At 70.2% G+C, this 55,487-nt stretch carries 56 protein-coding genes and 3 tRNA genes (2 of these 59 cut by a window edge); 32 read left to right on the top strand and 27 right to left on the bottom strand.

The features are described from left to right. A protein-coding gene (locus tag WFH25_RS03090; RefSeq protein ID WP_336696773.1) for a flavin monoamine oxidase family protein crosses the window boundary here: on the top strand, positions 1-163 show its final stretch. 1,175 nt of this gene lie to the left of the window's left edge; the window shows 163 of its 1,338 coding nt (coding positions 1,176-1,338); its start codon lies off the left edge, out of view; the stop codon is at positions 161-163. A gap of 64 nt (positions 164-227) precedes the next feature. Here WFH25_RS03090 and WFH25_RS03085 read toward each other — a convergent pair whose 3' ends face one another. Further along, entirely contained in the window at positions 228-674 is a 447-nt protein-coding gene (locus WFH25_RS03085) for a hypothetical protein (protein ID WP_336696772.1), read from the bottom strand. 136 nt (positions 675-810) lie between these two features. Between WFH25_RS03085 and WFH25_RS03080 the strand changes: the two genes are divergently transcribed. Further along, on the top strand, positions 811-1,893 hold the full coding sequence (locus WFH25_RS03080; RefSeq protein ID WP_336696771.1) for a VanZ family protein: 1,083 nt from the start codon (positions 811-813) through the stop codon (positions 1,891-1,893). A gap of 492 nt (positions 1,894-2,385) precedes the next feature. Beyond that, the gene (locus WFH25_RS03075) at positions 2,386-3,039 is read left to right on the top strand and encodes a hypothetical protein (RefSeq protein WP_336696770.1); all 654 of its coding nucleotides are present in this window, start codon (positions 2,386-2,388) and stop codon (positions 3,037-3,039) included. On the opposite strand, the gene WFH25_RS03070 is transcribed toward WFH25_RS03075, so the two are convergent. Then, positions 3,032-3,964 carry an SDR family oxidoreductase gene (locus WFH25_RS03070; RefSeq protein ID WP_336696769.1) on the bottom strand — a complete coding sequence of 311 codons (933 nt, stop codon included), beginning with the start codon at positions 3,962-3,964 and terminating at the stop codon, positions 3,032-3,034. The two genes, WFH25_RS03075 and WFH25_RS03070, sit on opposite strands and share 8 nt — an antisense overlap. A gap of 127 nt (positions 3,965-4,091) precedes the next feature. Here WFH25_RS03070 and WFH25_RS03065 point away from each other — a divergent pair, with 127 nt between their 5' ends. Further along, positions 4,092-4,934 (top strand): helix-turn-helix transcriptional regulator, encoded by an 843-nt coding sequence (locus WFH25_RS03065; RefSeq protein WP_336696768.1) that lies wholly within the window; start codon positions 4,092-4,094, stop codon positions 4,932-4,934. Positions 4,935-4,946: 12 nt separating this feature from the next. On the opposite strand, the gene WFH25_RS03060 is transcribed toward WFH25_RS03065, so the two are convergent. The 3 genes from WFH25_RS03060 to WFH25_RS03050 all read right to left on the bottom strand — a co-directional run bounded on the left by WFH25_RS03060 (position 4,947) and on the right by WFH25_RS03050 (position 6,824). Continuing rightward, a complete protein-coding gene (locus WFH25_RS03060; protein ID WP_336696767.1) occupies positions 4,947-5,765 on the bottom strand; it encodes an SDR family oxidoreductase in 819 nt (272 codons plus the stop codon). A 99-nt stretch (positions 5,766-5,864) separates the two neighbouring features. After that, positions 5,865-6,203: a hypothetical protein gene (locus WFH25_RS03055; protein WP_336696766.1), complete on the bottom strand. Its 339-nt coding sequence runs from the start codon at positions 6,201-6,203 to the stop codon at positions 5,865-5,867. Between the two features lie 180 nt (positions 6,204-6,383). Further along, positions 6,384-6,824 (bottom strand): VOC family protein, encoded by a 441-nt coding sequence (locus WFH25_RS03050; RefSeq protein ID WP_336696765.1) that lies wholly within the window; start codon positions 6,822-6,824, stop codon positions 6,384-6,386. Positions 6,825-6,884: 60 nt separating this feature from the next. On the opposite strand from WFH25_RS03050, the gene WFH25_RS03045 reads away from it, so the two are divergent. Continuing rightward, positions 6,885-7,919: a nitrilase-related carbon-nitrogen hydrolase gene (locus WFH25_RS03045; RefSeq protein ID WP_336696764.1), complete on the top strand. Its 1,035-nt coding sequence runs from the start codon at positions 6,885-6,887 to the stop codon at positions 7,917-7,919. After that, positions 7,916-8,935 (top strand): agmatine deiminase family protein, encoded by a 1,020-nt coding sequence (locus WFH25_RS03040; protein ID WP_336696763.1) that lies wholly within the window; start codon positions 7,916-7,918, stop codon positions 8,933-8,935. The genes WFH25_RS03045 and WFH25_RS03040 overlap by 4 nt, the downstream gene beginning before the upstream one ends. Positions 8,936-8,938: 3 nt before the next feature. On the opposite strand, the gene WFH25_RS03035 is transcribed toward WFH25_RS03040, so the two are convergent. Further along, the gene (locus tag WFH25_RS03035; protein ID WP_336696762.1) at positions 8,939-10,063 is read right to left on the bottom strand and encodes an alpha/beta hydrolase; all 1,125 of its coding nucleotides are present in this window, start codon (positions 10,061-10,063) and stop codon (positions 8,939-8,941) included. A gap of 303 nt (positions 10,064-10,366) precedes the next feature. On the opposite strand from WFH25_RS03035, the gene WFH25_RS03030 reads away from it, so the two are divergent. From WFH25_RS03030 to WFH25_RS03015, 4 genes are all read left to right on the top strand, one after another. Further along, a complete protein-coding gene (locus WFH25_RS03030) occupies positions 10,367-11,779 on the top strand; it encodes an APC family permease (RefSeq protein ID WP_336696761.1) in 1,413 nt (470 codons plus the stop codon). A 17-nt stretch (positions 11,780-11,796) separates the two neighbouring features. Continuing rightward, positions 11,797-13,182, top strand: a complete 1,386-nt coding sequence (locus WFH25_RS03025; protein WP_336696760.1) for an NAD-dependent succinate-semialdehyde dehydrogenase — start codon at positions 11,797-11,799, stop codon at positions 13,180-13,182. Positions 13,183-13,301: 119 nt separating this feature from the next. Further along, positions 13,302-13,532 (top strand): type II toxin-antitoxin system VapB family antitoxin, encoded by a 231-nt coding sequence (locus WFH25_RS03020; RefSeq protein WP_261645853.1) that lies wholly within the window; start codon positions 13,302-13,304, stop codon positions 13,530-13,532. Further along, positions 13,529-13,933 carry a PIN domain-containing protein gene (locus tag WFH25_RS03015; protein WP_309777681.1) on the top strand — a complete coding sequence of 135 codons (405 nt, stop codon included), beginning with the start codon at positions 13,529-13,531 and terminating at the stop codon, positions 13,931-13,933. The genes WFH25_RS03020 and WFH25_RS03015 overlap by 4 nt, the downstream gene beginning before the upstream one ends. A 79-nt stretch (positions 13,934-14,012) precedes the next feature. Here WFH25_RS03015 and glgX read toward each other — a convergent pair whose 3' ends face one another. Beyond that, positions 14,013-16,031 (bottom strand): glycogen debranching protein GlgX, encoded by a 2,019-nt coding sequence (gene glgX, locus WFH25_RS03010; RefSeq protein ID WP_336696759.1) that lies wholly within the window; start codon positions 16,029-16,031, stop codon positions 14,013-14,015. A gap of 98 nt (positions 16,032-16,129) precedes the next feature. Here glgX and WFH25_RS03005 point away from each other — a divergent pair, with 98 nt between their 5' ends. Further along, positions 16,130-16,582, top strand: coding sequence for a hypothetical protein (locus tag WFH25_RS03005; protein WP_336696758.1), 453 nt, complete (start codon positions 16,130-16,132; stop codon positions 16,580-16,582). Positions 16,583-16,604: 22 nt separating this feature from the next. Here the strand turns inward: WFH25_RS03005 and WFH25_RS03000 are convergent, their stop codons facing one another. Then, on the bottom strand, positions 16,605-16,766 hold the full coding sequence (locus WFH25_RS03000) for a hypothetical protein (RefSeq protein WP_336696757.1): 162 nt from the start codon (positions 16,764-16,766) through the stop codon (positions 16,605-16,607). 52 nt (positions 16,767-16,818) lie between these two features. Continuing rightward, the gene (locus WFH25_RS02995; RefSeq protein ID WP_336696756.1) at positions 16,819-17,313 is read right to left on the bottom strand and encodes a GNAT family N-acetyltransferase; all 495 of its coding nucleotides are present in this window, start codon (positions 17,311-17,313) and stop codon (positions 16,819-16,821) included. Between the two features lie 54 nt (positions 17,314-17,367). On the opposite strand from WFH25_RS02995, the gene WFH25_RS02990 reads away from it, so the two are divergent. Next, positions 17,368-17,898 (top strand): GNAT family N-acetyltransferase, encoded by a 531-nt coding sequence (locus tag WFH25_RS02990; protein ID WP_336696755.1) that lies wholly within the window; start codon positions 17,368-17,370, stop codon positions 17,896-17,898. 57 nt (positions 17,899-17,955) lie between these two features. Here WFH25_RS02990 and WFH25_RS02985 read toward each other — a convergent pair whose 3' ends face one another. The 3 genes from WFH25_RS02985 to gabT are packed head-to-tail and all read right to left on the bottom strand — an operon-like array spanning position 17,956 to position 22,225. Beyond that, positions 17,956-19,326 (bottom strand): flavin monoamine oxidase family protein, encoded by a 1,371-nt coding sequence (locus WFH25_RS02985; protein WP_309777661.1) that lies wholly within the window; start codon positions 19,324-19,326, stop codon positions 17,956-17,958. Beyond that, positions 19,323-20,864: an NAD-dependent succinate-semialdehyde dehydrogenase gene (locus tag WFH25_RS02980; RefSeq protein ID WP_336696754.1), complete on the bottom strand. Its 1,542-nt coding sequence runs from the start codon at positions 20,862-20,864 to the stop codon at positions 19,323-19,325. Before WFH25_RS02980 ends, WFH25_RS02985 begins: the two co-directional genes overlap by 4 nt. Beyond that, positions 20,861-22,225, bottom strand: coding sequence for a 4-aminobutyrate--2-oxoglutarate transaminase (gene gabT, locus WFH25_RS02975; RefSeq protein WP_336696753.1), 1,365 nt, complete (start codon positions 22,223-22,225; stop codon positions 20,861-20,863). Before gabT ends, WFH25_RS02980 begins: the two co-directional genes overlap by 4 nt. A 92-nt stretch (positions 22,226-22,317) precedes the next feature. Here gabT and WFH25_RS02970 point away from each other — a divergent pair, with 92 nt between their 5' ends. Together WFH25_RS02970 and WFH25_RS02965 are read left to right on the top strand one after the other, a co-directional pair. Next, entirely contained in the window at positions 22,318-23,850 is a 1,533-nt protein-coding gene (locus tag WFH25_RS02970) for a PucR family transcriptional regulator (protein ID WP_336696752.1), read from the top strand. Positions 23,851-23,870: 20 nt separating this feature from the next. Continuing rightward, entirely contained in the window at positions 23,871-24,512 is a 642-nt protein-coding gene (locus WFH25_RS02965) for a TetR family transcriptional regulator C-terminal domain-containing protein (RefSeq protein WP_336696751.1), read from the top strand. Here the strand turns inward: WFH25_RS02965 and WFH25_RS02960 are convergent. After that, on the bottom strand, positions 24,478-25,146 hold the full coding sequence (locus tag WFH25_RS02960) for an NUDIX domain-containing protein (protein ID WP_336696750.1): 669 nt from the start codon (positions 25,144-25,146) through the stop codon (positions 24,478-24,480). The genes WFH25_RS02965 and WFH25_RS02960 overlap by 35 nt on opposite strands. A gap of 86 nt (positions 25,147-25,232) precedes the next feature. Here WFH25_RS02960 and WFH25_RS02955 point away from each other — a divergent pair, with 86 nt between their 5' ends. Beyond that, positions 25,233-25,673: a hypothetical protein gene (locus tag WFH25_RS02955; RefSeq protein WP_336696749.1), complete on the top strand. Its 441-nt coding sequence runs from the start codon at positions 25,233-25,235 to the stop codon at positions 25,671-25,673. Positions 25,674-25,730: 57 nt separating this feature from the next. Here WFH25_RS02955 and WFH25_RS02950 read toward each other — a convergent pair. Continuing rightward, a tRNA-Leu gene (locus WFH25_RS02950) sits at positions 25,731-25,817 on the bottom strand. 86 nt (positions 25,818-25,903) lie between these two features. Between WFH25_RS02950 and WFH25_RS02945 the strand changes: the two genes are divergently transcribed. The 7 genes from WFH25_RS02945 (at position 25,904) to pknB (ending at position 35,032) form a co-directional block, all read left to right on the top strand. Next, entirely contained in the window at positions 25,904-26,584 is a 681-nt protein-coding gene (locus tag WFH25_RS02945; protein ID WP_336696748.1) for a DUF3662 and FHA domain-containing protein, read from the top strand. Further along, a complete protein-coding gene (locus WFH25_RS02940) occupies positions 26,581-27,132 on the top strand; it encodes an FHA domain-containing protein FhaB/FipA (RefSeq protein WP_070417452.1) in 552 nt (183 codons plus the stop codon). Before WFH25_RS02945 ends, WFH25_RS02940 begins: the two co-directional genes overlap by 4 nt. Before the next feature lie 6 nt (positions 27,133-27,138). Then, positions 27,139-28,491 carry a Stp1/IreP family PP2C-type Ser/Thr phosphatase gene (locus WFH25_RS02935; protein ID WP_070417453.1) on the top strand — a complete coding sequence of 451 codons (1,353 nt, stop codon included), beginning with the start codon at positions 27,139-27,141 and terminating at the stop codon, positions 28,489-28,491. Next, positions 28,488-29,924: an FtsW/RodA/SpoVE family cell cycle protein gene (locus WFH25_RS02930; RefSeq protein ID WP_229084711.1), complete on the top strand. Its 1,437-nt coding sequence runs from the start codon at positions 28,488-28,490 to the stop codon at positions 29,922-29,924. Before WFH25_RS02935 ends, WFH25_RS02930 begins: the two co-directional genes overlap by 4 nt. Beyond that, the gene (locus tag WFH25_RS02925) at positions 29,921-31,378 is read left to right on the top strand and encodes a peptidoglycan D,D-transpeptidase FtsI family protein (protein WP_071294235.1); all 1,458 of its coding nucleotides are present in this window, start codon (positions 29,921-29,923) and stop codon (positions 31,376-31,378) included. The genes WFH25_RS02930 and WFH25_RS02925 overlap by 4 nt, the downstream gene beginning before the upstream one ends. Beyond that, a complete protein-coding gene (locus WFH25_RS02920) occupies positions 31,375-33,114 on the top strand; it encodes a protein kinase domain-containing protein (RefSeq protein ID WP_092385591.1) in 1,740 nt (579 codons plus the stop codon). The genes WFH25_RS02925 and WFH25_RS02920 overlap by 4 nt, the downstream gene beginning before the upstream one ends. 121 nt (positions 33,115-33,235) lie before the next feature. Next, positions 33,236-35,032 carry a Stk1 family PASTA domain-containing Ser/Thr kinase gene (gene pknB / locus WFH25_RS02915; protein ID WP_336696747.1) on the top strand — a complete coding sequence of 599 codons (1,797 nt, stop codon included), beginning with the start codon at positions 33,236-33,238 and terminating at the stop codon, positions 35,030-35,032. Positions 35,033-35,180: 148 nt separating this feature from the next. Here the strand turns inward: pknB and WFH25_RS02910 are convergent, their stop codons facing one another. Further along, positions 35,181-35,825, bottom strand: coding sequence for an anthranilate synthase component II (locus WFH25_RS02910; protein ID WP_070417458.1), 645 nt, complete (start codon positions 35,823-35,825; stop codon positions 35,181-35,183). An 82-nt stretch (positions 35,826-35,907) separates the two neighbouring features. Here WFH25_RS02910 and WFH25_RS02905 point away from each other — a divergent pair, with 82 nt between their 5' ends. Continuing rightward, a complete protein-coding gene (locus WFH25_RS02905) occupies positions 35,908-36,162 on the top strand; it encodes a cell division protein CrgA (RefSeq protein ID WP_070417459.1) in 255 nt (84 codons plus the stop codon). A 340-nt stretch (positions 36,163-36,502) separates the two neighbouring features. On the opposite strand, the gene WFH25_RS02900 is transcribed toward WFH25_RS02905, so the two are convergent. Together WFH25_RS02900 and WFH25_RS02895 are read right to left on the bottom strand one after the other, a co-directional pair. Continuing rightward, complete coding sequence (locus tag WFH25_RS02900) at positions 36,503-37,357, bottom strand: rhomboid family intramembrane serine protease (RefSeq protein WP_071294232.1); 855 nt, start codon at positions 37,355-37,357, stop codon at positions 36,503-36,505. An 8-nt stretch (positions 37,358-37,365) separates the two neighbouring features. Beyond that, positions 37,366-37,905 carry a peptidylprolyl isomerase gene (locus WFH25_RS02895; RefSeq protein WP_070417461.1) on the bottom strand — a complete coding sequence of 180 codons (540 nt, stop codon included), beginning with the start codon at positions 37,903-37,905 and terminating at the stop codon, positions 37,366-37,368. Positions 37,906-38,022: 117 nt separating this feature from the next. On the opposite strand from WFH25_RS02895, the gene WFH25_RS02890 reads away from it, so the two are divergent. Continuing rightward, the gene (locus WFH25_RS02890; protein ID WP_083295136.1) at positions 38,023-38,595 is read left to right on the top strand and encodes a hypothetical protein; all 573 of its coding nucleotides are present in this window, start codon (positions 38,023-38,025) and stop codon (positions 38,593-38,595) included. 512 nt (positions 38,596-39,107) lie between these two features. Here the strand turns inward: WFH25_RS02890 and WFH25_RS02885 are convergent. From WFH25_RS02885 to dnaA, 10 genes are all read right to left on the bottom strand, one after another. Further along, a tRNA-Ala gene (locus WFH25_RS02885) sits at positions 39,108-39,180 on the bottom strand. A 32-nt stretch (positions 39,181-39,212) separates the two neighbouring features. Beyond that, positions 39,213-39,289 (bottom strand) — tRNA-Ile (locus WFH25_RS02880). Between the two features lie 76 nt (positions 39,290-39,365). Continuing rightward, the gene (locus WFH25_RS02875) at positions 39,366-39,773 is read right to left on the bottom strand and encodes a DUF3566 domain-containing protein (RefSeq protein WP_070417462.1); all 408 of its coding nucleotides are present in this window, start codon (positions 39,771-39,773) and stop codon (positions 39,366-39,368) included. Then, positions 39,766-42,414, bottom strand: coding sequence for a DNA gyrase subunit A (gene gyrA, locus WFH25_RS02870; protein WP_070417463.1), 2,649 nt, complete (start codon positions 42,412-42,414; stop codon positions 39,766-39,768). The genes WFH25_RS02875 and gyrA overlap by 8 nt, the downstream gene beginning before the upstream one ends. Positions 42,415-42,531: 117 nt before the next feature. Then, positions 42,532-44,535 (bottom strand): DNA topoisomerase (ATP-hydrolyzing) subunit B, encoded by a 2,004-nt coding sequence (gyrB, locus tag WFH25_RS02865; protein WP_336696746.1) that lies wholly within the window; start codon positions 44,533-44,535, stop codon positions 42,532-42,534. A gap of 132 nt (positions 44,536-44,667) precedes the next feature. Then, entirely contained in the window at positions 44,668-45,168 is a 501-nt protein-coding gene (locus WFH25_RS02860) for a DUF721 domain-containing protein (protein WP_336696745.1), read from the bottom strand. Next, complete coding sequence (recF, locus tag WFH25_RS02855; RefSeq protein ID WP_336696744.1) at positions 45,168-46,418, bottom strand: DNA replication/repair protein RecF; 1,251 nt, start codon at positions 46,416-46,418, stop codon at positions 45,168-45,170. The genes WFH25_RS02860 and recF overlap by 1 nt, the downstream gene beginning before the upstream one ends. Before the next feature lie 30 nt (positions 46,419-46,448). Next, complete coding sequence (gene gnd, locus WFH25_RS02850) at positions 46,449-47,336, bottom strand: phosphogluconate dehydrogenase (NAD(+)-dependent, decarboxylating) (RefSeq protein ID WP_092385584.1); 888 nt, start codon at positions 47,334-47,336, stop codon at positions 46,449-46,451. Between the two features lie 70 nt (positions 47,337-47,406). Further along, positions 47,407-48,552 carry a DNA polymerase III subunit beta gene (gene dnaN, locus WFH25_RS02845; protein ID WP_070417468.1) on the bottom strand — a complete coding sequence of 382 codons (1,146 nt, stop codon included), beginning with the start codon at positions 48,550-48,552 and terminating at the stop codon, positions 47,407-47,409. A gap of 473 nt (positions 48,553-49,025) precedes the next feature. Further along, on the bottom strand, positions 49,026-50,492 hold the full coding sequence (gene dnaA / locus WFH25_RS02840; protein WP_070419317.1) for a chromosomal replication initiator protein DnaA: 1,467 nt from the start codon (positions 50,490-50,492) through the stop codon (positions 49,026-49,028). A gap of 504 nt (positions 50,493-50,996) precedes the next feature. Between dnaA and rpmH the strand changes: the two genes are divergently transcribed. The 8 genes from rpmH to WFH25_RS02800 all read left to right on the top strand — a co-directional run. Continuing rightward, positions 50,997-51,134, top strand: a complete 138-nt coding sequence (gene rpmH, locus WFH25_RS02835; protein ID WP_058724833.1) for a 50S ribosomal protein L34 — start codon at positions 50,997-50,999, stop codon at positions 51,132-51,134. 39 nt (positions 51,135-51,173) lie between these two features. Continuing rightward, entirely contained in the window at positions 51,174-51,536 is a 363-nt protein-coding gene (gene rnpA, locus WFH25_RS02830) for a ribonuclease P protein component (RefSeq protein ID WP_336696743.1), read from the top strand. Beyond that, on the top strand, positions 51,533-51,913 hold the full coding sequence (gene yidD / locus WFH25_RS02825; protein WP_071294227.1) for a membrane protein insertion efficiency factor YidD: 381 nt from the start codon (positions 51,533-51,535) through the stop codon (positions 51,911-51,913). Before rnpA ends, yidD begins: the two co-directional genes overlap by 4 nt. A gap of 8 nt (positions 51,914-51,921) precedes the next feature. After that, a complete protein-coding gene (yidC, locus tag WFH25_RS02820) occupies positions 51,922-52,896 on the top strand; it encodes a membrane protein insertase YidC (RefSeq protein WP_070417471.1) in 975 nt (324 codons plus the stop codon). Then, positions 52,897-53,418, top strand: coding sequence for a Jag family protein (locus WFH25_RS02815; protein WP_442892395.1), 522 nt, complete (start codon positions 52,897-52,899; stop codon positions 53,416-53,418). Further along, on the top strand, positions 53,415-54,059 hold the full coding sequence (rsmG, locus tag WFH25_RS02810; protein WP_092385580.1) for a 16S rRNA (guanine(527)-N(7))-methyltransferase RsmG: 645 nt from the start codon (positions 53,415-53,417) through the stop codon (positions 54,057-54,059). The genes WFH25_RS02815 and rsmG overlap by 4 nt, the downstream gene beginning before the upstream one ends. Positions 54,060-54,140: 81 nt before the next feature. Beyond that, entirely contained in the window at positions 54,141-55,034 is an 894-nt protein-coding gene (locus WFH25_RS02805; protein WP_071294225.1) for a ParA family protein, read from the top strand. Further along, positions 55,034-55,487 carry the 5' portion of a ParB/RepB/Spo0J family partition protein gene (locus tag WFH25_RS02800; RefSeq protein WP_092385578.1) on the top strand. It continues 527 nt past the right edge of the window, so only the first 454 of its 981 coding nucleotides appear in the window; it begins with the start codon at positions 55,034-55,036; its stop codon lies off the right edge, out of view. Before WFH25_RS02805 ends, WFH25_RS02800 begins: the two co-directional genes overlap by 1 nt.

The following is a 55,487-nucleotide window of genomic DNA, read 5'->3' as shown; positions in this document are numbered from 1 at the left end:
GCTCGGCACCCCGTCGGGGCGGGTGCAGCTCGCCGGTGAGGCCACGTGGGGCGACGACCCCGCGACGGTGCACGGGGCCCTGCTCTCCGGGCTGCGGGCGGCGGGGCGGTTGCTCGGGCACGAGGTGTCGGCCGGGTCGTTGGCGGGGCCGCTGCCCGGCTGACGGGCGGGGCCGGAGTCGGCCGGATCCGGCCGGCACCGGCCGCCCGGTCGGGCGTGATGCTCCGTCAGTCGAAGGCCGGGGTGTCCGCCGAGCACCGCACCGCGTCGCCCGGCCGCGTCGACGTCTCGCTCGCGATCTCGCGCTTCCCGTCGAGCAGGATCCGGCACGTCGCCGTGGCCCCGGCGCCCGGCGTCGCCCGCACCGACGCCCGCTGTTCGGCGAGGACGATCGCGTCGTGCTCCCAGCGCGACCCCTCGCCGTCCGAGGACCCGGTCTCCTGCGCGTCGAGCCGGTGCACCTCGGGGGCTTCGCCCCGTCGCTCGGCACCCTCGACCCGCACGTCGGTGAGGGCGGCCCCGCTCGGCTGGTCGACGCGGACCTCGTAGGTCACGGACCAGGCATCGCCCGTCTGCTGCTGGACGAAGCTGCACCCGGTCGCGAGCACCGCGACGGAGCCGGCGACCACGGCGGCGGCGAGGAGACGGACGGTGGGACGGTTGCGTTCGGACATGCCACCAGCCTGCGCACCAAGCGCCCGCGGATCGTCCCCCGGGCGACGCGACCCCGTGCGACGTCGGATCGATCCCGGGTCCTCCGAGCGGTTGACATCGGCTCCGTGCGCCCACGCGGTCAGTACCGTCGACCGCATGGGAACCGTGCTGCCAGGCGTGATCGCGTTCGCCGTCGGGGTCGTCCTCGCCGTCGGGGCGCTCGTGCCGTGGACGGCGTGGGAGTACCGCCGTCACGGGCAGCTCGGCTTCCGACGCTCGCTCGTCGCGTTCGGCACGCTCGTCTACGCCCTCGCGCTCGTCACCTACACGCTGCTGCCGCTGCCCGACGACGTCGCGACGATGTGCCGGAACGCGGCCTCGCCGCAGCTGACGCCGTTCGCGTTCCTCGGGGACGTCGCGAAGGAGGGCGGGATCTCCGGACCCCGGTCACTGCTGTCCAACCCGGCGTCGGCGCAGGTCCTGTTCAACGTGCTGCTCTTCGTGCCCCTCGGTGCACTCGCCCGGCACGCGGTCGCCCGGAGGCGCGTGTTCGCCGGCCTGCTCGTCGGGCTCGGCGCCGGGTTCGTGGTGTCCCTGCTCATCGAGACGACGCAGCTCACCGGCGACTGGTTCCTCTACCCGTGCTCGTACCGCCTCTTCGACGTCGACGACCTGCTCGCGAACACGACCGGCGCCGTGGTCGGCACGCTCCTCGCCCCGCTCGTGGGACTGCTCGCCGGGTCGGGGCGGACCACCGACGCGGACGCCCCGCGCCCGGTCACCGCGGCACGACGGTTCTCCGGCATGCTCGCGGACGTGCTGGCGATCTGGCTCCTGTCCGGCACGCTGAGCGTCGGGACCGCCCTGGTGTGGGCGATCGCCGGGCGGGACGACCAGGACCCGGTGCTCGGCACGCTCATCACCGCCGGTGCCCTGGTCGCCCCGTTCGCACAGCTCGTGGTCGTGCTCGCGACGGGCCGGACCCTCGGTGAGCACGTCGTCCGGCTCCGTCCGGCCCCGACACCGGGGACCGGGAGGCGCGTGGTGCGCTGGGCGCTCGGCTCCGGCGGGTGGGCGGCACTGCTCGCCGTGGACGTCCCGTTCTCCGCGTTCCTCGCGTTCGTGCTCGCGGTGACGTCGGTCATCGCGGTGTGGGCGACCCGCGGCCGGCGTGGGTTCGCGCTCGCGGTGATCCGGGCGGAGGTCGAGGACGACCGGGTGCCGGCGCGCGTCGGCTGAGCGGGTCCGACGGGTGCCCCGCGCCGGCGAGAGCGCGGGACACCCTGGGCTCAACCCTTGCGCCACACGTCGTGCAGGAACCGGGCCAGGGTCACGAGCAACGTCGCAATCCCCAACCACGGCACCTGACGGCGTCGACGCGGTTCGTCGTCGGAGGACATCCGAACCACCTTCCGTGTCAGCGCCGGCGGACACGAAGAGCAGGGGCCGAGGGACGTGCGACCCGACGGTGATCGGGCTACACTGGTTCCGAGTTCAAGCTCGGGACGCATCGTGTCCCTCGTTCTCCACTCGGAGAGCAAATCGAAGCCCATCGCTGTTTCCCCAGCGGTGGGCTTCATCCTTGCTCGGGCCACGCTCCGGCGGTGACGCGGCCCGCCACCAGCCTACTGATGTTCCATGTTCCGGTGAGAGCGACACGAGGGTCGTACTGACCGGACCCTCACGGGTCGCTCGGGCCCGGAACGGTGTTCGAGTGCCACACTCGGAGCCGTGACGACGACGCGGACCACACCCCGGCACGAGCACCGCGGGCCGGTCGCCGTCGCCGTGCTGGTGAACCTCGCGCTGAGCCTGTTCCTGCCCGACGAGGTCCTGTTCTTCCCGTCCTGGGTGGTCCCGCTCCTCGGGGTGCTGCTCCTCATCCCGCTCATCGTGTTCAACCCTCGGCGGCTGACCCGTGAGACCACCTGGTCGCGGTGGCTCTCCACGGGCCTCGCGGTCCTGCTGACCGTCGCGAACCAGCTGACCGTCGTCCGCACGGTCGACGAGCTGCTGCACGGGCACCCCGACGGCGGCGCGGTGCTCCTGACGGCCCTGCAGGTCTGGGTGAGCAGCATCATCGCGTTCGGGCTCGTGTACTGGGAGCTCGACCGGGGCGGCCCCGTCGCCCGACGGCAGCCGGGGCTGTGGGTGACCGACCGCGCCGACTTCCAGTTCCCGCAGGAGACCGACCCGAAGACAGCGGCCTGGCGGCCGGTGTACCTCGACTACCTCTACGTCGCGCTGACGAACATGATGGCGTTCAGCCCGACGGACACGATGCCGATGACCATCCGGGCGAAGATGATCATGGCCTACCAGTCGATCGGCGGGTTCATCCTGCTGGCGCTCGTGATCTCGCGCGCGGTGAACATCATCAGCTGACCGAACTCCCGACGAGCGCCTCCGACACGTCCCAGAGCTGAGCGGCGTCCTCGTCACGGAGCAACGGCGCCCACGGCTTCCGACGGCCGGCCGGTCCGCCGAGCTGCCCGGGTCCGGTCGGACCGACGAAGCCTCCGTCGAGGTCCGCGTCGGTCGCCGCGAGCAGGGCCGGCTCCGCCGCCGAGGCCGGTGTCCCGACGAGGAGCCCGCGCGCCGACAGCCAGCGGATCAGCCGGACGGCCACGGTGTCGCCCGAGCGTCCGATCTCCGGTCGTGCGGCGAGCAGGCTCGTGGGTGCGACGCCTGGGTGGCTGACCGCACTCGTGATCCCCCACCCACCGGCCCGGCTCCTCCGACCGAGCTCGAGGGCGAAGAGCGCGCACGCGAGCTTCGACTGCCCGTACGCCCGCGCGACGTCGTAGTCCCGCTCGGACTGCAGGTCGTCCCACCGGATCGAGGCACGCTGCGCCGCCACGCTCGACTGCATCACGACGCGGCCACCAGCGGCACGGAGCAGGGGGAGCAGGGCGCCGACGAGTGCGACGTGCCCGAGGTGGTTCGTGCCGAACTGCAGCTCGAAGCCGTCCCGGGTCGTCTGCCGCTCCGGCGGGTTCATCACGCCGGCGTTCCCCACGAACACGTCGATCGGCGTGCCCTCGGACCGCATCCGCTCCCCGAGCGTCGACACGGACGCCAGCGAGGACAGGTCCAGGTCCTCGAGCAGCACGGATGCACCTGGGTGCTGCGCGGTGATCCGGGCGACGGCCGCCGCTCCCTTGTCGCGGTTGCGCACCGGCACGACCACCTCCGCCCCCGCGCCGGCGAAGCGCGCGGCGATCTCCAGTCCGATGCCGTCGCTCGCTCCGGTCACCAGGACCCGGCGCCCGCCGAGGTCCGGGAGGGTGAGTCGCTCGTTCCGTGCCATGGTCCGCCTCTTCCGTCGTGGTGAGCACCCGATCCGGCACCCGAGACGATCGTCGCCGTGTCGTGGACGCGCAACCACGGCCTGACGATCCGTGGCTGCGGTCGACGCCCCGGGAGAGGATGGGCGCATGATCGACCGAGCGTCCCTCGCGGACTTCCTCCGCAGCCGTCGGACGGCCCTGCAGCCCGAGGACGTCGGCCTGCCCCGGGGCCAGCGCCGTCGCACGAGCGGGCTGCGGCGCGAGGAGGCGGCGCTGCTGAGCAACATGTCCGTCGACTACTACGCGCGGCTGGAGCGGGAGCGCGGACCGCAGCCGTCCGACCAGATGCTCGCGTCGATCGCGCAGGGCCTGCGCCTCACGATCGCGGAGCGCGACCACCTCTTCCGCCTCGCCGGACACGAGCCCCCGACCGCGGCGTCCGGCGGCGACCACATCAGCCCCGGCATGATGCGCATCTTCGACCGGCTCGCGGACAGCCCGGCCGAGATCGTCACCGAGCTGGGCGAGACGCTGCAGCAGACCTCCCTCGCCGCCGAACTCACCGGTGACGCCAGCGGCCGACGGGGCGACGACCGGAGCATCGGGTACCGGTGGTTCGCCGACCCGGCGTCCCGAGACGTCCACCCGGTCGAGGACCACCCCTTCCTGTCCCGGATGTACGCCTCGGGTCTCCGCACCGTCATCGCTCGCCGCGGACCCGACTCCCGGGCCGCACACCTGGCCGAACGGCTCCTCGCCACGAGCGAGGAGTTCCGCGAGGTCTGGGCGCGCCACGAGGTCGGCATCCGCCCGCGGGATGTGAAGACCTACCGCCACCCCGAGGTCGGGCTCCTCACCCTGCAGTGCCAAGTGCTGCAGGACCCCGACAGCTCGCAGAACCTGCTCGTGTACACCGCCGAACCCGGCAGCGAGACCGCCGAGCGACTCCGGCTGCTCGCCGTGGTCGGCTCGGCGGTCGGTCGCGCCTGACCTCGGAGGTCGTCAGGCGCCGTGTGCCTCCTCGGCCACCGGCTGCCACTCGCGCCAGGTCGCCAACCGCGACTCGTAGTCACGCTCCGCGATGCCGAGCGGCGCCTTCCCGAAGAACACCCGCAGCGGCGGCTCGTCCGCGTCGACGACCTTGAGGATCGCCGACCGGGTGGCCTCCGGCTTGCCCGGGTCGGCAGCGGACGGGCGCTTGGACGCGGCCTCGCGCACGTCGGCGTAGGCGGCGATCTCCTCGCTGTGCTTCGAGGACGGACCGGACCAGTCCGTCGAGAACCCGCCGGGCTCGACGAGGGTGACGTGGATGCCGAAGCCCGCGACCTCCTGGGACAGCGACTGCGAGATGCCCTCGAGCGCCCACTTCGACGCGTGGTACGCCCCGACCGTCGGGAACGCACTGATCCCGCCGATGCTCGACACCTGGATGATGCGTCCGGACCCCTGCTCGCGCATGATCGGCAGCGCCGCCTGGGTGACCCAGAGCGCACCGAACAGGTTCGTCTCGAGCTGCGCGCGCACCTCGTCCTCGGTAAGCTCCTCGACCATGCCGAAGTGGCCGTAGCCGGCGTTGTTGACGACGACGTCGAGGGAGCCGAAGTGCTCGGCGGCACGCTGGACCGCGGCGATGTCGGCTGCACGGTCGGTGACGTCGAGCTGCAGTGCGAGGAACGTGTCCGGGTACTGGTCGACGAGGTCGTGCACGTCGTCGGGGTTGCGGGCGGTCCCGGCGACGGAGTCCCCGCGCTCGAGTGCCGCTTCCGTCCACTCGCGGCCGAAGCCCTTGGACGCGCCGGTGATGAACCAGGTCTTGCTCATGTGTCCTCCTGTTGTCTGACCGGATCAGCCAACGCCCGGGGCACGGGTGTCACCTCGACGTCCGGGGGACGCGCGCGCCGATCGGACAGCCGCCGCCGGTCAGCCGATGGAGCGGTCGATCGCGAGGAGCCCGAGCAGGAAGACGGCGATGATCGACCCGAGACCGATCGTCGGCGTCCACACCCGCCGCCGCAGTGTCGGAGCCCCCGCGGCGCCGAGGGTCCACGTCGTGATCGAGATCGCGAGCGACACGAGGGGCACGGCGATCAGCGCGGTCTCCCCGACCCCGTACGAGCACCGCATCGCGTCGACCGAGGCGCACGGCGCGTACAGCGTCTGGGCGACCAGCATCCCGAAGAACGTCGAGAAGGACGCGAACACCTCGACGAACGCGACCCCCAGTGCCCGTCCACCGCGGCGGCGGAGGCCCTGGGTCACGACCGGGTCCAGCTCCGCGTCGCGTACCAGGCGATGACGCCGAGGAACGGTGCGACGAGCAGGGCGACGAGGGAGAGGGAGGCCCCGGTCCCCATCAGGTTGTCGAGCATGCCGTGATGCTCCCAGGACGGCGACGGCGCGGACAGCCCCTCTTGGCGTGACACACCCGCCGAACGACCGTCAGGGTCGGGGCGCCGCGAACTCCAGGTTGACGTCGTCCGGGTCCTGCACGGACAGGATCACGAGCCCGAACGGCGGCAGGTCGGTCACCTCGCCGTGCTCGATCCCCGCCGCGTCGAGCCGGCCCACCGCGGCGTGCAGCCCGTCGACCGAAGCGACCCGGAACGACACGTGGTCGAGGCCGACCCGGTCGGCGTCGAACCGGTCCCCCGCCGGCGCGACCGGCCGCAGGCCCAGTGTCTGCCCGCCGAACGTGAAGGAGCACCCGCCGTAGGTCCGCCACGGGTCGTCGTGGATCGTCGGGTCGTCGATCTGGTCGCTGAAGTCGCTGCCGGGCGGCATCCCGAACAACTGCTCGTAGAAGGCCTTGCTGCGGCGGATGTCGGTGACCGTCAACCGGACGTGCGAGAACCCGAGCGGCGTGACGATGGGTTCGTTCATGCGTCCACACAACACCTCGAGGGGGTTGCGCTCGTTGATCGTGCGATCAACAATGGCGTCATGGACGTCATCACCGGCACACCGCAGCCGTCTCCCCTGCACGAGGACACCGGCCGACCCCGACGCCGCGTGCGCGTCGGCCTCGTGCAGTCCCGGTGGCTCGAGGATCCCGCGGCCCACCGTGCGCAGCTCGCGGACGGCATCGCGACGGCAGCGGCGAACGGCGCCACCGCGGTGTTCCTCCCCGAACTGACGCTCTCGCGCTACCCGGGCGACACACCCGCGACCGGTACACCGAAGGCATCGGCCGAGTCGCTCGAGGACGGCCCGACGGTCGCCTTCGCCCGCGCCCAGGCGGCGGAGCACGGGGTGTTCGTGCACGCCTCGCTGTACGAGCGTCCGGCCGCCGACGACCGGCCCGAGGACCCGCGCGGCTACAACACGGCCGTCCTCGTCGCGCCGGACGGCACGCTGGTCGGACGGACGCGCAAGACGCACATCCCGATCAGCGCCGGCTACTACGAGGACACGTACTTCCGCCCGGGTTCCGACGCCGACGCCTTCCCGGTGTACGAGCCGGCCGGACTCGGCGCCCGCGTGGGCCTGCCGACCTGCTGGGACGAGTGGTTCCCCGAGGTCGCGCGGTCGTACGGTCTCGCCGGCAGCGAGGTCCTCGCGTACCCGACGGCGATCGGGTCCGAGCCGTCGTTCCCCGCGTTCGACACCGCCCCGATCTGGCGGCAGGTCATCGTGGCGAACGGCATCACCTCGGGGCAGTTCATGGTGGTCCCGAACCGCTGGGGCGACGAGGGCGACATCACCTTCTACGGCTCGTCGTTCATCTCCGACCCGTTCGGCCGCGTCCTCGTCGAGGCACCGCGCGATGCGAGTGTCGTGCTCGTCGCGGACCTCGACCTCGACGCCCGCACGGAGTGGCTCCGGCTCTTCCCCTTCTACGTCACGCGCCGCCCGGACCTGTACGGCACGCTCGTCGCCCCCGTCGACGAGGAACGCCACGCGTACGGCGCACGCGACGCGATCGACGCGGCCATCGCCGTGGCGGCGACCCCCACCGGACGCGAGGTGCGCGCATGACCTGGGCCATGCCTCCCGAGACCGCCCCGCAGGAACGCACCTGGATGGCGTTCCCGCGGCCCGGGCTGACACTCGGCGACGACCCGGCGAGCGCCGAGGCGGCGCGTGCCGTCTGGGCGGCGACCGCGAACGCGATCAGCGAGTACCAGGCCGTCACCGTGGTCGTCGACCCGGTCGCGCGCGACGACGCCCGACGCCTCCTGTCCGGCGCCGTGGACGTGCTCGAGGCGCCCCTCGACGACTTCTGGATGCGCGACATCGGTCCGACGTTCGTGGTCGACGACGTGACCGGGGCCCGTGGCGCGGTGGACTGGGTCTTCAACGGCTGGGGCGCGAACCCGTGGTCGACCTGGACGCGCGACGCCGAGGTCGCCGCCACCGTCGCCGCGGCCGCGGGCGTGGAACGGATCCCGTCACTGCTCGTGAACGAGGGCGGCGCGATCCACGTCGACGGGACCGGACGCGTCCTCGTCACCGAGACGGTCCAGCTCGATCCCCGACGGAACCCATACGCCGACCGCGCGCGGGTGGAGCAGGAGCTGGCGCGGACGATCGGCGCGACCGACGTGGTCTGGCTGCCCCGTGGCCTGACCCGCGACTACGACGGCTTCGGCACCCGGGGGCACGTCGACATGGTGGCGACCTTCGCCGGCGCCGCGATGGACACGGTCCTGCTGCACGCCCAGCCGGACCCGGGCCACCCGGACCACCTCGTGATGCCGATCGTCCGGCGGGCGATCGAGGAGGCGACGGACGCCACCATCGTCGAGCTGCCCGCACCCGCGACGCTCGCCGACGCCGACGGACCCGTCGACTGGAACTACGTGAACCACGTGGTGGTGAACGGCGCGGTGATCGCGTGCGGGTTCGGGGAGCCGGCGGCGGACGGGCGGGCGCGGGGGATCCTCGCGGACGTGTACCCGGGGCGGGAGGTGCGGACGATCGACGCGCGCGAGGTGTTCGCGCGGGGCGGTGGGCTGCACTGCATCACGCAGCAGGAGCCTGCGGCGCGGTAGACGTCAGGCCGCCGGCGCCCCGAGCCCCACCCGCGGCTGCAACCAGTCGAGCCCCGCGGCGAGCGCCGCCCGCGCCGTCACCCAGCTGTGCCGCCCACCCGGCACCACCCACGTGGCGACGTGCATCCCCGCTGCCCGGGCCCGCCCGGCCATCACGGGCATCACGGGCCCGTAGGTGGTGTCGAGAGCCCCGGCCGCGAAGAACGCGTTCGAGCCCCGGAACGGCGCACCGGTGCGCAGCAGTGCTGCCGGCTGCGCAGCCGCCCACGCCGCGCGGTTCCCGGCGAACCCCTCGTCGACGGTCTTCGTCTCGCTGCCGAGCGTGGGCCCGTCCTCGCCGGAGACGTCGATGAGGTTGCCGAACCGCGAGGGGTCTCCCGCCCCGAGCTGGATCGCGCACGTCCCGCCCTGCGAGAACCCGCCGATGGTCCACGCGGAGGCCGCGGTCTGCACCCGCAGGTGGCTCGTCACCCACGCCGGGACGTCCTCGGTGAGGTAGGTCCGGCTGTTGCCGAGCGCCCCGTCGACGCACATCGGGTTCGCCGACCGCGGGCCGAGCTGGTCGGGGACGACGACGATCGGTGCGAGGCCACGGTCGACGGTCGCGAGCGCGTCCATCGTCTGCTCGATCGCCCCGCCGGTCTGCACGTCCTCGGGGCCGGCACCGCGGGACTGGCCGGACAGGAGCACGTCGACGGGCAGCGCCGGTGGGTCGGCGGTGAGCGCGGCCGGGGGCAGGTACAGCAGGGCCTGGCGTGCGACGAAGTGCGATCGCGTGGCCGGGATGGTCACCCGGAGCAGCCGCCCCTGCGTCGGCAGGTCGGCCGGTGCGGTCCACGTCCTCGCCAGGTCGACGCTCGCCGGCGCGGGAGTGGACCCGGGTGCCTCGGCAGCGGGGATGCCGCCGGCCGCGGTCGCGAACGGGGCGTGCGCGGAGGGGCGGACGCTCGGCACGGTCGTCGCGCGGGCCGTGGAGGCGCGGCTCGGCTCCGCGACGACGGCCCGCCCGCCAGCGGCGGAGCCCGTCCCACCCGCACCGGTCGCGTGGGCGACACCCCACCCACCGGCCGCGCCGAGCGCGAGGCCGACCACCAGCCCGGCGGCGAGCAGTCCTCGTGTCCGTGTCATCGGTCGTCCTCGTCCGTCGACGTCCGGCCCGGTGCCGGTCGTGCCGAGCCGATCGTAGGGAGCCGTGCCGGGAGTGCGCCCGCGGTTCCGGCACCGTGGCTGAGCATCTTCCCGGCCTGTCCCAGGCTCCGGTCGGCAAGCGACACCGCGTACATCCCTGCCTCGCATCGTGTACTCCGTGGCGGGTCCGACGCTGCCCGCGGCGTCGGTATCGTCAGCGGATCGGTCCACCCGATCAGGTCCGCGCACCGCCGCGCGGACCCCGGCCCCCGCAGCTCCGGCTGCGAGCAGGAGGAACTCCCCATGGCGTCACCGACCATCGTCACCGCCCCGCCCGGCACCGCGCGCGGTGGGTCCCTGAAGCGGAGTCTCGGGCTGTGGGCGATCGTCGGACTCGGCCTCGGGTACATGACGCCGACCGTGGTGTTCGACACCTTCGGCATCGTCTCCGGTGAGACGAACGGCGCCGTGCCGAGTGCGTACCTGATCGCCCTCGTGATCATGCTCCTGACGGCGATCAGCTACGGGAAGATGGTCCGCGTCTACCCGGCCGCGGGTTCGGCCTACACGTACGTGCGGGAGTCGATCCACCCGAACGCCGGCTTCATGGTCGGCTGGGCGTCCCTGCTCGACTACCTGCTGCTCCCGATGGTGAACGCGCTCATCATCCGTCTGTACCTCGAGCAGGTCTTCCCGGCACTGCCCGCGTGGGTGACGGTGGTCGTCTACACGCTGTTCGTCACGACGGTGATCTGCCTGTCGATGCGCGGGACGTCGAACCTCAACATGGTCCTGCTCATCGGGGCGGTCCTCGCGATGATCGCGTTCGTCGTCTTCGCCGTGATCGAGCTCGTCGAGGGTGCCGGTGCCGGCACGGTGGTCAGCGCCGAGCCCTTCGTGCACGACGGCGTGACGATGTCGGCGCTCCTCACCGGGGCGACCGTCGTGTGCTTCTCGTTCATCGGGTTCGACGCGGTGACGATGTACACGGAGGAGGCGAAGAGCATCCGCATCATGCCGAAGGCGATCCTGCTGACCGTCCTCATCGGCGGGCTCATCTTCCTCGTCTCGGCGTACTTCGCCCAGCTCCGCTTCCCGACCAACGCCCCGTTCGGCGAGTTCACCGACGACCCGCTGCCCCAGATCGGGCTGCTCGTCGGCGGCAGGGTGTTCCAGGCAATCCTCGTCGCCGCCGGGTTCGTCGCCGCGCTCGCCTCGGGCTTGGCCTCGCACGCCAGCGTCGCCCGCATGCTGCTCGTGATGGGCCGCAACAACGTCCTGCCGAAGAAGGTCTTCGGCTACGTGAGCCCGAGGACCCGCACGCCCATCCCGAACGTCGTCATCGTCGGGGCGGTCACCCTGCTCGCGATGACGTTCTCGCTCGACACCATCTCGGCGTACATCAACTTCGGCGCCCTCATCGCGTTCACGTTCGTCAACCTGACGGTCATCGTGCACTTCGCCTGGCGCGAGGGCCGCCGGCACACCGCCCGTGACCGCTTCGCCTTCATCGTCCTCCCCGGGGTCGCGATGCTGCTGACCGGTGTTCTCTGGTCTCAGCTGCACGCCGACGCCCTCATCGCCGGCGGCGTCTGGGCCGCGATCGGCTTCGTGTACCTGCTGGTGATCACGAAGGGGTTCCGGATCCAGCCGAAGGGCTTCGACGAGAACCAGCCCGTCACCGGCGTCAACAAGCAGCTGACCGACCAGGTCTGAACCACACAGGAGACACGATGAACGACACGGCCACCGTCTACGCGGTCACCGACCCGGCCACCGGCCAGACCCTCGCCACGTTCCCGACGATCACCGACGACGAGCTCCGCGCGGCGATCGACACCGCCGACCGCACGCACGCCCAGTGGTCGCGCACGAGCACCGTCGCCGACCGCGCCGCGCTGCTGCACCGCGTCGCCGAGCTGTACCGGGAGCGTCGGGACGACCTCGCCGCGACGATCGTCCGCGAGATGGCGAAGCCGATCGACCAGGCCGTGGGCGAGGTCGACTTCTGCGCCGACATCTACGACTACTACGCGGACCACGCCGAGGAGTTCCTCGCCGACCAGCCGATCACCCTGGCGGACGGCAGCGAGGGCAGCGCGTTCATCCGGAAGTCCTCGATCGGCGTCCTGCTCGGCATCATGCCGTGGAACTTCCCCGCGTACCAGATCGCCCGGTTCGCCGGTCCGAACCTCGTCATCGGCAACACCGTCCTCCTCAAGCACGCCCCGCAGTGCCCGGAGTCCGCACTCGCGATCGAGCAGGTCTTCCACGACGCAGGCTTCCCCGAGGGCGCGTACACGAACGTCTTCGCCACGAACGACCAGGCAGCCGACGTCATCGCCGACCCGCGCGTCCAGGGCGTCTCCCTCACCGGCTCCGCACGCGCCGGTGCCGCCGTCGCCGAGATCGCCGGCCGCAACCTCACCAAGGTCGTCCTCGAGCTCGGCGGCTCGGACCCGTTCGTCCTGCTGTCGACCGACGACCTCGACGCCGTGGTCGAATCCGCCGTCGCCACCCGCCTCGAGGGCAACGGCCAGGTCTGCAACGCCGCGAAGCGCTTCCTCGTCGCCGACCACCTGTACGACGACTTCCTGGCGAAGTTCACCGACGCGATGGCCGCGGTCTCGCCGACCGACCCGACCACGCCCGGTGCCGAACTCGGTCCGCTGTCCTCCCCCGCCGCTGCCGACCGGCTGCAGGAGCAGCTCGCGGCCGCGACCGCCCAGGGCGCCACCGTCGTCACCGGCGGCCAGCGCCAGGGGAACGCCTTCACCCCGACGATCCTGACCGGCGTCACGCCCGACAACGACGCGTACCGCGAGGAGTTCTTCGGCCCCGTCGCCGCCGTCTACCGGGTCGAGGACGAGGACGCCGCGATCACGATCGCGAACGACACCCCGTACGGCCTCGGCTCGTACCTCTTCACGACCGACGCCGAGCAGGCACTGCGCGTCGCCGATCGCATCGAGGCCGGGATGGTCTACGTGAACATCGTCGGCGCGGACAGCCCGGAGCTCCCCTTCGGCGGCGTCAAGGCGAGCGGCTTCGGCCGCGAGCTCGGCCCCCTCGGGGCCGACGAGTTCGTCAACAAGAAGCTGATCCGCATCGGCGGCTGACGCCCGCGACCCGGCCCACGGGCGGACGGGAGGCGCGGTGCCGGCTGGCACCGCGCCTCCCGTCCGTTATATAAGCGGGTGTATAGTCGTGGTCTGCACGCACGGAAGGAGCGGACACGATGACCGTCACGACGATCGACCTCGACCAGGCGGTGCTCGACACCGCCAAGGAGCTCACGGGCGCACGCACGAACCGCGACGTCGTGAACCGCGCGCTGCAGACGCTCATCGCGGTGCGGCGCCAGCCCGACGCCGTCGAGCGGATCGTGGGCCGGACGTTCACCGACGAACAGACGGGTGCCCCCGTCGAGCACTACTCCGCACCGGGAGTGCCCTCGGACGAGGCGTGAGCGCGTACATCGTCGACAACTCGGTGTGGTGGAAGGCCGGGCGTCATCCCGCCATCGCGACACGACTCCGTGCGGTGTCGACGCAGGACCTCATCCTCACGTGCCCGCCGCAGGTGCTCGAGTACTGCTTCTCCGCACGCGATGCGGCTGAGCACGCGGAGTTCCGACGCGACATGGAGGTGTTCTTCCCCGCCGAGGAGCACCCGAGCGCAGCCGACGTCCTCACGCTGCAGAGTGCGCTGTGGAACGGCGGGTACGTCCGTGGCGCCGGAGCGGTCGACTCGCTGATCGCCGCGTACGCGATCGCGAACGAGGCGATCGTGCTCACGGCTGACCGCGACTACGACCACATCGCTGCCGTCGTGCCGGACTTCCGGCACGAGTACCTGCCGGAGCGGTGAGCGGGCGCGACCGCACTGCTCCCGCATGACGGGAGGGCGGGGGCCCCGCCGCCCCCGCGCCTCCCGTCCGTCCCCCGGTCTAGACCAATGCCGTGAACGACGCGTCGCGCACCAGCACCGTCGACGCGTCGTCGCCGACGGCCTGGTCCGGGTCGCTCGACAGCCCGAGGGACCAGCGCCCGCCACCCGGCTTCTCCGGCAGGGTGAACTCGACGGTGGTCTCCGACGCGTTGAGCAGCACCGCCACGGTGTCGTCGCCCTGCTGCAGGACGAGCATGACCGCCCGGTTGCCGCCGTCCGCCCAGTCGGCGTCGTCGAACCCCTTCGCGTCGGCACGGAGCACGTCGACCGTGGACGCCGAGTCGCCCGGGGCCGTGCGGTACCACTCGGGACGCAGGGACACGTGGTCGCGGCGGAACGCGATCGCCTCGGTCGTGAAGGCGAGCAGGTCCCGGTCGGCCGCGGCCCAGTCGAACCACGAGATCTCGTCGTCCTGGCAGTAGGCGTTGTTGTTGCCGCCCTGCGACCGGGCGATCTCGTCGCCGCCGAGGATCATCGGCACGCCCGCCGACAGCAGCAGCATGCCGAGGAAGTTGCGGCGCTGCCGGTTCCGGTAGTCGTTCACCACGCCGTCGTCGGTCGGACCCTCGACACCGCCGTTGAACGAGGTGTTGTCGCTCTCGCCGTCGTTGTTGTCCTCGCCGTTCGCCTCGTTGTGCTTCTCGGCGTACATCGTCAGGTCTGCCAGGGTGAAACCGTCGTGGGCGGTGACGAAGTCGACCGAGCACAGCGGCGAACGACGGGAGCCCTCGTAGACGTCCGGGCTGCCGAGCACCCGCTGCACGGCGTCACCGAGGGTGCCCGCATCGCCGCGCCAGAACGCGCGCAGGTCGTCGCGGTACTTGCCGTTCCACTCCGACCAGTCCGCCGGGAAGCCGCCGACCTGGTAGCCGGCGGTGTCCCACGGCTCGGCGATCATCTTCACCTCGCGGAGCACAGGGTCCTGGTGGATGATGTCGAGGAACGCCGAGTGCTTCTCCGCCTCGCCGCCCTGACGGGTCAGCGTCGTCGCGAGGTCGAAGCGGAAGCCGTCGACGTGCATCTCCTCGACCCAGTACCGGAGCGAGTCCATGATGAGACCGAGCGCCGCGGGGTGCGACACGTTGAGGCTGTTGCCCGTGCCGGTCGTGTCGAAGTAGTTCGCCTCGTCGCCCTCGACCAGGCGGTAGTACGACTCGTTGTCGATGCCCTTGAACGAGAGCGTCGGGCCCATGTGGTTGCCCTCGGCCGTGTGGTTGTAGACGACGTCCATGATGACCTCGAGGCCGGCGGCGTGCAGGGCCTGCACCATCGCCTTGAACTCGGCGACCTGCTGGCCGGCGGTGCCGGACGACGAGTACTCGTCGTGCGGGGCGAAGAACCCGATGCTGTTGTAGCCCCAGTAGTTGCGGAGACCCTTGTCGGCGAGGGTCGAGTCCTGCACGAACTGGTGCGTCGGCAGCAGCTCGACGGCCGTCACGCCGAGGTCGGTGAGGTGCTTGATCGCCGCCGGGTGCGCGAGTCCGGCGTACGTGCCGCGGATCTCCTCGGGCACGTCCGGGTGCTGCTTCGTGAAGCCCTTGACGTGGACCTCGTACACGACCGTGTCGGCGAGCGCCGTGCGGGGCCGCTCGTCGTCGCCCCAGTCGAAGTCGCGGTCGGCGACGACGGACTTCGGCATCGCGGCGGCCGAGTCGGTCTCGTCGATCTGCTCGGGGTGCTGCATGTCGTGGCCGAACAGCGCCTGGCCCCACTCGTACGTGCCGTCGACGGCGGTGGCGTACGGGTCGAGCAGCAGCTTCGCCGGGTTGTGGCGGAGGCCCTTCGCCGGGTCCCATGCGCCGTGGACGCGGAAGGCGTAGCGGGTCCCCACGGTCACGTCCGGGACGACGTCGTGGAAGGTGTAGCCGGTGCGGTTCGTGAGCTCGGTGCGGTGTTCGGTGCCGTCCTCGTCGAACCGGCAGAACTCGACGCGCTCGGCGGTGCTGGAGAAGAGAGCGACGTTCGCGCCGCCGTCGACGAGTGTCACGCCGAGCGGGGTGCGGGAAGAAGTGGTCATGTCGTCGTTCTACCGGTCGGCGACTGTGTCCCCGGCTCGCCGACGTACCCCGTCGCCGAGCGTGGTGCGCAGCGCAACTCCGGTCCTAGGATCGCCACGTGACCACCGGTGTCCCGCGCTCCCGCCCCGTCCTCGTGACCGCTGCCGTCGTGCTGTGGCTCGTGCTGTTCGCGTGCGACCTGGTCACACGACTCGTGGACCTGCCCGGAACGGTGTCGTCCGGTGGCCCCTTGGCCCTCGTGCCGGTCGCCATCGGCTTGGCAATCCTCGGATGGTTCGTGTTCGGTGCACTGCGCGTCGGCCGTGGCTCCGGACGCGCGCGGTTCTGGATGGCGGTGCTCGGTGTGGTCGGAGCCATCGGCGCCCTCCTGCCGCCGTACGGACTCACCACCGCGAACGGTGTACTGGGTGCCGTCGCCGCGTTCCTGCCGTACCTGCCCGCTGCTCGCGGGTACTTCCCGCCACGCCAGCGCCCTGCTGCCCGGGTCGCGCAGCCACGGGTGGTCGGTTGGGACCCGGACACCGGCGAGCCCATCCGCGCCGCCGACTGACGAGGGCGCGGACCAGACCGCGCTACTGCGGGTCGACCGGCTCGCCGCCCGAGTCGTGGTCGCTGTCCTGCTCCGGGTCCTTCGTGGCGTCGCCCGAGGGCGAGCCGTCCGGCAGGTCCTCGGTGTACTGCCGCTCGGCGTCGGTGGGGTCGCTGGTTCCGCTGGTGTCGCTGGTGTCGCTCATGTCCCGGACCGTACGCGCGCTGCGTCCGGTGTCCGTCCAGGACGGGCGTCGGTCAGCGGACGAGCCGCACGGTGGAGCCGATCGGGCCGAAGCTCGACGTGGCGCCGTCCGGAGCGAATCCGTTCCGTCGGTAGAAGGCGTGCGCACGCGGGTTGTCCTCGGCGACCCACAGCGATGCCGGACGGTCACCGAGGACCGCGTCGAGGAGCGCTTGACCGCTGCCGTCGCCGTGGGCGCGCCCGAGCACGTACAGCATCGTGAGTTCCTCGGGTCGGACGGCGTCGGGCTCGGTCGTCGCCTCCACCGCGGCGAAGCCGACGATCCCGTCAGCGCCGTCGGCCACCACGGTCGCGAACGTCCCCTGGGCGAGGTTCGCGCGCCACATGTCGAGTCGCCGTCCCAGGTCGAACCACGGGTCGGTGTCCGGGTCGGCCACGAACCGGCCGTAGGTCTGGCGCCACGACGTGGTGTGCACCCTGGCGATGCCCTCGGCGTCGGCGGCGGTCGCCGGGCGGATCACCACGGCCTCGTCGTGCGGGTCTCCCATGAGACGACCGTACCGGCCGCGCAGGGAGGCCGACCCGGACCGTAGGCTCGCCTCGTGCACCGACGCATCCGCTTCGCCCGGCCCGAGGACGCTCCCGCGGTCGAGCAGATCGAGAACGAGGCCGACCGGCTGTTCGACGACCGCTTCCGTCCGGAGACGTGGCCTCCGGCACCGACCGGCACCGAGCGGCTCGCCGAGCCGGGCTTCCTGCTGGTCGTCGAGGGCGACGACGGCGGGCCGGCGGGCTTCGTCCACGTGCTCGAGCGGGACGGCGTCTGCCACCTGGAGCAGCTCTCGGTGGCGCCCGGGCACGCGCGGCAGGGTCTCGGTCGAGCGCTGGTCGAGGCGGCGAAGGACGAGGCCCGAGCGCGCGGTCACGAGGCCATCACACTCCGGACCTACGCGGACGTGCCTTGGAACGCTCCCTTCTACGCGACCGCCGGGTTCGTCGAGCAAGCACCGTCGACGCCGTTCGACGACGGGCTGGTGGTGACCGAGGCACGGCTCGGGCTCGACCGGTACGGTCGCCGCGTCCAGATGGTCGCCTCCCTGACGGAGGCGGACGCCCTGGACCCGCACCGATGACGGACGGGAGGCGCGGTGCCAGCCCGCACCGCGCCTCCCGTCCGTCTCGGCGTGGGTCTACTGCACCGCCGGCTGCGGCAACGAGGCGAGGATCTCGGCCGCCGCTTCGCGGCCCATCCGCACCGCCCCGTCCACGTGCTGGTACCCGTGCCCGGCGAGGTCGCTCGACGCGAACCGGATCGGGCCGACGGCAGCGCGCTGGTCGGCGCCGTACCGGACGAGGCCGCCCAGGTCGAAGCTCGCCGCGTAGGCGCCACGGGTCCACTCCTCGGTACCCCAGTCGCTCTCGTAGTAGACGACCGGCCGGCGCGCCTCGTCGCCGTAGTAGTGCGCGAGCGAGTCGAGCACCCGGGCCTTGCGCTCCTCGGCGGAGAGGGCGAAGACGTCGTCGGCGTGCTGGTCGGACACGAACCCGACGAGCGTGCCCTGCTCCTGCCCGTACGAGGTGTTGTCGTACGCCTCGTGCACGAGCTCGTACGGGCTGAACGCGGTGCCGGACAGGCCGGCGCCGCGCCAGAACGGCCGGTCGTAGACGGCGTGCACCTTGATGACGAACCCCATCGACAGGTGCTGGTGCAGCTGGTGCTGGCGACGCGGCAGCGGCGGCTCGTACGAGATGCGGGAGTACAGGGGCGGCGGGACGGCCACGAGTGCCTGGCGGGCACGGACCTCGATGCCGCCGTCGGCGAGCGCTGTGACGCCCTCGTCGTCCCAGCGCAGGGTGCGCACCGGGGCGTTCAGGTGGACGTCCGCACCGAGCCGGGCGGCGAGCCGCTCGGACACCTGCTGCATGCCGCCGACGACGCGCTTGTCGAGGATGAAGTCGGCGTCGACGAGGTTCGAGAAGCTCCCGGCCGAGGCGGCCATGAGCAGGGCCTGCAGCGCCGAGAAGGCGTGTGCGGGCTTGGTCAGCATGGCGCCGGCGATGAAGAGCTCGACGTTGTCGGTCGCGACCCGGTCGTCGCTCAGCGTGTGCAGCCAGGCGCGGAACGAGGTCTCGTCGAGCGCGGCGGCGTGGGGCGCTTCCCAGGGGCGTGCCGGGTCGACCGTCGCCACGTACTCGTCGACGACGGCGACGAGCCGTTCGATCTCGGCGGCGGTGGCCTCCGGCAGCGGGAAGATGTCGCCGGTGTACTCGGTGCGGGTGCCGTGCTCGTCGATGTAGACGCTGGAGCCCTCGCGGTAGCGGTCGTACGTCTCGAGTCCGAGTTCGTCGAGGGTCTCGAGCAGGGCGGTCTGGTCCGGGGAGACCCACTGGCCGCCGATCTCGAGGGTGACGCCCTCGATGTCGTTCGTCCACGTGCGGCCACCGACGCGGTCGCGGGCCTCGAGCACGGCCACGCGCTTCCCCTCGGCGACGAGGCGGTTCGCGGCGATGAGGCCGGTGACCCCGGCGCCGATGACGACGACGTCCTTCTCGATGGTCATCGCTGCGCTCCCTTCGTGCGCCCGAACGGGTCGGGCGTCAGCGTGTACATGGTCTCGAGGTACTCGGCGATGCCCTCGCCGCCGCCCTCGCGTCCGAGGCCGGACTGCTTGACCCCGCCGAACGGTGCCGACGCGTTCGAGACGACGCCGGTGTTGAGCCCCAGCATGCCCGTCTCGAGCCGTTCCGTGAGGCGCTGTCCGCGCGCGGGGTCCTCGGTGAACGCGTAGCCGACGAGCCCGTACTCGGTGTCGTTCGCCGCCGCGACGGCCTCGTCCTCGGTCGAGAACGTCCGGATCGCCAGGACGGGTCCGAAGATCTCGTCGCGGAGCAGGTCGCTGCCGGGCTGCACGTCGGTGATCACGGTGGGCGCGTAGAACGTGCCGGGGCCGTCGACGGGGTGGCCGCCGGTCCGGAGGGTCGCACCGCGGTCGAGGGCGTCGGTGACGAGCCGGTGCGCCTTGTCGACGGCGCGCTGGTCGATGAGCGGGCCGATGGCGACGCCGTCCTCGGTCCCGCGGCCGACGGACATGGCCGCGACGCGGTCGGTGAGCCGACTGGCGAACTCCTCGGCGACGTCCTCGTGCACGAGGAACCGGTTGGCCGCGGTGCACGCCTGCCCGGTGTTCCGGAACTTCGCGGCGAGCGCCCCCTCGACGGCGAGGTCGAGGTCCGCGTCGGCGAACACGAGGAACGGGGCGTTGCCGCCGAGCTCCATGCTCGTCCGCAGCACGTTCTGCGCCGCCTGGGCGAGGAGGGTCCGGCCCACCGGCGTCGATCCCGTGAACGAGAGCTTCCGGAGTCGCGGGTCGGCGATGATCGGCTCGGACAGCGCACCGGCGTGCGTGGTCGGCACGACGTTGACGACCCCGGCCGGAACGCCCGCCTCGACCAGCAGATCGGCGAACAGCAGGGTGGTGAGCGGGGTGAGCTCGGCGGGCTTCACGACGACCGTGCACCCGGCGGCGAGCGCGGGGGCGACCTTGCGGGTGGCCATCGCGAGGGGGAAGTTCCACGGGGTGATGAGGAACGCCGGGCCGACGGGCTTGTGGCTGACGATCGCACGGCCGGTGCCCTCGGGGTTGGTGCCGTAGGAGCCGCCGATGCGGACGGCCTCCTCGGAGAACCAGCGGAGGAACTCACCGCCGTAGGTGACCTCGCCGTTCGCCTCGGCGAGCGGCTTCCCCATCTCCAGCGTCATGAGGAGGGCGAAGTCGGCGCGGCGCTCCTGGAGCAGGTCGAAGGCGCGGCGCAGGACCTCGGCTCGCTCGCGCGGCGGGGTCGTCGCCCAGCCGTGCTTCGCCGCTTCGGCGGCGTCGAGGGCCGCGACGCCGTCTTCGGGGGTTGCGTCGGCGATCTCGAGGAGCGTCTCGCCGGTGGCGGGGTCGACGACGCCGAACGTGCCGCCGTCGGCCGCCGGTCGCCAGGTGCCGTCGACCAGGAGGCCCGTGGGGACCTTCGCGAGCAGCTCGCGTTCGGCGTCGGTGCGCTGGGTGACTCGCTGGGTGGTCTGCTGGCTGGTCTGCTGGGTGTCGGTCATGCTGCTGCGAGTCCTTCCAGGACGATGTCGAGCCCCTCGTGGAGCAGGTCGTCGTCGATCGCGAGCGGGGGGAGGAAGCGGAGGACGTTGCCGTACGTCCCCGCGGTGAGGGCGATCACGCCGTGCTCGTACGCGTACCGTACGACCCGTCCGGTGAGCGCGGCGTCGGGTTCCCCGGTCGCCGCGTCGACGAGTTCGATCGCGATCATGGCGCCGCGGCCGCGGACGTCGCCGATGCGGGGGTCGGTCGCCTGTGCGGCGCGGAGTCGTCCGAGCAGCACGTCGCCGATCTCGGCAGCGCGCTCGACCAGGCCGTCGTGCTCGAAGGCGTGGATCGCGGCGAGTGCTGCGGCGCACGCGACGGGGTTGCCGCCGTACGTGCCGCCGAGGCCGCCGACGTGGGCGGAGTCCATGATCTCGGCGCGCCCGGTGACGGCGGAGAGCGGCATCCCGCCGGCCATGCCCTTGGCGGTGGTGACGATGTCGGGGACGATGCCCTCGTGCTCGCTCGCGAACATGGCGCCGGTGCGCGCGAACCCGGTCTGCACCTCGTCGGCGATGAACACGACGTCGTTCGCGGTGGTCCACTCCGAGAGCGCGGCGAGGAACCCGGGTGCCGGGACGACGAAGCCGCCCTCGCCCTGGATCGGCTCGACGAGCACCGCGGCGGTGTTCTCCGCGCCGACCTGCTTCTCGATCTGGCTGATCGCGCGCCTCGCCGCCTCGGCACCGGACAGTCCGCCGTCGCGGAACGGGTACGACATCGGGACGCGGTAGACCTCGGGCGCGAAGGGACCGAAGCCGTTCTTGTACGGCTGGTTCTTCGCGGTGAGCGCCATCGTGAGGTTCGTCCGCCCGTGGTAGGCGTGGTCGAACACCACGATCGCCTGCCGACCGGTGTGCTTGCGGGCGATCTTCACCGCGTTCTCGACGGCCTCGGCGCCGGAGTTGAAGAGCGCGCTCCGCTTCTCGTGGTCGCCGGGGGTGAGCCGGTTGAGCGCCTCGGCGACCTCGACGTACCCGTCGTAGGCGGCGATGGTGAAGCAGGTGTGCGTGAACGCCTGGACCTGCTGCTGCACGGCGTCGACCACGCCCGGGTGCGCGTTGCCGACGCTCGTCACGGCGATGCCGGAGCCGAGGTCGACGAACGAGTTGCCGTCGGCGTCGACGACCACGCCCCCACCGGCCGCGACGACGGCGATCGGCACCGCGACCCCGACGCCGGACGCCACGGCGGCGGCCTTGCGTTCGAAGAGCGCTCGGGAGCGGGGGCCCGGCACCTCCGTGACGAGCCGCCGTTCCTGGGGCAGCGAGGGGCCGCCCGCGGCGGCGCTGGTCGAGGGTGCGACGGTGGAGGACATGCCGCGATCGTAGGAGCCACTCCCCTGCGGCACCGCTGTCCACCGTGTACACCGGCGGCCACCTCGATCGACGCAGCGGATAGGGTGCACCCATGCCCGCGACCCTGCGCTCCCTGCTCCACCGCGCCGACCTGCGGCTCCGGCTCCTGACGGCCACCGACGCAGCCCTCGATGCGCCGCTGTCCTGGTTGCACAGCTCCGACCTCGAGGACCCGACGCCGTTCCTCGCCGACGGGCAGGGGCTGCTCACCACCGGCACGCAGTTCGGCGACGACTCCGAGGTCACGGCGGCGGTCGCGGACGCCTACGTCGCCCGACTGCTGCGCCGGGGCGTCGTCGCGCTCGGCTTCGGGGACGAGGTCGTGCGCACCGGTACCCCGCCGCAGCTCGTCGACGCCTGCACGGAACAGGGACTCGCACTCTTCGAGGTCCCGTACGAGACCTCCTTCATCGCCGTCGCGCAGGCGAACGCGGACGCCGTCGCCCGTGACGCCAACGCCCGCAACGCCTGGGCCCTCGCCGCGCAGCGGGCCATCTCGCTCGCGGCCATGCGCCCCGACGGCCTCGGGGCGACCATCGCCGAGCTGTCCCGGCAGCTCGACGGGTGGGTCGGCCTCTTCGACGTCTCCGGGCGACTCGACCGCGGTCACCCGGCCGACGGTGTCCCCGCCGAGGACCTCGAGGTGCTCCGGACCGAGGCGCTCCGGCTCCTCCGAGCCGGCCAGCGGGCGAGCCTGCCCGTGACGACCGAACACCGCACCGGGTTCTCGCTGCAGACCCTCGGCAGCGGCGGCCACCTCAGCGGCGTGCTCGCCATCGCGAACGGCGGCGCGCTCGACCGGGCCGGCCGCGAGGTCGTCACCGCCGTGATCGCCCTGGCCGGACTCGCACTGCAGCAGAACCGCGAACTCGCCCGTGCGCGCGGGCTCCTCCGCACCGGGCTCCTCACGATGCTGTCGGTGGGCGACCCCGCCGTCGTGGACACGACCTCGCGCGAGGTGTGGGGACCGCTGCCGGCCGAACCCGTCCGGATCGCCGCCGTCGACGTCCCCGACCAGGACCTCGACACCGTGGTCGACTGGCTCGAGCTGTGGGTGCAGGACCGCCCCGGCCGGCTCTTCTTCGCGGCGGACGACGAGCTGTTCCTCTGCGTCGGCGCGGAGGACACCGCGATCGTCGAGGAACTCGTGGACCGCTTCGACCTGCACGCCGGGCTCTCCGACGGCGCTTCGTACCGGTACTTCGGCCGTGCGCGGACCGAGGCGGTGCAGGCACTCGACCGCCGGCGCGAGGGGCGACCCGGCACCACCGAGTTCGGCGACCTCGCCCGCGAGGGGGTGCTCGCCCACCTCGCCCACGTGGACGTCGACGCCGGTGCCGTCGCCCGCGCGTTCCTCGCTCCCCTGCTCGACCACGACCGGACGGCCGGCACCGAGCTGACCCGCACCGTGCGGACCTGGCTCGAGCAGAACTGCGAGTACGACCGCACCGCCCAGGCACTCGGCATCCACCGGCACACCGCCCGCGCGCGGGTCGAGCACGCGGGACGGCTGCTCGAACGGGACCTGTCGGTGTTCGCCACCCGCGCCGACCTCTGGGCGGCGTTCGTCGTCGAGGGCGCGTGAGGCGCGCCTAGGCTGGCGTCGTGCCGACCCCTCCGACCCGCCGGCGCCTGAGCCCGGCCGAGCGGGAGGCCCAGATCGCCGACGCGGCCGTCGCCGTCGCCCGCGCCGAGGGCCTCGCCGCCGTGACCCTGCGTGGTGTGGCCGCTGCGATCGGCGTGGCGCCCTCGCTCGTGGCGCACTACCGCCCGGTGATGGAGGACCTCGTCGGCGACACGTTCCGCACCGTCGCGAGCGCCGAGGTGGCCGAGGTCCGCCGGATCGTGCACGAACGGTCCGACCCGACCGCTCGCCTGGGGACCCTGCTGGCCTGCATCGCCGACCCCACCCGGGACGACGTCGCCGCGCTCTGGGCCGACGCGTGGAGCCTCGGCCGGACCAACGGTGCGCTCGCCACCGCCGCGCGCGACGTCATGGACGACTGGCAGGCGCTCGCGACCGGGGTGGTCCGCGACGGCGTCCGCGACGGGGTCATGCGCACCGACGACCCGGACGCGGTCGGCCGGCTGCTGTTCGCGCTCGTGGACGCCACGAACGGGTACGCCCTCGTGGACTACCTCGACCGGCCGACGCGCGAGGGCCTCGTCCGCACGACGATCGCGCACGCCGTCGGACTGGACGCCGCTGCCCTCAGCGCTGCAGGGCCACCCACTGCAGGAGCATGATCGTCTTGCCGTCGGCGATGCGCCCGTCCGCGACCATCGCCAGGGCCTCGTCCAACGGGAGCTCGAGCACCTCGATGTCCTCGCCCTCGTCCTCCAGCCCGCCGCCGGTGTGCACGAGGTCGGCGGGCGTGTAGGCACCGACGTACCCGTGCACGCGCTCGGTCACGGACCCGGGGCTCATGAACGCGTCGAACACCTTCGTGAGGGTGCCGAGCCGGATGCCGAGCTCCTCCGCCGCCTCGCGCCGCACGGCCGTCTCCGGGTCGTCCTCGTCGAGGAGCCCCGCTGCCGCCTCGACGAGCATCCCGTCCGGGTGGCCGTTGACGTAGGCGGGCCAGCGGAACTGCCGGGTGAGCAGCACGGTGTCGCGCTCGGGGTCGTGGGGCAGCACGGCAGCACCGTTGCCGCGGTCGTAGGTCTCGCGCTGCTGCCGGTCCCAACGACCGTCACGGCGCCGGACGTCGAGCGTCGTCCGGCGGAGCACGTGCCAGCCGTCCGACACGACCTCGACGTCACGGACGACCACGTCCGGGTTGCGGTCGAGGTCGCGGCCGACGGCGTCGAGCCCGGTGCGACCACGGGCGTCCGGGACGGTGGTACCGGGTCGGGGGTCGGTCGTGCGCGCGTCGTCCACGTCGTCACGCTAGCGTCCCGCCGGCGCGGGCAGGCCGCCGGTACGATCGTCACGCCGCACCAGGGAGCGGCGGGGACGGGGAGCACATGACGACGACGGACGACCTGCGACGTTCCCGACCGACCCCGCCTCCGGTCGTCCGGACGGCGGTCGTCCTCTGGGCCGTCTGGCTGGTCGTCGGCGTCGTCTCCACCGTCGTCGTCTCGGCGTCCGGGTCGGGACTGACCGGGGTCGGCGGCGTCCTCGCGCTCGTGCTGTCGTTCGTCGTCTGGGCCGCCGTCGCCGCTCCGACGATCCTGGTGCTCCGTGGCTCCGCGGTGGCCCGGATCGTGCTCGTGGCGATCGCCGCGCTCCGTGCCGTCCTGAGCATCACCGACGGGGGCCTGTCCACCGCGCTGATCCTGGTGTCGGTCGTCGCCGCGGTGCTGCTCTTCCTGCCCAGCGCACGCCCGTTCTTCCGGCGCGCCGACGGTGCCGAGCCGAGCCGCGCCTCCAGGCCGACGGATCCCGACCGCCCGCGGAACTGACGCCGCTGCGGAACGCGAAGAGGCCCCCGGATCTCTCCGGGGGCCTCTTGCGTTGTCTGGTGCGCGAGGGGGGACTTGAACCCCCACGCCGTTTCCAGCACACGGACCTGAACCGTGCGCGTCTACCAATTCCGCCACTCGCGCCAGCCCGAGAACACTACCACGCACAGACGCTGCCAGACGCCAACCACTACCATGCAGAGGTCGACGACCGAGAACACTGGAGACCCATGGGCCTGTTGGACAGCTTCGAGCGAGGGCTGGAGCGCGCCGTGAACGGCGCGTTCGCGAAGACCTTCCGCTCCGGCGTGCAGCCCGTCGAGATCTCGAGCGCCCTCCGCCGCGAGCTCGACACCAAGGCAGCCGTCGTCTCCCGCGAACGCATCCTCGTGCCGAACGAGTTCACGGTGCGACTCGCGCCGCCGGACTACACGCGCATGAACGACATCGGTCGGCCGCTCGTCGACGAGCTCTCGCAGATGGTGCAGCAGCACGCGGTCGCGCAGAACTACTCCTTCTCCGGACCGGTCACGATCCGCCTGCAGCAGGACGGCACCCTCTCCACCGGGATCCTGCAGATCGACTCGACGACGGTGCAGCGCGACGTCGCCTGGGTCGCGGTGCTCGACATCGGTTCGCAGCGGCACAAGCTGCAGCGTGGTCGCACCGTGATCGGTCGCGGGACGGACGCCGACATCACCGTCGCCGACACCGGCACGAGCCGCAAGCACGTCGAGGTCATCTGGGACGGCACGCACGCCCAGGCCAACGACCTCGGGTCGACGAACGGCTCGAAACTGAACGGTGAGCGCTTCCAGCAGGCCATCGTGGAGCCGGATTCCACGATCGAGATCGGTCGTACCCGTATGGTGTTCCGGGTGATACCCGAGAACGACGGAGGTACCAGGTGACCACAGGGCTGACCCTGCTCGTCCTGCGCTTCGCGTTCCTCGCGGTGCTCTGGCTGTTCGTGTTCGTGATCGTCTTCGCCCTGCGGAGCGATCTGTTCGGCCAGCGCGTGCGCACGATCCCCACCGATCCGAAGGCCGGTGCGTCGGGTCCGACGACCCCCGCGGTGCCGGCAGCAGCGGCCCCCGCCGCAGCGTCGGCCGGTGCCTTCACGGACCTCATCGGTCAAGCGACGGGGGCGCAGCAGTCCGCCACGCCGGCTGCGACCCGCCTCGTGATCACCGAGGGCTCGCGCGAGGGCATGGAGATGCCGCTCGGTGGCGGCCCGATCACGATCGGCCGGTCGAGCGAGTCCAACGTCGTCATCCGCGACGACTACACGTCCACCAACCACGCCCGCCTCGACCTCCGGGCCGACGGCTGGCTCCTCACCGACCTCGAGTCCACGAACGGCACGTTCGTCAACGGTCAGAAGGTGACCGTTCCCGTGATCATCGCGGAGCGGACGCCGATCACGATCGGGACGACGACGTTCGAGCTGCGGCGGTAACCCGGGATGACCGCTCGCACGCTGAGCGCCGCTGTGTCCCACGTCGGACGCATCCGCGCGAACAACCAGGACTCCGGCTACGCCGGACAGCACCTGTTCGCGGTGGCCGACGGCATGGGCGGGCACGCGGGCGGTGACGTCGCCTCGGCGATCGCGATCCGCCGCATCAGGGAGGTCGACCGCGAGTTCCCGTCGGCGCACGACGCCGAGTTCGCACTGCAGTCGGCGCTGATCGCGGCGAACCAGCTCATCACCGAGACGGTGTTCGAGCACCAGGAACTCACCGGCATGGGCACCACGGTGTCCGCGATGATCCGGGTCGGCGAACAGATCGCCATCGCGCACATCGGCGACTCGCGCATCTACCGGCACCGCGACGGCGAGCTCCAGCAGATCACGTCCGACCACACCTTCGTGCAGCGGCTCGTGGACAGCGGCCGGATCACCCCTGAAGAGGCCGCGGTGCACCCGCGACGCTCCGTCCTCATGCGGGTGCTCGGCGACGTCGACGCCGCGCCGGAGGTCGACACCGCGATCATGGACATCCAGCCGGGCGACCGCTGGCTGCTCTGCTCCGACGGTCTCTCGTCGTACCTGGCCGAAGAGCGCATCCGGCACGCGCTCGCGTCGAACATGGACGCGAACCAGGTCACGCAGCGCCTCGTGAAGGAGACGCTCGACCACGGCGCGCCCGACAACGTGACGGTCGTCGTGATGGACGTCACCGACACCGAGCCCGACGACGACGACGATGCGGCCACCACGGTCGGGTCCGCGGCTGCACCGCTCACGTTCGAGGCGTCGACCGGCCGCAAGCCGATCCGCCTCCCCACGATCCTGCTCCACCCGCTCAAGGTCACGACCGCCCCCGAGGACTCGCACTTCGAGCCCGAGTCCGACCAGTTCTTCGCCGAGCTCATCGCCGAGGACCGCCGTCGCCGGATCCGCCGTCGTGTCTCGTGGACCATCGCGCTCGTCGTGGCCGTCGCCGCACTCGTCGGCGCCGTCTTCCTCGGCTGGCGGATCATCCAGGACCACTACTACGTCGGGACCGACCGCGGCACCGTCGCGATCTACAAGGGCGTGCAGCAGTCGATCGGGCCGATCGCGCTGTCCGACGTGTACGAGGACACCGACATCTCGGTGTCCGGGCTGCCGGAGTACACCCGCGAGAACGTCCGCTCGACGATCAACGCGCAGTCGCTCGACGACGCCCGTGACATCGTCGACCGGCTGCGGAAGGCCGCCGAGACCGGGCAGGACCAGGCGGGCACCGGCGGTGACGGCGGATCACCGTCCCCGACGCCCTCCTCGTCCCCGACGAAGTCGCCGTCGCCGTCACCAGGGGCGAAGCGATGAGCAGCGCCACCGCCCAGTCCTTCACGCAGGCGATCACGATCAAGCTGCGGGAGCCCGCCCGCGCCCGCAACCTCGAGCTCGTGCTGCTCGTCATCGCGTGCGGCATCTGCGCCGGCGCGATGGTCCTCGTGCAGCTCGGCACGAAGGGCAAGCTGTTCGACACCTCGGTGCTCTGGGTCGGCGCCGGCATCCTCGGGCTCGCGCTCGTGATGCACGTCGTGCTGCGCATCGTCGCGAAGAACGCCGACCCGTTCATCCTGCCGGTCGCACTCGTGCTGAACGGCATCGGGATCGCCGAGATCTACCGCATCGACGTCCACAACGGCCTGACCGGCTGGGGCGCGATCGGCGTGAAGCAGATCGTCTGGACGATGCTCGCGATGGTCCTGGCGATCATCACGGTCTCCGTCGTCCGGAACCACCGGTTCCTGCAGCGGTACCGCTACATCTTCATGTTCCTGACGATCGCGCTGCTGCTGCTGCCGATGCTGCCCGGCATCGGACTCAACGTGAACGGCGCGCGGGTCTGGATCAAGCTCGGCTCGTTCACCTTCCAGCCGGGCGAGCTCGCCAAGATCACGATGGCGCTGTTCTTCGCCGGCTACCTCGTCACCGCACGGGACTCGCTGTCGATCGTCGGCCGGAAGTTCCTCGGCATGACGTTCCCGCGGGCGCGTGACCTCGGGCCGATCCTCGTGATGTGGGCCGCGGCCATGGGCGTCCTGGTCTTCCAGCGCGACCTCGGCACCGCACTGCTCTACTTCGGCCTGTTCCTCGTGATGATCTACGTCGCGACGGCGCGGCTGAGCTGGGTCCTCATCGGGCTGGTGCTGTTCGTCGGCGGCGCGCTCATCGCGCAATCCGTGCTCGTCTACGTGCACGGCCGGTTCGAGCAGTGGCTCGACCCGTTCAACCAGGAGATCTTCACCCGGCAGACCCAGGGCAGCTACCAGCTCGTGCAGGGCCTGTTCGGCTTCGCGAACGGCGGGATCACGGGCACCGGTCTCGGCCAGGGGCGTCCGTACATCACCCCGGTCGCCAACGCGGACTACATCATCGCGTCGCTGGGTGAGGAACTCGGCCTGATCGGCGTCTTCGCGATCCTCGCCCTGTTCATCATCCTGGCGTCCCGGGGCCTCCGCGTCGGGTTCATGGCGCAGGACGACTTCGGCAAGCTGCTCGGCGTGGGCTTCGGCTTCATCATCGCGCTGCAGGTGTTCGTCGTCGTCGGCGGCATCACCCGGGTCATCCCGGTCACCGGCCTCACCACGCCGTTCATGGCGGCCGGTGGTTCGTCCCTCGTCGCCAACTGGATCATCGCCGCGATGCTGCTGCGCCTGACCGATGCAATCCCCGCCGAACAGCGCGTGCAGCAGGGTGCGATCCCGGCTGCTCGTGGTCGCGGGACGACCAGGAAGGAGCGCAGCCGGTGAACCGACAGCTCCGCGGTGTCTCGACCGTCATCGTGCTCATGTTCGTCGCACTCTTCGTGTCGACGACCTCCATCCAGTTCTTCTCGGCCGACTCCCTCCGCGCCGACTCGCGGAACTCCCGGACGATCCTCGCCAGCTACTCCACGAAGCGCGGCGCGATCCTCGTCAACGGCAGTCCCATCGCCGAGTCGACCCCGGTGGACGACCAGTACCAGTACCAGCGGAAGTACACGAACGGCGACCTGTACTCGGCCGTCACCGGGTACTTCACGATCGGCCAGGGCAACTCCGGCATCGAGGGCGCCGAGAACACCGTGCTCTCCGGCAACTCCGACGCCTCGTTCTTCCAGAACCTCAACGCGATCCTGACCGGCCAGGACGTCCAGGGCGACAACGTCAACCTGACGATCGACCCCGACGTCCAGAAGGCCGCGTACGACGCGCTGGGCGACAACACCGGCGCCGTCGTCGCGATCCAGCCGAAGACCGGCAAGATCCTCGCGATGGTGTCGAAGCAGAGCTACGACCCGAACACGCTGACGTCGCACGACACGCAGAACGTCATCGACCAGTACAAGGCGCTCGAGTCGAACGCCGCGAAGCCCCTGCAGAACCGGGCCATCGGCGGCGACCTGTACACACCCGGGTCGGTCTTCAAGCTCGTCGTGGCGTCCGCGGCGCTCGAGGGCGGCAAGTACAACCTCGACTCCGAGTTCCCGAACCCGTCGCGGCTGCAGCTGCCCGGCACGAGCACGTACATCAACAACGCCGAGGGCGGCTCGTGCGGCGGCGGCGACAAGGTCAAGCTGCGCACGGCGATCCAGTACTCGTGCAACATCCCCTTCGCGGAGCTCGGCCAGAAGCTCGGCTACGACGCGATCAAGAGCATGGCCGACAAGTACGGCTTCGGCGACGCGATCGAGGTCCCGATGCGCGCCACCGCCAGCCAGTACCCCGACGTCAGCGACGACACCGCGCAGCTCATGCTGAGCTCGTTCGGCCAGGCCAGCGTCCGCGTGTCCCCGCTGCAGATGGCCATGGTCTCCGCCGGCATCGCGAACGGCGGCAAGGTCATGCAGCCCTCGCTCGTCGACTCGATCACGACGAGCGACCTGAAGACCGTCGAGTCCTTCTCCCCGAAGCAGTACAGCGACCCGCTCTCGGCCTCCGAATCGAGTGACCTCACCGAGGCCATGCAGAGCGTCGTCAGCTCGGGGACCGGCACCAATGCCAAGATCGACGGTGTCGACGTCGCAGGGAAGACGGGTACGGCCGAAGGCGGCACGGGCGATCCCTACACACTCTGGTTCACGGGCTTCGCCCCGGCGAAGGACCCGGAGGTGGCCGTCGCGGTCGTCGTCGGGAACGGCGGCGGACTCGGGCAGTCCGGAGTCGGCAACACGGTCGCGGCCCCGGTCGCGAAGAAAGTCATGGAGGCGGTGCTGAACAAATGAGACCCACCAGCGGACTCACCTTCGGTGGGCGGTACCAACTCTCGTCCCGCGTCGCCATCGGCGGCATGGGAGAGGTGTGGCAGGCCACCGACCTCGTCATCGGCCGGACCGTCGCACTCAAGATCCTCAAGGACGAGTACCTCGGCGACCCGGGCTTCCTCGAGCGCTTCCGCGCCGAGGCCCGTCACGCTGCGCTCGTCAACCACGAGGGCATCGCCAACGTCTTCGACTACGGCGAGGAGGACGGCAGCGCCTACCTCGTGATGGAGCTCGTCCCCGGCGAGGCGCTCTCGACCATGATCGAGCGGGAGCACACGCTGCCGGTCGACAAGGTCCTCGACATCGTCGCGCAGACCGCGAACGCCCTGCAGGCCGCACACGCCGTCGGGCTCGTGCACCGCGACATCAAGCCGGGCAACCTGCTCATCACGCCGGACGGCCGCGTCAAGATCACCGACTTCGGCATCGCGCGCATCGCCGACCAGGTGCCGCTCACCGCGACCGGACAGGTCATGGGCACCGTCCAGTACCTCTCGCCGGAGCAGGCGAGCGGGCACCCGGCGTCGCCGTCGACCGACATCTACTCGCTCGGCATCGTCGCGTACGAGTGCCTGGCGGGCCGTCGCCCGTTCACGGGCGAGTCGCAGGTCGCGATCGCCATGGCGCACATCAACGAGCAGCCGCCGGCGCTCCCGGGGGACATCCCGGAGCCGGTCTCCGCCCTCGTGATGTCGTGCATCGCCAAGAAGCCGGCCGACCGTCCGGCGACGGCGGCGAACCTGGCCCGTGCGGCGCAGGCGCTCCGCCGTGGGGACGTCGCGGCCGCCACCGTCGCCGTGCCGGCCATCGCCGCCGGCGGCACCGTGGCGTTCAACCCGCCGCAGACGCCGGGGAACGACGCTGCGACGGCGCTCATCGGCACCCAGGCCGGTGCGGTCACGGGCGGTCCGGGCACCCCGGGCTCGCCGGTCGACGGCGAGGACGAGGAGCCGAAGAAGAAGCGCGCCTGGATCTGGTGGGTCGTGGGCATCGTCGCGGTGCTCATCATCGCCGGTGTCGTCGGCGCGTTCGCCCTGAACAGCAACGGTCAGCCGGAGCCGACGAAGTCCGCGACGACGCGCAGCGCGACGCCGAAGCCGTCCAACACCCCGACGCCGTCTCCGACCGAGACCCGCGTGACCGTGAACTCGGCGGACTTCGTCGGGCTGTCGGTCGCCGACGCGCAGGCCAAGCTCGAGGCGCTGAACCTCACCTCCCGCGTCGAGGACGGCGACCCCGCCCCGAAGCCCGAGCAGGCGAACACCGTCCAGTCGATCAGCCCCACCGGCAGCCTGGCTCCCGGCTCGCTCGTCGTGCTGCAGCAGTACACGGCGCAGCCGACGGTCAACCAGCCGAACTCGGCGTCCCCGGGTGCGGTGTCCGCCGACGGCGTGGTGACCTTCAGCTGGGCGGCGGCGACGTGCCCGACCGGGTACACCGTGTCGTCGTACGCGTACACGATCACCGGCGGCAAGGACGCCTCGAGCCAGACCTCGGGCACGCTCGACGCCGACCACCGATCGGTCACCGTGCAGATCGACAAGATCGACACCTCGGCCTCGCTGAGCTACACCGTGACGTGCGGCAACCTCGCGGCGTCGGCGGCGTCCGAGGCCGCGTCGAGCGACGCTTGGCAGGAGACGCCCGACCAAACTCCTGAGCCGGGCAGCACCGAAACCCCGCAAGACCCGCTGTGATCCACCCCCGGACGGGGGCTCGCGACACCGTTGCGTAACGGTTCGGTCGAGCCCCCCGTCACCAGCGTCTCACCAGCGAAGCCTGCCGTACACTTGCCCGGACGGACATTCGGAGGAGTACGTGCCAGAAGGTGTGACCGCGGGGATCACCCTCCTCGCCAACCGCTACGAGATCGGTGACGTCATCGGTCGGGGCGGCATGGCCACTGTGCATCTGGGCAACGACACCCGGCTCGGACGCAAGGTGGCAGTGAAGCTGCTGAAGCCCAGCCTCGCCAACGACCCGGCGTTCCGCACGCGCTTCCGGCAGGAAGCCCAGGCGGCCGCCCGCATGGCCCACCCCACCATCGTCCGCGTCTACGACGCCGGCGAAGAGACGGTCACCGAGACCTCCGGTGCCGAGGTGCAGGTGCCCTTCATCGTCATGGAGTACGTCGAGGGCCGTCCGCTCTCCGACATCATCGGCGACGGCCCGGTCGCCCCGGACGAAGCCGTGCGCATCACCGAGGGCATCCTCACCGCGCTCGAGTACTCGCACCGTGCCGGCGTCGTGCACCGCGACATCAAGCCCGCGAACGTCATGGTGACGCACTCCGGCCAGGTCAAGGTCATGGACTTCGGCATCGCCCGCGCCATCACCGACACCTCCGCGACGGTCGCCCAGACGACCTCGATCCTCGGCACCGCGTCGTACTTCTCCCCGGAACAGGCCCGCGGCGAGACCGTCGACGCCCGCACCGACGTCTACTCCACCGGTGTCGTGTTCTTCGAGCTGCTCACCGGCCGCCCGCCGTTCCTTGGTGACACCCCCGTCGCCGTGGCGTACCAGCACGTCAGCGAACAGCCCGTCGCGCCGTCGTCCCTCACGCCCGAGGTCTCGCCGGCGCTCGACGCGGTCACGCTGCACGCCCTGGTGAAGGACCGCACGCGCCGCTACCAGAACGCGGCGGAGTTCCGGACGGAACTGCAGCAGGCCGCGGCGGGCAAGGTCCCCGCGTCGACCCGCAAGCTCCAGCAGCAGGCCGCCCACGACGCCTCGACGGTGCTGTTCGGTGTGAACCCCCGGACGACCTCGAACCCCGCGGTGGCCTTCCGCGAGCTCGACGACGACACCGCCGAGCACCGTCCGCAGCGCACCCAGAACCGGCCGCCCGTCGCCTGGATCTGGGTCGGCATCATCCTGACCGCGGCGGTCATCGTGGCGGTCGTGTTCTTCGTGGCGAACCTCGGTCCGGGCAAGCCTCCCGTCACGTCCTCGGTCAGCGTGCCGAACGTCGTCGGTGCGACCTACGACTCCGCGGCCTCCGCGCTCGGCAAGAAGGACCTCGTCCCCGTCAAGGTCGAGGAGAACTCCGACGACGTCGACCGGGGATCGGTCATCCGCACCGAGCCCGGCTCCGGCACCAACGTCGCGCGCAAGCAGAACGTCCGCGTGATCGTCTCGCTCGGCCCCGAACAGGTCGCCGTCCCGGACCTCGCGGGGCAGGCGCAGGACGCAGCGCAGAAAACTCTCGAGCAGGCGGGCTTCGCCGTCGGTGCGATCAATTCCGACTACTCGCCCGACGTGCCCGAGGGGACGGTCATGAGCACCGACCCCGCCGCCTCGTCGCAGCACACCAAGGGCACGGTGGTGAACCTGACGGTGTCGAACGGCAAGGTCGAGTTGCCGAACGTCACCCAGCAGCCGTTCTCCACGGCGAACGCGACCCTCGCCCAGCTGGGGCTGAAGGTCACGCCGGCGCCGTCGTACTCGTGCATCGGTGGCACCGTGACGCAGCAGAGCGCCCCCGCCGGCGACATCGCGCAGGGCAGCACCGTGACGCTCACGTACTGCGCCGGCTCGGCGCAGCCCTCGCAGCCGCCGGCGACGGATGCACCCGCCGACGGTGGCAAGGACGGCGGCGACGACGGTCAGTGACCTGACCGCGTCCTGACGGATGCTCCGCGGCGGGGCTGCTCCGCGCCTCCTGTCCGGCGTCGTGTCGGCCTGCGTTCCCGGAGGCGCGGCTCGACCCCGCCACGTCCCGACCGTCCCGCAGCGCGGTCGCGTCAGTGGCGCGCCGCTGTCAGGCCCGGTGGGCCGCGATGAGCGGGTTCAGGCCCGCAGCGCGTTCCGCTGCACCGGCGAGGCCGGTCGTCTCGAGCCAGTTGCCGACCATCCGGTAGCCGCCCTCGGTGAGGACCGACTCCGGGTGGAACTGCACGCCGTACACGGGGTGCTCGCGGTGCTGCACGCCCATGATGACGCCGCCACCGGTCCGGGCGGTCACCGTGAGCTCGTCGGGGACCGTGCCGTCGACGATCGCGAGCGAGTGGTACCGCGTCGCCGTGAACGGGTGCGGGACGCCCGCGAAGAGGGGGCTGTCGTCGTGGTCGACCTGCGAGGTCTTGCCGTGCATGAGTTCCTCGGCGTGGGTGACCGTCGCACCGAGTGCCTCGGCGATGGCCTGGTGCCCGAGGCACACACCGAGCAGGGGCTTGTCCGCGGCGATGGCGGCGTGCACGGTCTCGACGGAGACGCCGGCGTCCGCGGGCGTCCCGGGGCCGGGAGACAGGAGCACACCGTCGTACTCGGCGATGCGGTCGGCGATCTCGGACGCGGGGAAGGCGTCGTTCCGAACCACGTCGGTCTCCGCCCCGAGCTGCTGCACGTAGCCGTTCAGCGTGTAGACGAAGCTGTCGTAGTTGTCGACGACGAGGATCTTGGTCATGGTCGGTTCACCGTACTCGTGGGGGATGTGTGCGGCGGGCTGAGAGGCTTCCCACACCCGCGGTCACGGTAGGATACCGGCCATGGCCAAGGACAAGGACCGCACCAAGCCCGCCCGGACGACCCGAGCCGACTCGGTCGACACCGCGGGGGACCAGCCGAACCCCGTGTGGTTCAAGCCGGTCATGTTCGGTTTCATGCTCATCGGCCTCGCCTGGGTGATCGTCTTCTACATCTCGAACACCACCCTGCCGGTGCCGTCCCTCGGTTCGTGGAACATCCTGATCGGCTTCGGCATCATGTTCGTCGGCTTCCTGATGACCACGCGCTGGCGGTAGCACCCCGGCCACACACCTCTCGACGCCCGTCGCACCTGCTGGTGCGGCGGGCGTCGTCGTTCGTGCCGTTGTCCACAGTGCACTCGCCCCGCCGTGGCCCTTGTCCCCACCTCCGCGTACGTTCTCCACAGTTCTCCACACTCTCCACACACCCATCCACACCCCCGTCCCGGAGTTATCCACAGCGGACTCCACAGTGGGGATAATCACATGCGTGTAACTCACCGCGTTCTCCACAGGTGTGGACAACTCAGTCGTGCACGTGTGGAAAAGCCCTCGCGGACGCACGAACGCCCCGCCGCTGAGCGACGGGGCGTTCGGTGGAGCTGCTGTGCGGCTGTCAGCCGATCGTCACCGCGTACCCGACGGCGGTCAGGGCGATGCCCACGACCGCGGCGGCCACGAGCAGTGCGATCTGCAGCGGACGCTGGCGGATGTTGCGGGTCCGTGCGAACACGAATCCGACCACGAAGCCGCCGATGATCCCGCCGACGTGCGCCTGCCACGAGATGTTCGTACCGGGCAGGAACCCCACGACGAGGTTGAGTCCCATGATGACCAGCAGCTGCACGGCGTTGTTGCCGAGACTGCGCTGCAGGACGAAGAACGCCGCGAACAGCCCGAAGATCGCGCCGGACGCTCCGACCACCCACGTGCCGGGGGCCAGGAACGTCACGAGCATCGACCCGAAGATCCCGGTGATGAAGTAGAGCGCCAGGAACCGCCACGCCCCGAGCATGTTCTCGAGCATCCGGCCGAAGATCCACAGCGCCCACATGTTGAACAGGATGTGGAAGAGGCCCGAGTGCACGAAGAGCACCGTGACCGCTCGCCACGGCTGCGAGGGCAGGAGCAGCGAGTTGTAGGCGAACAGGTTCGTGAAGAACCCGCCCGAGACCTGGTCGAGCAACCAGATCGCGACCGAGACGGCGACGATCACGACCGTCGCCTTCTGGTCGAGCATGGCGAAGCGCCGCCGGGCGACCGTCAGCCCGCTGGGGCCTCCGGACGCCCGACGGTTCGCCTGGAACTGCGCACGCTGCTCACGCACGCACTCAGGGCAGTGCACCCCGACCGCCGCCGGCGTCTGGCACTCCGGGCAGATCGTCCGCCCGCAGCGCTGGCAGAGCACGAAGCTCTGCCGGTCCGGATGCCGGTAGCAGGTGTTGTTCGGGTTGTACGCCTGATCGGTCACGTGGTGGCTCAGACGTCCTCGACGTCGATGCTCTGGATGACGACGTCCTCGAGCGGCTTGTCACGGCCGTCGGTCGCCACACCCTCGATCGCGTCGACGACCGCGCGGGACTCGTCGTCCGCGACCTCGCCGAAGATGGTGTGCTTGCCCTGCAGCCACGGCGTCGCCACCGTGGTGATGAAGAACTGCGAGCCGTTGGTGCCGCGGCCGCCCTGGATGCCGGCGTTCGCCATGGCGAAGATGTACGGGTTCTGGAAGGTGAGCTCCGGGTGGATCTCGTCGTCGAAGCGGTAGCCCGGTCCGCCGATGCCCTGACCGAGCGGGTCGCCGCCCTGGATCATGAAGTCCTTGATGATGCGGTGGAAGACGACACCGTCGTACAGCTTGTCGGTCGAGACCTTGCCGGTGCCGGGGTGGGTCCACTCCTGCTTGCCCGTCGCGAGGTCGACGAAGTTCTTGACGGTCTTCGGAGCGTGGTTGCCGAACAGGTTGACGCGGATGTCGCCCTTGTTCGTGTGGATCGTTGCGACAGCGGTGTGCAGAGACATGTTCCGATTCTCGCATGTACTGCTGACGGTCAGACGGATCACACAGGTGAGGCTCCGTGACCTGTCAGGCACTGCGGTGGCAGGATGGGGGTCACGCCGTTCCGATGGAGGTACCAGATGACGACGATCGAGATCCCGCGCAAGCGCCGGAAGCAGATCAAGAAGCTCAAGGGCCAGACCGCCTCGCTCCTCGGCGAGCAGCGCAAGGTCCTCGAGCACGCGAACGCGATCCTTGCGGAGGCGCGGTCCCACGCCGTGGACACCGCTCGCAAGGACATCGCTCCGCGAGTGCAGAACGCGATCGACAACGGCATCCGTCCGGCTGTCGCCACGGGGGTGCACGCTGCCACGAGCGCAGCGCAGAGTGCTTCGCACCGCTTCCAGTCCGAGGTCGTCCCCGGACTCGTCGCGACGGCGGGCTCGGTCCTCAGCGTGGGTGACCTCGCGAAGGACCCCCGCGTCAAGAAGATCGTGAAGAACGCCCAGAAGAAGGGCAAGAAGGCCAAGAAGGCTGCGGAGAAGTACGTGCCGCACCAGAAGAAGGGCATCGGCTTCGGCGGTGTCGCGCTGATCGTGGTCGGTGTCGTCGCCGTGGCGGGTGCCGCCTACGCCGCGTACCAGACGCTCCGCGCGGACGACGACCTCTGGGTCGCCGACGACGCTGACACGGCGGAGAAGCCTGCCGCCTGACCTCCCGGTTCGCACGAAGGGCCCCGGCACGCGCCGGGGCCCTTCGTCGTCCGCGGGCCAGCGGCTCGCCGGCCGTGGCCGGAGGCGGCGAGCGGGCAGAATACGTCCCGTTCACCGCGCCGAAACGGCCGTTCGCGCCCACTCGGCGCCCGACGCACAGCATGTCGTGCCCGCTCACCGGCCCGGCGTCGGCCCGGCGACGGACGGGAGGCGCGGGTCGGGCCCGCCCCGCGCCTCCCGTCCGCCGTCGCGTTCCGCCCACCCCACCACGCACGTCCACCGGGGTCCACCCGGAGCCGTGTCGCGGTCGCACGACGCGCCGCTCACGTCCACCGAGGTCCCTCGAACGGCCGCCAAGCCGGCGCGAGACGCCACAATCGGCAAACCTCGAGCCCGCAAGAACGTCGCGCAACGGAACCGATCGCGGAGCGGCGCGCCGGAGGCGCAGACGAACACGACGACCGAGCGAGGCGAAGCGAGGAACGAGCGGAGCATCGCTCACGCCGAGGGAGTGGAGCCTGGGAGAATCGAACTCCCGACATCCTGCTTGCAAAGCAGGCGCTCTACCAACTGAGCTAAGGCCCCGTGACACCCATCGTACGGAGTGTCGGAGGAAGTGGTGGGGCTACAAGGACTTGAACCTTGGACCTCTTCGTTATCAGCGAAGCGCTCTAACCGCCTGAGCTATAGCCCCTCAGACCGGATGAAAGCCTACCGTACGGATCTCGCAGAACGAAATCGAGGTGGTCGGCCCATCCGGCCCGGGTGTGTCAGTTGTTCGTGAAGCCGACGAGCAAGCCGCCGGTGATCCGCACACTGAGGTTGTAGAGGACACTCACGATGGCGCCGAGCACGGTGCCGACGACCACGTTGAGGATGCCCACGACGATGGAGAACCCGAGCACCTGGCCCAGCGAGAACTGGTCCATGATCGAGTAGTTGTTCTGCCCGGTGACGTCCTTCAGCAGGGCGTCGATCTGGGTGAAGACACCGGTCTGGTTCAGGATGACCCACACCAGCGCGGTGGCGACGACGATCACGATCGAGCCGGCCAGGGCGATGAGGAAGCTGAGCTTGACCATCGACCAGAAGTCGACGTACACGAGCCGCAGCCGCACCTGACGGGTGCCGACGGGCCGCTTCGCCTTCTTCTGGAGCTTCTCGGCGACACTACTCATTGCTTGACTGGTCCTCTCCGGCCACGGTGTCCGTGGGCACTGTGTCGGCGGGGTCGGCGGCCGCTTCGTCCGGGCTGACCGTCTCCACCGGGCCCGCAGGCTCGATCTCGGCGTCGTCCTGGTCGTCCAGGTTCCGCTCTGTGTTCCGGGCCACCGCGATGATCCGGTCGTTCTCCGCGAACCTCGCGAAGACCACACCCATCGTGTCGCGACCCTTGGCGGGCACCTCGGCCACGGCAGACCTTACCACCTTGCCCGATTGCAGCACGACGAGCACCTCGTCGTCCTCGCCCACGATGAGAGCACCCACAAGGTCGCCTCGGTCAGCGGCCAGCTTGGCCACCTTGATGCCGAGACCACCACGGCCCTGCACGCGGTACTGGTCGACCGACGTGCGCTTGGCGTAGCCACCCTCGGTCATGACCCAGACGTAGCCGTCGTCCGAGACGACCCGGGCTGCGAGCAGCGAGTCGTCGTCGCGGAAGGACATGCCCTTCACGCCGGAGGTCGATCGACCCATCGGGCGCAGGGTGTCGTTCGTCGCGGTGAAGCGCAGCGACATGCCGTGCTTCGACACGAGCAGGAGGTCGTCGTGCTCGTCGACGAGGAGCGCCTGCACCAGGGTGTCGCCGTCGCGCAGGTTGATCGCGATGATGCCACCGGTGCGGTTCGTGTCGTACTCGGTGAGCGGGGTCTTCTTCACGAGACCGTGCGCCGTGGCGAGCACGAGGTACTGCGCCGCCTCGTAGTCGCGGATGTCGAGCACCTGCTGGATCTGCTCGTCCGGCTGCATGGCGAGCAGGTTCGCGACGTGCTGACCCTTGGCGTCGCGGCTGGCCTCCTGCAGCTCGTAGGCCTTCGCGCGGTAGACCCGCCCCTTGTCCGTGAGGAAGAGGAGCCAGTGGTGCGTCGTCGTCACGAAGAAGTGCTCGACGATGTCGTCGGCGCGCAGCTGCGCACCCTTCACCCCGCGGCCGCCGCGGTGCTGCGACCGGTAGTTGTCGCTGCGCGTCCGCTTGACGTACCCGCCGCGGGTGATGGTGACGACCATCTCCTCTTCGGGGATGAGGTCCTCGATGGACATGTCGCCGTCGAAGCCGAGCAGGATCTCGCTGCGGCGGTCGTCGCCGAACCGCTCGACGATCTCCTCGAGCTCGTCGCCGATGATCGTGCGCTGACGGGTCTCCGACGCCAGGATGTCCTGGAAGTCGGCGATCTTGCGCTCGAGCTCCTCGGCCTCGTCGTGGATCTTCTGCCGCTCGAGGGCGGCGAGACGACGGAGCTGGAGCTCGAGGATCGCGCGCGCCTGGATCTCGTCGACGGACAGCAGGTCCATCAGGCCGGTGCGGGCCTCTTCGACGTCGGGCGACCGGCGGATGAGCGCGATGACCTCGTCGAGGGCGTCGAGCGCGGCCAGGTAGCCACGGAGGATGTGGGCGCGCTTCTCGGCCTCGCGCAGCCGGAACTGGGTGCGGCGGACGATGACGTCGATCTGGTGGTCGACCCACGCCGAGATGAACCCGTCGAGCGCGAGGGTGCGGGGCACGCCGTCGACGATCGCGAGCATGTTCGCGCCGAAGTTCTCCTGCAGCTGCGTGTGCTTGTACAGGTTGTTGAGGACGACCTTGGCGACGGCGTCGCGCTTGAGCACGATGACGAGGCGCTGACCGGTACGACCCGAGGTCTCGTCGCGGATGTCCGCGATGCCGGCGAGCTTGCCGTCCTTCACGCCCTCGGCGATGCGGATCGCGAGGTTGTCGGGGTTCACCTGGTACGGGAGCTCGGTGACGACGAGGCAGGTGCGACCCTGGATCTCCTCGACGTTGACGACCGCACGCATCGTGATCGAACCACGACCGGTGCGGTAGGCGTCCTGGATGCCCTTCGTGCCGAGGATCTGCGCCCCGGTCGGGAAGTCCGGGCCCTTGATCCGCTGCATGAGCGCGCCGAGGAGCTCTTCACGCGTGGCGTCGGGGTGCTCGAGCGCCCACTTGGCGCCCGCAGCGACCTCGCGCAGGTTGTGCGGCGGGATGTTCGTCGCCATGCCGACCGCGATGCCGACGGACCCGTTGACCAGCAGGTTCGGGAAGCGTGCCGGCAGGATCGCGGGCTCCTGCGTGCGACCGTCGTAGTTGTCCTGGAAGTCGACGGTGTCCTCGTCGATGTCCCGGACCATCTCCATGGCGAGCGGCGCCATCTTGGTCTCGGTGTACCGCGGGGCGGCGGCGCCGTCGTTGCCCGGGGAACCGAAGTTGCCCTGGCCGAGCGCGAGCGGGTACCGGAGCGACCACGGCTGCACCAGGCGGACGAGGGCGTCGTAGATCGCGCTGTCGCCGTGCGGGTGGAACTGCCCCATGACGTCGCCGACGACGCGCGAGCACTTCGAGAAGGCCCGGTCGGGACGGTAGCCGCCGTCGAACATCGCGTAGATCACGCGGCGGTGCACCGGCTTCAGTCCGTCACGGACCTCGGGCAGGGCACGACCGACGATGACGCTCATCGCGTAGTCGAGGTACGAGCGCTGCATCTCGAGCTGCAGGTCGACCTGCGAGATGCGGTCACCGGAGACGACGATGTCCCCGCTGTCGCCGTGGACGATCTCGGGCTGCTCGTCGGCGCCGTTCTCGTTGTCGTCAGCCATGTGGCTTCGTTCCCTTTCTGGACAGCCTGGAGGCTGTGGTTCCGTCAGTCGCGCCGGGCGCGACCGCAGGTGGTCAGGACTGGTCCGCGCGACTCACGCCGCGCCTCCAGGCCAGGATCAGATGTCCAAGAACCGGACGTCCTTCGCGTTCTGCTGGATGAACTGGCGACGGGACTCGACGTCCTCACCCATCAGCGTCGCGAAGACGCTGTCCACCGCGGCGGCGTCCTCGAGCGTGACCTGCAGGAGCGTCCGGGTGTCCGGGTTCATCGTGGTGTCCCACAGCTCCTTGTAGTCCATCTCGCCGAGACCCTTGTAGCGCTGGATCCCGTTGTCCTTCGGGATGCGCTTGCCGGCGGCGAGGCCGGCCTGCATCAGGGCGTCGCGCTCCCGGTCGCTGAACACGTACTCGTGCGCCGAGTTCGACCACTTCAGGCGGTAGAGCGGCGGCTGCGCGAGGTACACGTAGCCGCGCTCGATGAGCGGCCGCATGTAGCGGAACAGCAGGGTGAGGAGCAGGGTCGTGATGTGCTGACCGTCGACGTCGGCATCGGCCATCAGCACGATCTTGTGGTACCGGGCCTTGTCCGGGTCGAAGTCCTCGCCGATGCCGGCGCCGAACGCCGTGATCATCGACTGGATCTCCTGGTTGGCCAGGGCACGGTCGAGGCGGGCCTTCTCGACGTTGAGGATCTTGCCGCGCAACGGCAGGATCGCCTGCGTCATCGGGTTGCGACCCTGCACGGCGGAACCACCGGCGGAGTCACCCTCGACCATGAAGATCTCGGAGACCGTCGGGTCCTTCGACTGGCAGTCCTTGAGCTTGCCGGGCATGCCGCCCGACTCGAGGAGGCCCTTGCGACGGGTGGTCTCGCGTGCCTTGCGTGCGGCGAGACGGGCCTGGGAGGCCTGGATCGCCTTGCGCACGACGTCGCGGGCCTGCGTCGGGTTGCTCTCGAACCAGTGGGTGAGCTCGGTGCCGACGACGCGCTGGACGAAGCCCTTCGCCTCGGTGTTGCCGAGCTTGGTCTTCGTCTGCCCCTCGAACTGCGGTTCGCCGAGCTTCACGGAGATGACGGCCGTCAGCCCTTCACGGATGTCGTCACCCGTGAGGTTGTCGTCCTTCTCCTTGATGATCTTCGCCTCGCGCGCGTACTTGTTGACCAGGTACGTCAGCGCCGCGCGGAAGCCCTCTTCGTGGGTGCCGCCCTCGTGCGTGTTGATCGTGTTCGCGAAGGTGTGGACGCTCTCTTGGTAGGAGGTGTTCCACTGCATCGCGACCTCGAGCGCGATCTTGCGCTCCGGGTCCTCGGCCTCGAAGCCGATGACGTCCGGGTGCACCAGGTCGGCCTTCTTCTGGGCGTTGAGGTACTCGACGTAGTCGGCGAGGCCGCGCTCGTAGAGGAAGGAGTCGTGCCGTGCCTCTTCACCGTCGGCCGGGGTGCGCTCGTCGGTCAGGGTGATCCGCAGGCCCTTGTTGAGGAAGGCCATCTGCTGGAAGCGCGTGCGCAGGGTCTCGTAGTCGAAGACGACGGTCTCGAAGATGTCGGCGTTCGGCCAGAAGGTGATCGTGGTGCCGTGGCCGTCGTCTTCCTCGTCCTTCGACAGGGGCGCGACCGGGACGCCGTCGGTGTAGCTCTGGCGCCAGACGTGGCCCTGCTGGCGGACCTCGACGTCGAGCTCGGAGCTCAGCGCGTTGACGACCGACGAACCGACGCCGTGCAGACCACCGGACACCGCGTACGCGCCGCCACCGAACTTGCCGCCGGCGTGCAGGACGGTGAGCACGACCTGGACGGTCGAGACGCCCTCGGCAGCGTGGATCCCGACGGGGATGCCACGGCCGTTGTCGACCACGCGGACGCCGCCGTCTTCGCGGATGGTGACGTTGATCGTGTCGCAGTAGCCCGCGAGTGCTTCGTCGACGGAGTTGTCGACGATCTCCTGCACGAGGTGGTGCAGACCGCGGGGACCGGTCGACCCGATGTACATGCCCGGACGCTTCCGGACGGCTTCGAGTCCCTCGAGCACCTGGATCTGGTCTGCGCCGTACGCTGGATCGCTCTGCGGGGTCGCCTCGCCGGACGAGTTCTGTCGGTCGTCGTCAGATCCGGATGTCATTCGAAGGTGCTCCTGCCTGCGCGCGGAACACCCGCGCACTGCACCTCTCAGTCTACCGCAGGACCCCCTCCTCCGAGGGCGGATTCCGGCCGTGGACGGCCTTTTTTCGTCCTCCCGGACGATTTCGTCGCCCTACCCGTAAGTGTCGCGGGGACCGCGCCCCTGAACCGTCCTGGGGCCGCGTTTCCAGGTGGGGGCGTCGGGGCCCGAAACCCGGATCGACTGCACCCCCGCCTCGGGGTGCCGCTCGGCGATGGTCGTCGTGACGGTGCTGCGCATCAGTCGGAGCTGGGTCGCCCAGGCCGTCGAGTCGCAGCGGATGACGAGTGCACCGTCGTCGATCGTCATGGGTCGGGAGTGCTTCGCGAGTTCCTCGCCCACCACGGCGGGCCAGTCCACGAAGAGCTCGGACCGGGCGAGGGGCTCGGTCCAGCCCAGTTCCTGCGCGAGCGAGCCGACGACGTCGCCGAGTCCGGCGGGCTCGCGACCGCGACCGTAGGGCACGGAGTCGGGGTCGAGTCCCTTCATGCGGCGCCGGCGCGCGTCGACGCCGCGCTTCGAGGGGTCGCCGAAGACGGCGCGGAGGTGCCGGTAGACCCGCGAGGGTTCGGTCGGCTTCGACGGCTTCGGCATCAGACGCCCGCTCCGGTCGGGTCGGCTTCCGCCCGGTGGTCTTCCGGTTCTTCGGTCGGACTGGAGGCGCGGCTCGGCTCCGCCTCGTCGGTCACGATCGTGCCCGCTTCGATCCGGACCGTGTGCGCGGCCAGCTGCTCGGGCACGTCACCGAACACCGCCGCGGTGATGAGCACCTGCTCGTAGTCGGCGACCGCCCCGGCCAGGCGTTCCCGGCGGGACTCGTCGAGCTCGGCGAACACGTCGTCGAGGATGATGATCGGATCGCCCAGGCTCGACTCGGCTCGGAGGATCGACGCACTGGCCAGCTGCACGGCGAGCGCGAACGACCACGATTCCCCGTGACTGGCGTAGCCGCGGGCAGGTAACCCGTTCAGCTGGAAGAGGACGTCGTCGCGGTGGGGACCGACGAGCGTCAGGCCGCGGTCGAGCTCGTCACGCCGACGCCGTTCGAGTGCCGCGCGGAACGCATCGGCAGCCGCGGTGACGGTGACCGGCTCGTCGGGTGTCCCGAGGACGGGATCCGTCGCGGCCGCGTCCTCCGGGTCGCCGCCGCGGACGCTCAGGACGCCGGTGATCGACGCCTCGTGCCGTTCGCCGGCGACGGTCGCGTAGGCCTCGGCCACGAACGGGGCGAGCCGCCGGGTGAGGTGGTCACGGGCGGCGATGATCTCGGCGCCGAACGCCACGAGCCGCTCGTCCCAGACGTCGAGCGTCGCGAGCGAACCCGCCTTCGCACCGGTCGCCCGGGCCGACTTCAACAGGGTGTTCCGCTGCCGGAGCGTCCGGTCGTAGTCGGCGAGGACGCCCTGCATGCGCGGGGCGATCTGCCCGAGGAGTTCGTCGAGCATCCGGCGTCGGCCGGCCGGTTCGCCCCGGACCAGCGCGAGGTCCTCGGGAGCGAAGAGGACGCTCGTGCAGTAGCGCGGGAGCTCGCGGGGCTTGATGGCCGAGCGGTTCACCTGCGCCCGGTTCGAGCCGGTGCGGTTGATCTGGACCTCTGCGAGGATGCTGCGGTCCTCGTGCGCGAGCCGAGCGCGAACGATCGCCGCGTCGCAGCCCTGCCGCACGAGTGCCGCGTCCGTCGGGACCCGGTGCGACCCCAGGGTGGAGAGGTAGCCGATCGCCTCGACGAGGTTGGTCTTGCCCTGTCCGTTCCGGCCGACGAACAGGTTCGGCCCGCGTGCGAGGTCGACCTCGGCCTCCCGGTAGTTCCGGAAGTCCGTGAGTTGCAGGTGGTCGACGTGCACGCGGGCCGTGGCCGGGTTGCCCCGGTTGGACTACGCCTTCTTGACGGCGTGGCCGCCGAACTGGTTGCGGAGCGCCGCGACGGCCTTCATCGTCGGGGACTCGCTGCCCTGACGCGAGACGAAGCGGGCGAACATCGCCGCGGAGAGCGCGGGCATCGGCACCGCGAGCTCGATCGCCTCTTCGAGGGTCCAGCGACCCTCGCCCGAGTCGTCGACGTAGCCCTCGAGCTCGTCGAGCTTCGGGTCCTCGTTGATCGCGAGGACGAGGAGGTCGAGCAGCCAGGAGCGGACGACCGTACCGCGCTGCCATCCGGCGAAGACCGCCGGGACGTCGTGGACGATGTCCTTGGCCTCGAGGAGCTCGTAGCCCTCGCCGTAGGCCTGCATGATCGCGTACTCGATGCCGTTGTGGACCATCTTCGCGTAGTGGCCCGCGCCGACGCCGCCGGCGTGCGAGAAGCCCTCTTCGCGCGGGCCCTCGGGACGGAGCGCGTCGAAGACGGGCATGGCGAACTCGACGTCCTCGGGGGCGCCGCCCACCATGAGGCCGTAGCCGTTCTCCTTGCCCCAGACGCCACCGGAGACGCCGGCGTCCATGTAACGGATGCCCTTCGCGTCGAGCTGCTTGGCGTGCACCTCGTCGTCGAGCCACTTCGAGTTGCCGCCGTCGATCACGAGGTCGCCCTCGCTCAGGACGTTCGACAGGTCGGTGATCACGTCGTCGGTGATCTTGCCGTGCGGGACCATGACCCACACGAGCTTCTTGCCCTCGGGGAGCGCCGCGGCGAGTGCGCCGAGGTCGGCGACGTCCGAGACGGCGGGGTTCGCGTCGTAGCCGGTGACCTCGATGCCTGCGTTGCGGAGACGGGCACGCATGTTGTTGCCCATGCGACCGAGGCCGACAAGACCGATGTGCATGATTTCCTCTTCTGTTCGTCGTCGCGCTGATGCAGGGGTGGCGCGTCAGCGCAGTGTTCGGCTGTTGCGCTTACCGCAGCAGGAGATTGGGCTGCAGCAGGTACCGGTATCCGTCCGCGGCCGGGGCCTCTTGCGAGGTCTGGCCGGTGATGAGCACCGGGCCCGGCTTGTTGGGGTTCTCCGTCTTGGTGAAGGAGATCCGGACGAACTCGGAGTGCACCGCGTTCAACCCGTCCAGGAGGAAGGCGGGCTTCAGCGAGACCACCGTTTCCTCACCGGTCAGCAACGCACTGATCGACTCTGACGCCTGCGCTTGTTCGGAACCGATCGCTTCGAGCGTGAGCCCGTCGACCGTGAAGGAGAACCGGAGGGCGGCTTCGCGCTCCAGGACGAGGGAGACCCGTCGGACCGCCTCGACCAGTTCCGCGGTGTTGATCACCGCGTGGTCCTGGACGGTCTCGGGGAAGAGCCGGCGGACCGGCGGGTAGTTGCCCTTGATGAGCAGCGACGTGACGGTCTTGTCGTCCGCGTGGAACGCGATGAGTTCGCGGTCGGACGAGCCGCTGATCGACACCGAGACGGTGGACGCCGAGCCGAACGTGCGGCCCACCTCTTGCAGGGTGCGGGCCGGGACGAGCGCGTGCAGCGGGTCCGACCCGACGCGGCCGGAGTCCCACGCGATGGTGCGGACGGCGACGCGGTAGCGGTCCGTGGCGATGAGCGACAGGTCGTTGTCGCCGACCTCGAGCTGGACGCCGGTGATCACGGGGGTGACGTCGTCGCGGCTGGCGGCGACGGCGACCTGGGACACGGCTTCGGAGAAGGCGTCGCCGGGGATCACGCCGGTCTGCTCGCCGATCTCGGGGAGCGTCGGGTACTCCTCGACCGGCATGGACAGCAGCGTGAAGTGCGCCGAACCGCAGGTGACCGAGATCTTCGAGTCCTCGGTGGTGAAGGTGACCGGGGCGTTCGGCAGGCGGCTCGCGATGTCGTTGAGGAGCCGGCCGGAGACGAGCACCGTGCCGGGGTCGTCGATCTGCGCGGCGATGGACGTCTGCGCCGAGACCTCGTAGTCGAACGACGAGAGCGTGAGTCGATCGCCGTCGGCGTGGATGAGGACGCCCGAGAGGATCGGGAGGGTCGTGCGCTGTGGGAGGAGCTTCACCGCGAAGGAGACGGCTTCGGAGAAGACGTCCCGGTTGACCTCGAACTTCACAGCTGGAACCCCTGTCGATCGGTTGGACTGTCCGGCCGCCCCATTGTGGCACAGCCCGGCGAGGCCCGGATTTCTTGTCATCCCGCCGTCCACAAGGTTGGCCCGCTGAGATCAATCGTTAACCAGGAGTAATGGTGTTAACGCCTGTGCACACTGTGGATAACCCTGTTAACACCGCTTGTCCACAGGGAACTACACACGTGTGAGTTGTGAGTGGTGTGTGGGGGGTGTCTGGATGAATGAATCTCATCTATCCACTTCCATCCCCAGTCTCCACAGGTGGCCCCTCCGCTGTGAACAACCGACCGGCGTGTCCTCCACAGTTATCCACAGGCTTTCCACACTGTGTGAAGTCCGGCGCATGGAACCGTCTCAGATGGTGGATGCGCGCGGAAGCAGGCCGATCTGACGGTCGTCGGCCGCGCCTCCAGGGCCGTACCAGATGTGCGCAGCGCGACGCAACGCGACGTGCGTCAGCGGTAGCGGCGGTCCTGCTTGATGCGGCTGGTCAGCTCCGTGACCTGGTTGTAGATCGAGCGACGCTCCTTCATGAGCTCCGCGATCTTCTTGTTGGCGTACATGACCGTGGTGTGGTCCCGGTTGCCGAAGAGCTGTCCGATCTTCGGCAGCGACAGGCTCGTCATCTCACGGCAGAGGTACATCGCGATCTGCCGTGCCGTGGCGATCGCCTGCGAGCGGGAGGACCCGTAGAGGTCGTCGACGGAGAGCTTGAAGTACTCCGCGGTGTGGTTGATGATGTCCGTCGGCGCGATCACGTTGTCGTCGTCGAGTGTGATGAGGTCCTTGAGGACCGTCTGCACCAGGGCCATGTCGACGGCCGTCCGGTTGAGGCTCGCGAACGCCGTGACCCGGATCAGGGTGCCCTCGAGTTCGCGGATGTTGCTCGACACCTTCGACGCGATGAACTCGAGGATGTCGTCGGGCACCTGCAGGTGGTCGGACTGCGCCTTCTTGCGGAGGATCGCGATGCGGGTCTCGAGGTCCGGCGCCTGGACGTCGGTGATGAGGCCCCACTCGAAGCGGGAGCGCATCCGGTCCTCGAACCCGGTCAGGTGCTTCGGCGCGACGTCCGACGTGATGACGACCTGCTTGTTGTGGTCGTGCAGCGTGTTGAAGGTGTGGAAGAACGCCTCTTGCGTGGAGTCCTTGCCCTGCAGGAACTGGATGTCGTCGATCAGCAGGATGTCGATGTCGCGGTACCGCTGCTGGAACTGGTTCGACCGGTTGTTCGCGATCGAGTTGATGAAGTCGTTCGTGAACTCCTCGCTGGACACGTACCGCACCCGGATCCCCGGGTAGAGGCTCTCGGCGTAGTGGCCGATCGCGTGCAGGAGGTGGGTCTTGCCGAGGCCCGAGTCGCCGTAGATGAAGAGCGGGTTGTAGGCCTTCGCCGGCGCCTCGGCCACCGCGACCGCCGCCGCGTGGGCGAAGCGGTTCGACGAGCCGATGACGAAGTTGTCGAAGTTGTACTTGGGGTTGAGCCGGGACTCGGGGCGACCGCTGGTCCCCGGGGAGTCGATCTGGCTCGGGACGAACGGTGCCTCGATGTACTGACGGGGGGCCGCACTCTGCTCGACGGCTTCCTGCACCGGCTCGGCGTACTCGGGGACGTTGCTCGTGACCTGCGTGTCGACCCGCGGCTCGGACGCCATGTCCGGGTTCACCGTGATGGCGAAGTTCGCGACCGTGTCGTCACCGATGCGGGAGACGGCCTCGGTGATCGGGATGCGGATCCGCTGCTCGAGCATGCCGCGGGTGAGGTCGTTCGGCACCTCGAGGTAGAGGGTGCCGGCGAGCACGCCCTTCGGCTCGACCAGGTTGAGGAAGCCGTGCAGCTGCGGGGTGATGCGGTCGTCCTCCGAGAGGAGTCCGAGGACGGATGACCAGAGGTCCTCGACGGGGTCGGCCGGCATCGTCATGTCGCGCTCGTCTCCTGATGTCGTGTCGTGCTCGTCGCTGGTGCTCGTCTGCACTGGGTGTCCACCGCCGCCGGACGGACCGGCGCAGCGTCGACCGCCGGAACGTTCCTGGCGAGTCGTCGTGAGTCCGGGTGGCATCGTCGACGGCCCGGACGCGTGTCGTCCCGCATGGTGGTCCACAGGGTTGTCCACAGTCTTGTCCACGACCGGCGCGAGCCGCACGACGAGGAGAATCCCCCGTCGTACCGGGCCGCTGGCCGGTCGATCACCCCACTGTAAAGGACTCGAGCGCGTCGTACCGAACGCACGTTTTCCCCAATGTGGATAATGAACGTGCGCACCGCTCCCGCGGTCGGGTCGACGACGGCGTTTGACCTGCTCGCCCCTGTCACGTACCGTTAACCAGTTGACTGCGGCCGTTCGGTCGCGCCCATCTGCGTCGTTCGGCACCGAGCGACTACACATACGTGACGGCTCGCCGCGAGCAGCCGTGTGGAGAACATCATGAGCAAGCGCACCTTCCAGCCGAACAACCGCCGCCGCGCCAAGAAGCACGGCTTCCGCGCCCGCATGCGCACCCGTGCCGGCCGCGCCATCCTGGCCGCACGTCGCGCCAAGGGCCGCACCGAGCTCAGCGCCTGATCAGGCTCCCCGCCTGATCTCGTCCTCCGGTACCGACTCGTGTTGGCCCGCGCCAACCGGATCGTCCGAGGTGACGACTTCCGGTCCGTCGTGCGTCGTGGTCGCAGAAGCGCCACGGCGCACGCCGTCGTATCGGTGGTTCGTCGTACCTCGGACGACCCGTCGAGCGGTACCGGTCCGAGCCGGTTCGGGTTCATCGTCGCGAAGACGGTGGGCAACGCCGTGACCCGGAACCTGGTCAGGCGTCGCCTCAAGGCGATCGCGCACGGACTGCTCGCCGACATCCCCGTCGGCTACGACGTGGTGGTCCGCGCACTGCCAGCCGCTGCGCAGGCCGGATGGCCTACCCTGCTCGAAGACGTCTCGCGCTCCTGTGCGCGTGGTGTGGAGAAGGCAGCATGAACCGCAACCTGTGGACCCGGCTCGCCTGGGCCGTCGCGTTGCTCCCGCGCAACGTGTGCGTCATCGTGCTGCGCGCTTACCGTGCCGTGATCTCACCGCTCTACGGCAACGTCTGTCGGTACCACCCCTCGTGCTCCCGGTACGCGCTCGAGGCGATCCAGCAGTACGGCGTCGTCCGCGGATCCGCCATGGGTGCATGGCGCATCGCACGGTGCAACCCCTGGGCAGCCGGGGGCATCGACGACGTCCGTGCACGGCGTCGCCCCTACGACGTCAACCGGTTCGGGTTCGTGCTCGCACCGACCCAGCCGCAGCCGCAGCCCACGGGTGGTTCCACCCTGCCGGTCCTGCTCCCCCAGCGCACTCGAAAGGCGTGACAGTCCCCATGGACCTCGGATTCATCGGAACGATCCTCTGGCCGCTCAAGTGGGTGGTCTCGGCCATCCTCGTGGGCTTCCACTGGATCTTCGAGAGCATCGGCATGGACCCCGGAGCCGGCATCACCTGGGTGCTCTCCATCATCTTCCTGACCTTCGTGGTGCGCGCCGCGCTCATCCCGATCTTCGTGCGCCAGATCAAGTCGCAGCGCCGAATGCTCGAGGTGGCGCCGCAGCTCAAGAAGATCCAAGAGAAGTACAAGGGCAAGAAGGACCAGTTCTCGCGTGAGGCCATGAGCCGCGAGACCATGGCGCTGTACAAGGAGACCGGGACGAACCCCCTGAGCTCCTGCCTGCCGCTGCTGATCCAGATGCCGATCTTCTTCTCGCTGTACTCGGTGCTGCACGAGGCGCAGATCAACAAGACGGGCATCGGCCTGCTCACGAACGACCTCGCCGCGTCGTTCGGCAACGCATCGCTCTTCGGCGCTCCCCTGCACGAGACGTTCACGAACGCCTCCGGCTGGGAGGTCCGGGTCATCGCCGGCGTCATGATCGTCGTGATGACCGCCTCGCAGTTCATCACCCAGCTGCAGCTCGTCGCGAAGAACATGTCGCCGGAGACCAAGGAGTCTCCGATGTACCGCCAGCAGAAGATGATGCTGTACATCCTCCCGCTGGTCTTCGTCATCTCCGGTCTGTCGTTCCCCCTCGGCGTCATGTTCTACTGGCTCGCCTCGAACGTCTGGACGATGGCGCAGCAGTACTTCGTCATCCGCAGCATGCCGACCCCCGGTTCCGAGGCCGCACTCGCTCGTGAGGCACGTCTCGCGAAGAAGGCGCAGCGTCGCGGTGCGGCCACCCCGGTCCTCGCCGAGGCTGGCGCCGGGGCCGGTGCCGCCGAGATCGAGGCCGTCCGCGTGACGACCCAGCGGCAGCAGCCGGTCGGCAAGAACCGTGCCAAGAAGAACGGGAAGAAGTAAGTGACCGAGCAGGACACCGCGGACGCCGTGGACACCACCGTCGACACCTCGACCTCGACCGCGACCGTCGACGACGACGCCCGCGACGAAGCCGACATTGCGGCGGACTACATCGAGGAACTCCTCGACATCTGCGACCTCGACGGCGACATCGAGATCGAGGAGCGTGCGGGCCGCGTGTACCTGTCCGTCACGGACGAGGGCGACGCGCTCCGCGTGCTGTCGAAGCCGGACACCGTCTCGGCCCTGCAGGAGCTCACGCGCATCGCCGTCCAGGCGGAGACCGGCGAGTTCAGCAGGCTGATCCTCGACGTCGGCGGCTCGCGCGATGCCCGTGCGTCCGAACTGCAGCGGCTCGTCGACACCGCCATCGAGCGCATCGAGGCGGGCTCGACCACGGCTGCACTCCCCGCGATGTCGTCGTACGAGCGCAAGCTGGTCCACGACCTGGTTGCCGAGAAGGGCTTCCACTCGGAGTCCGAGGGTGAGGGTCGGGACCGCCACACGGTCGTCACCCGATGACCGAGACCGCGCCTCCCGTCCTCGAGACGGAGCCGGCGGCTGCCGCGACGCTCTTCGGCGATCGCCTCGACCTGGCGCGTTCCTTCACGAACGAGCTTGCCCGACGCGGAGAGGAGCTCGGCCTGATCGGCCCCCTCGAGCTGCCGCGCTTATGGACGCGACACATCCTCAATTCTGCGGTGCTCGCTCCACTCCTGGAGGAACGGGGCCGGGTCGCGGACGTCGGTTCCGGTGCTGGACTCCCCGGCTTGGTGCTCGCGATCGCCCGGCCGGACGTGCACCTCACGCTCATCGAACCGATGGAACGGCGAGTGGATTGGCTGACGTCAGAGGCCTCGCGCCTCGGCCTCGACAACGTCGAGGTCGTCCGTGCCCGTGCTGAGGACGTCGCCGACGACATCGTGGTCGACCAGGTGACTGCGCGGGCCGTCAGCGCGTTGTCGAAGCTGATCCCCCTGACCGTGCCCCTGGTTCGATCCGGTGGCCAGCTCATCCTCATGAAGGGCGCCCGCGTCGAGGACGAGATGGAGAAGGCCCGAAAGGTCATCCTCCGGAAGCGTCTCGCTGATGTCGAGGTGCTCGAGCTCGGAGTCGGTGTGGTCGAGGAGACCACGCGCGTCTTCCGGGCTACAGTTGACTGACGCTGCGGCTCGGGCCGGTTCGACCGGCCACCAGTGGCTCCGCGTTCCACGTGAAACACCGAACCGGGGAAGAGGCACTCGTTGAGTTCATCGACCGATTACGACGCGTCGACACCGCTCGCCCGTGAGATCGCTGATCTGAACCGTCGTCGCCGTGCGATCGCGACGCAGCAGTTCCCGCTGCCGCCGAAGACGCGTGTCTTCACGGTGTCGAACCAGAAGGGTGGCGTCGGCAAGACCACCACCACGGTCAACCTTGCCGCTGCGTTGGCGCACGGCGGAGCACGCGTGCTGGTGATCGACCTCGACCCGCAGGGCAACGCGTCCACGGCGCTCGGCGTCAACCACCAGGCCGAGGTCCCGAGCATCTACGACGTGATCGTCGACGAGGCACCGATCGCCGACACGGTCCAGCGCTCCCCCGAGTCGGACACGCTCTGGTGCGTACCGGCCACGATCCACCTCGCCGGCGCCGAGATCGAACTGGTGTCGCTCGTCGCTCGCGAACAGCGCCTGCGGACCGCGCTGGACCAGTACCTCGAGTCGCTGGACGAGCCGTACCACTACGTCTTCATCGACTGCCCGCCGTCGCTCGGGCTGCTCACGATCAACGCCTTCGTCGCAGCGCGCGAGGTCCTCATCCCGATCCAGTGCGAGTACTACGCGCTCGAAGGGTTGAGTCAGCTGCTCCGGAACATCGAGCTCATCGAGCGGCACCTGAACCCGAACCTCGCCGTGTCGACCATCCTCCTGACGATGTACGACAGCCGGACGAACCTCTCCAACCAGGTCGCTGCAGACGTTCGGGAGCACTTCGGCGAGCAGGTGCTCGAGGCCGTGATCCCCCGATCCGTCCGCGTCAGCGAAGCCCCGAGCTACGGGCAGAGCGTCGTTGCGTACGACGTCAACTCAACCGGCTCGCTCTCCTACCTGGAGGCGGCAGCCGAGATCGCAGCACGAGGAGCGCAGCACTGATGGCACCGAAGCGAACTGGACTCGGACGGGGCATCGGAGCCCTCATCCCGACGGCGTCGGAGCAGCAGGACCGTCCCGTCGACGTGTTCTTCCCGACCGGCGGATCGCCGGCGTCCGCGCCGCTCGTTGACGGTGCGACCGCGGAGGAGCTCGTCGCGGTTCCCGGCGCGCGTCTGGCGAACCTGAACCCCCTCGACGTCGTGCCGAACGCGCAGCAGCCGCGCAAGGAGTTCCGCGAAGAGGAACTGCAGGAACTCGTCCACTCGATTCGTGAGATCGGTGTCCTGCAGCCCATCGTCGTGCGCCCGATCGCCGGCGCCGCTGGGACCGAGCCGCAGTACGAGCTGATCATGGGTGAGCGCCGACTTCGGGCCACCAAGGAGCTCGGGCTGAGCACCATCCCGGCCATCGTCAAGGACACTCCCGACGATGCGATGCTCCGTGATGCCCTGC

The sequence above is a fragment of the Curtobacterium sp. USHLN213 genome, from assembly GCF_037144815.1.
Lineage (GTDB): Bacteria > Actinomycetota > Actinomycetes > Actinomycetales > Microbacteriaceae > Curtobacterium.
This window is presented reverse-complemented; position numbering and strand designations above follow the sequence as displayed.

Excerpts from the sequence above, each read along its gene's own strand:
- WFH25_RS03085 (WP_336696772.1), bottom strand. The coding sequence starts at position 674 with ATGTCCGAACGCAACCGTCCCACCGTCCGTCTCCTCGCCGCCGCCGTG.
- WFH25_RS03080 (WP_336696771.1), top strand. The coding sequence starts at position 811 with ATGGGAACCGTGCTGCCAGGCGTGATCGCGTTCGCCGTCGGGGTCGTC.
- WFH25_RS03070 (WP_336696769.1), bottom strand. The coding sequence starts at position 3,964 with ATGGCACGGAACGAGCGACTCACCCTCCCGGACCTCGGCGGGCGCCGG.
- WFH25_RS03065 (WP_336696768.1), top strand. The coding sequence starts at position 4,092 with ATGATCGACCGAGCGTCCCTCGCGGACTTCCTCCGCAGCCGTCGGACG.
- WFH25_RS03060 (WP_336696767.1), bottom strand. The coding sequence starts at position 5,765 with ATGAGCAAGACCTGGTTCATCACCGGCGCGTCCAAGGGCTTCGGCCGC.
- WFH25_RS03050 (WP_336696765.1), bottom strand. The coding sequence starts at position 6,824 with ATGAACGAACCCATCGTCACGCCGCTCGGGTTCTCGCACGTCCGGTTG.
- WFH25_RS03045 (WP_336696764.1), top strand. The coding sequence starts at position 6,885 with ATGGACGTCATCACCGGCACACCGCAGCCGTCTCCCCTGCACGAGGAC.
- WFH25_RS03040 (WP_336696763.1), top strand. The coding sequence starts at position 7,916 with ATGACCTGGGCCATGCCTCCCGAGACCGCCCCGCAGGAACGCACCTGG.
- WFH25_RS03035 (WP_336696762.1), bottom strand. The coding sequence starts at position 10,063 with ATGACACGGACACGAGGACTGCTCGCCGCCGGGCTGGTGGTCGGCCTC.
- WFH25_RS03030 (WP_336696761.1), top strand. The coding sequence starts at position 10,367 with ATGGCGTCACCGACCATCGTCACCGCCCCGCCCGGCACCGCGCGCGGT.
- WFH25_RS03025 (WP_336696760.1), top strand. The coding sequence starts at position 11,797 with ATGAACGACACGGCCACCGTCTACGCGGTCACCGACCCGGCCACCGGC.
- WFH25_RS03020 (WP_261645853.1), top strand. The coding sequence starts at position 13,302 with ATGACCGTCACGACGATCGACCTCGACCAGGCGGTGCTCGACACCGCC.
- glgX (WP_336696759.1), bottom strand. The coding sequence starts at position 16,031 with ATGACCACTTCTTCCCGCACCCCGCTCGGCGTGACACTCGTCGACGGC.
- WFH25_RS03000 (WP_336696757.1), bottom strand. The coding sequence starts at position 16,766 with ATGAGCGACACCAGCGACACCAGCGGAACCAGCGACCCCACCGACGCC.
- WFH25_RS02995 (WP_336696756.1), bottom strand. The coding sequence starts at position 17,313 with ATGGGAGACCCGCACGACGAGGCCGTGGTGATCCGCCCGGCGACCGCC.
- WFH25_RS02985 (WP_309777661.1), bottom strand. The coding sequence starts at position 19,326 with ATGACCATCGAGAAGGACGTCGTCGTCATCGGCGCCGGGGTCACCGGC.
- WFH25_RS02980 (WP_336696754.1), bottom strand. The coding sequence starts at position 20,864 with ATGACCGACACCCAGCAGACCAGCCAGCAGACCACCCAGCGAGTCACC.
- gabT (WP_336696753.1), bottom strand. The coding sequence starts at position 22,225 with ATGTCCTCCACCGTCGCACCCTCGACCAGCGCCGCCGCGGGCGGCCCC.
- WFH25_RS02970 (WP_336696752.1), top strand. The coding sequence starts at position 22,318 with ATGCCCGCGACCCTGCGCTCCCTGCTCCACCGCGCCGACCTGCGGCTC.
- WFH25_RS02955 (WP_336696749.1), top strand. The coding sequence starts at position 25,233 with ATGACGACGACGGACGACCTGCGACGTTCCCGACCGACCCCGCCTCCG.
- WFH25_RS02945 (WP_336696748.1), top strand. The coding sequence starts at position 25,904 with ATGGGCCTGTTGGACAGCTTCGAGCGAGGGCTGGAGCGCGCCGTGAAC.
- WFH25_RS02935 (WP_070417453.1), top strand. The coding sequence starts at position 27,139 with ATGACCGCTCGCACGCTGAGCGCCGCTGTGTCCCACGTCGGACGCATC.
- WFH25_RS02930 (WP_229084711.1), top strand. The coding sequence starts at position 28,488 with ATGAGCAGCGCCACCGCCCAGTCCTTCACGCAGGCGATCACGATCAAG.
- WFH25_RS02920 (WP_092385591.1), top strand. The coding sequence starts at position 31,375 with ATGAGACCCACCAGCGGACTCACCTTCGGTGGGCGGTACCAACTCTCG.
- WFH25_RS02910 (WP_070417458.1), bottom strand. The coding sequence starts at position 35,825 with ATGACCAAGATCCTCGTCGTCGACAACTACGACAGCTTCGTCTACACG.
- WFH25_RS02905 (WP_070417459.1), top strand. The coding sequence starts at position 35,908 with ATGGCCAAGGACAAGGACCGCACCAAGCCCGCCCGGACGACCCGAGCC.
- WFH25_RS02895 (WP_070417461.1), bottom strand. The coding sequence starts at position 37,905 with ATGTCTCTGCACACCGCTGTCGCAACGATCCACACGAACAAGGGCGAC.
- WFH25_RS02890 (WP_083295136.1), top strand. The coding sequence starts at position 38,023 with ATGACGACGATCGAGATCCCGCGCAAGCGCCGGAAGCAGATCAAGAAG.
- WFH25_RS02875 (WP_070417462.1), bottom strand. The coding sequence starts at position 39,773 with ATGAGTAGTGTCGCCGAGAAGCTCCAGAAGAAGGCGAAGCGGCCCGTC.
- gyrA (WP_070417463.1), bottom strand. The coding sequence starts at position 42,414 with ATGGCTGACGACAACGAGAACGGCGCCGACGAGCAGCCCGAGATCGTC.
- gyrB (WP_336696746.1), bottom strand. The coding sequence starts at position 44,535 with ATGACATCCGGATCTGACGACGACCGACAGAACTCGTCCGGCGAGGCG.
- WFH25_RS02860 (WP_336696745.1), bottom strand. The coding sequence starts at position 45,168 with ATGCCGAAGCCGTCGAAGCCGACCGAACCCTCGCGGGTCTACCGGCAC.
- gnd (WP_092385584.1), bottom strand. The coding sequence starts at position 47,336 with ATGCACATCGGTCTTGTCGGCCTCGGTCGCATGGGCAACAACATGCGT.
- dnaA (WP_070419317.1), bottom strand. The coding sequence starts at position 50,492 with ATGACGATGCCGGCCGACCCCGTCGAGGACCTCTGGTCATCCGTCCTC.
- rpmH (WP_058724833.1), top strand. The coding sequence starts at position 50,997 with ATGAGCAAGCGCACCTTCCAGCCGAACAACCGCCGCCGCGCCAAGAAG.
- yidD (WP_071294227.1), top strand. The coding sequence starts at position 51,533 with ATGAACCGCAACCTGTGGACCCGGCTCGCCTGGGCCGTCGCGTTGCTC.
- yidC (WP_070417471.1), top strand. The coding sequence starts at position 51,922 with ATGGACCTCGGATTCATCGGAACGATCCTCTGGCCGCTCAAGTGGGTG.
- rsmG (WP_092385580.1), top strand. The coding sequence starts at position 53,415 with ATGACCGAGACCGCGCCTCCCGTCCTCGAGACGGAGCCGGCGGCTGCC.